Below are 57,671 nucleotides of genomic sequence, written 5' to 3'. Positions count from 1 at the left end.
GCACGGTCTCCCGCATTGCCATCTCCTCGGTGGAGCAGGTCCAGGGCGGCGATTTGCTGCTGGTGATCGGCTAACGATCCACCAACGAAAAACCCCTTCCGGGATTTCCGGAAGGGGTTTTTCGTTTGCCGTGGCGTCGTGGCTACTGCGCCCGGGGCGCCGAATACATCTCTTCGATCACGGCGTCAAAGTCCTTCATGACCTGCGCGCGCTTGACCTTCAGCGACGGAGTGAGGTGGCCTGAGGCCTCCGTGAAGTCTGCGGGGACTATCCGGAAGGACTTGATCGCCTCCGCTTGGGAGACAGACTGGTTGGCTTTGCTGATGAGGTCCTGGACGGCAGCCCTTACTACCGGGTTCCCGGCAGCTTCAGCCAAGGAGGTACCGGATGGAAGTCCGTGGCGTTCCAGCCATCCCGGCAACGCCTCCTCATCCAAGGTCACCAAAGCGCCGATGAAGGGACGGTTATCGCCGACTACCAGGACCTGGGAAACCAGGGCGTCTGCACGGATCTGGTCTTCCAGCAGCGCAGGAACCACGTTCTTTCCACCGGCCGTAACGATGATTTCCTTCTTGCGGCCGGTGATCTTGAGGAAGCCATTGCTATCCAGTTCACCGATGTCCCCGGTGCGGAACCACCCGTCGGCAAAGGTTTCCTCGGTGAGGTCTTCGCGCTTATAGTAGCCACGCATGACGCAGACGCCTTTGGCGAGAATTTCGCCGTCGTCTGCAATCTTGACGGCGTTGCCCGGAAGCGGGGCGCCCACGGTGCCGATCCTGATCATCGAGGGTGTGTTGACGGAGATGGGCGCCGTGGTTTCCGTCAGGCCGTATCCCTCCAGGATCTGCAGACCTATGCCTTGGAAGAAGTGGCCCAGGCGTTCGCCCAAGGGTCCGCCACCGGAGACGGCGTGTGCCACATGTCCGCCCATGGCGTCGCGGAGCTTTCCGTAGACGAGTTTATCGAACACTGCATGCTTGAGCTTCAACCCCAAGCCCAGGGAGCCGGCCTGGCGCGCCTTGGAGTACTCGATTGCCGTGTCCACTGCGCGGTGGAAGATGGCGCCCTTGCCGCTGTCCTCGGCTTTGGTCAGTGCCGAGTTGTAGACCTTCTCGAAGACACGCGGCACAGCAAGGATGAACGTTGGCTGGAAGCTCTGCAGATCGGCCAGCAGATGCTTGATATCCGGAGTGTGGGCAACTTTGACGCCCCCTGCAACGGCCAGCACGGAGATGAAGCGCGCAAAGACGTGGGCCAGCGGAAGGAACATGATGGTCTTGGCCGACTCGTTGATGATTTCGCCCAGCGCCGCACGGGCATTCTCGGAGAGTTCCACGAAGTTTCCGTGGGTCAGCTCGCAACCCTTGGGCCGGCCTGTGGTTCCGGAGGTGTAGATGATGGTGGCCAGGTCCGTCAGGCCCGCAGCGGAGCGGCGCGTCTCGAGTTCCTCATCGGTGACACTGGTGCCGGCGGCGCGAAGGGCATCAAGGCCGGCACCCTCAAGCTGCCAAACGTTGGCCACTGACTGAATGTCTTCGGCCGCGACAGCTTGCCGGATGATGTCCTCGTGGTGGGCGGCTTCACCGAATGCAGCCACAGCACCGGAGTCGCCCAGGTTCCAAGCCACCTGCGATGGGGAAGAGGTCTCATAAATCGGAACAGAAACGGCTCCTGCGAACCAGATGGCAAAGTCCACCAGCGACCATTCATAACGGGTCCGGGACATAATGCCGACGCGGTCGCCGGCGCCCACTCCACTGGCGATCAGGCCCTTTGCCAAGGCCTTGACGTCGGCAAGGAAATCCGTGGCACGGATGTCCTGCCATTGTGCATTGCTGTCCAGCTTGGCGAACAGAGCAGGATTTGAAGGCTTGGCGGCTTCCCGGACCACGAGGTCCGTGATGTTGGTTTCAGGGGCAACATTGACAAGAGGCGGAACACTGAATTCACGCACGGTAGCTCCTTTGATATCCATGGGCCGCGAGAGGCTGCTTTCACTCTAGTATGTCCACTCGCGGAGGTGTGTCCTATTTAACCTACTGGCGAGTAACTTTACGGATTACCGTCCGTTTCGAGCAACTTGGCGTTGTCCAGCGCTTGGCGATGTCTGCCTGCCCGGGCCCGGCAGAATAGGATGTTGGGATGCCTTCCTTACGGTCCAGTTCCCGTGCCCGGCCCCGGCCACCAGTCGCTGCCTTGAAGGACGTTCCCTGGGCTGGGCGCAGGAGCCATTTGGGCCGGCGGGGGCTGGCCATCGGCATCGATATCGGCGGCACCAAGGTAGCTGCCGGTGTGGTTGACGCCGAGGGCAGGATCCTTGCCGAGGCACGCAGGTCCACGCCCGGCGCCGACCCCCGGGCCGTGGAGCAGACCATCGTGGAACTGGTTGACGAACTCAGCGCGGACCACCGGATTGCCTCCGTGGGTATTGGCGCGGCAGGTTGGATGGACCTCGACGGCGGTACGGTCCTGTTCAGCCCGCATCTCGCCTGGCGCAACGAGCCCCTGAGGGAAAGCCTGCAGAATCTGTTGAGGCGGCCGGTGCTGTTAACGAACGACGCCGATGCGGCCGCGTGGGCGGAGTGGCGCTTTGGCGCCGGCCAGGGTGAGAGCCGCCTGGTGTGCATCACGTTGGGCACAGGCATCGGCGGTGCAATGGTGATGGACGGGCGGGTTGAACGCGGCCGTTACGGTGTGGCTGGCGAATTTGGCCACCAGATCATTTTCCCAGGCGGGCACCGTTGCGAATGCGGCAACCGTGGCTGCTGGGAGCAGTACGCGTCAGGCAACGCCCTCGGCCGTGAGGCCCGCCAGTTGGTGCGAACCAACTCGCCTGAGGGCCGCGCGCTCCTTGAGCGGGCGGGCGGTGTGGAGGAGAGCATCACCGGCGCTGCAGTTACCGCGTTGGCGCTTGCCGGGGACTCCACGTCAAGGGAACTGTTGGCGGACCAAGGTGAATGGTTGGGCTTGGGGCTGGCCAACCTGGCGGCGGCACTGGATCCCGGTATGTTCGTGATCGGCGGCGGATTGTGCGACGCAGGGGACCTCCTTGCCGGACCGGCCCGTGAGGCATTCGCCCGAAATTTGACGGGGCGTGGATTCCGTCCGATGGCAAGGATTGAGCTCGCTGCTCTCGGACCCCGTGCAGGCATGATCGGCGCTGCTGACCTTTCCCGGGTCAGCGGCCGTGCCCATAGCTGATAAAGACCACAAACAGGAAAGCCAACAGCCAGGAAAGCCCACAATTCAGCAGGCGCGAGAGCAGCTAGATGCGTGCGCCGTCGTCGTCCTCGTTTTTCTCGTGCGGCAGCCGCATGATCAGGTAGACGACGGAAGCTGCAAAGGCCACCACTATGCCAAGGATGGCCAGCAACGGTGCCGAACGCCAAAACATCGCCGTAAAAAGCAGGGCGAGGGGGCCGCCCACAGCGCCGATCCATGCCAGCATGGTCAGCGGGTCGGTTCCCACCAGGCTGGGAGGCTCCTCGGGCACGAAGGCGCCGTCGTCGTCGTCCACCTCGAAATCGCGGGGACCCAGGGGCCCGCCGTCTGATTGTTCCTTTTCTCCTTGTGGCGTCCGGGCATCAGGCGCTGACGCCGTGGCCGGAGACGACAATCCCAGCGGATCAAAGTCCCTGAAGGCCTTTGGTGCGTCTTCCCTGGCTGGCGTGTCTTTCCTGACCGGCGAGGATCCTGCCTGGTCCCTTTCCGGCCGACCCGGTTCGGAGGCCTCTCCGAGGGGTGAGGATTCCGTCGCTTCCAGCCGGGCCACCAAATCCAACCAGACGGCGTCGTCATCTTTGTTGGCGCTCTGATCGGCAGAGTTGGGATCAGGCCTGTTCATCGGCTTTGTCCTTTTCGAGGGAAGACCCGTTGCCGGCCAGTGCCGCCATGGTCTTTTGGATGAAGTCGACAGTTCCCGTGAAGATTTCAGGGGCGTCGTTGTCCATGGTCGCAACATGATGGCTGTTGCTGAGGTAGGTGACGTCAACAGGCGCCTGGACCCGTGCACGGAGGAACTCGAGGCTGGCGTTGGAGATGACATTGTCCACTGTGGAGCGAAAGACCCGGACGGGCGAACTAATTCGGGGCAGCAGCGCGGCAGTATCCTTGTACATCTTCTTCAACTCGTGGGCCGCTGCAACCGGGGTGCGGGAATATGCCCCTTCGTCCTGATCCGGCTTCAAAATATCATTTGCGATCGCCGGAGTGCTCTTCACGACGTACTTCAGGGCCGCAACGATGACAGCCCGAGGGTCGTCAAGTACCAGGCCTGGGTTGACCACAATAGTGCCGGCCACGGGCCGTGTCGCCGCAATGCGCAGGGCCAATGTTCCGCCCATGGAGAGTCCGGCCGCGAACACGAAATCGCATTCGCCTGCCAGTTCCCTGTAGGTATCGTCGACGGCCCGGTGCCATTCACGCCATGAACGCGTGGCCATATCCTGCCAGGTAGTTCCGTGCCCGGGGAGCAATGGAACCCTGACGGCATATCCCGCTGCTGCGAGGTGCTCGGCCCAGGGCCGGACGCTGTGCGGGCTTCCCGTAAACCCGTGTGACATGACGACGCCAACCCGGGGGCCTGAGCCAGTCCAGTTGCTGAGGAACGGGGAGAAATCGGGAAGCATTTTCATGATGACTCTGAGGCTACTCTGTCCGCGGCATGCTGACGGAAAAACTCCGCCGATTCTTCAAAGATGGTGGGTGCATCCACATCCAACGTGGCCACGTGGCCGCTCGCCGGGAGGGTCACCACCTTGAGCCGTGATGGGTCCATATGCCTGCTGATCATAGCTACGGAACTGGGCGGGATGACACCGTCCACTGAAGATTTGAAGACAAGCGCCGGTGCTTGAATTTGTGGGAGGGCACGGGTTGCCTGGCGAAAAAGCTTCTTGAGTTCGTGCACGGACTTCAAAGGCGTCTTTGAGTAGTCACCGTCCTGCGTGGCAGCCGCCGTCGGCTTTTCTTCCTCAATGGGTGAGGTGGTCCGCATGACGTACTTGAGCGCTCCGACGTACCTGACGCGGCGATCGTAGAAACTCAACCCCGGGTTCACCAGGACCAGGCCCGGAACATCGTGCAGTGAAGCGACGCGGAGGGCAACGGCACCGCCCATGGACAGGCCTGCCACAAAACACGTTTCGGTCCGGGCGGCAAGGTCCAGATAGCTTCGCTCAAATGTCCTGTACCAATCCTGCCAGCGTGTGGTGGCGAGATCGTGCCAGCTGGTGCCGTGACCGGGAAGCAAAGGCACTGAAACGGAAAAGCCCTGCCCGGCCAGATACTCGGCCCAAGGCAGGACGCTCAGCGGGCTACCCGTAAATCCGTGGCAGATGGCCACTCCGGTGGAAGCATTGGCTCCGTGGCCGGGATGGTGGAAGGCGAGCGGCGCGGCTGGTTGGTTGCGTTCCGTCATGGCTCCATCGTGTCACTCTTCCCGACATTTCTCACTGGAGTAGGGTTGCTGTTGAGTGCCGCCGGCTTGGCCGGAAGGACGCCCGTAAACCGGCCGTGAGAGGACAAACGTGTTCTATTGGGTCATGAAGAGGATCTTTCTTGGTCCTGTTCTCAAACTCCTGTTCAGGCCATGGGTCAAAGGGCTGGACAACGTCCCCGAAAACGGCCCAGCGATCCTGGCGTCCAACCATTTGTCTTTTTCGGACTCCATCTTCCTTCCCCTGATGGTGGATCGGCCCGTGATCTTCCTCGCCAAGTCCGAGTACTTCACCGGCAAGGGCATGAAGGGCCGCTTGACGGCGCTGTTCTTCAGGTTGACCAACCAACTGCCCATGGACCGTTCCGGCGGAGCCGCATCGGAGCTATCGCTGCAAGCCGGGAAGGACGTCCTGAATTCCGGCGGGCTCCTGGGAATCTACCCCGAAGGCACCCGCAGTCCGGACGCCAAGCTCTACCGCGGCAAGGTGGGTGTTGCCCGGCTCGCACTCCAGACCCGTGTCCCTGTAGTGCCGGTGGCCATGATTGGCACGGAGAAGGTCCAGCCCATTGGCAAGAGGCTGCCCAGCATTCGCCGTATCGGTGTGATCTTTGGGCAGCCCATGGACTTTAGCCGCTATTACGGCATGGAAGATGACCGGCTCATTCAAAGGGCCGTAACTGACGAAATCATGTACGAGTTGATGCGGCTTTCCGGCCAGGAGTATGTGGACGAATATGCAGCTGTGGTCAAGGCCCGGATGGATGGCAAAGGGCCCGGGACTGTTGGGAAAGTCAAAGCAGCCGAGGAGGCTCCTTCAGACATCGCTGATGACAAGGACGGACCCACGGAAGACGGGGGACCAGCCAGCGGGGGACTGTGACGCATCCGGCAGGGACAGTTACGCCTGCAGTGCCCCAACATTGGCGGAGGCTACTACTCTTGAAGGGTGACTGAGCTAACCGCGAACACCGCACCCCCCGTAGTAGACCCACTCGCCAGCACCGCCCAGAGTGGGGCTGCAAATTACCCCGGTCTCGACGCCTGGCGGGACCTGCCGATTTCCCAGCAGCCCACATGGTCTGACTCTGAGGTCTTCAAAGCCTCCGTTAAGGAACTTTCCGTCGTTCCGCCTTTGGTATTTGCCGGCGAAGTTGACGTTCTTCGGGAGCGCTTGGCTGCGGCCGCCCAGGGCAAGGCTTTCCTCCTGCAGGGGGGAGACTGCGCAGAAACCTTTGAAGCCGCCACGGCGGACAAGATCAGCGCACGCGTCAAGACGATCCTCCAGATGGCCGTCGTGCTCACGTACGGTGCTGCGATGCCGGTCATCAAGATGGGCCGCATGGCGGGCCAATTCGCCAAGCCACGCTCGTCCAACGATGAAACCCGCGACGGCGTGACACTTCCCGCGTACCGCGGAGATATCGTCAACGGCTACGACTTCACACCCGAGTCCCGCGCACACGACGCCGGCAGGATGCTGCAGGCGTACCATACCTCGGCATCCACACTGAACCTGATCCGGGCATTCACCCAGGGTGGCTTCGCGGACCTTCGGCTGGTCCATCAGTGGAACAAGGGCTTCACTGAGAACCCGGCACATGCCCGGTACGAGTCCCTTGCGCGTGACATTGATCGCGCCATCATGTTCATGGACTCGTGTGGAGCTGACTTCGAGGCCCTCAAGCGGGTTGAGTTCTTCGCCAGCCACGAGGCACTGCTGCTGGACTACGAGCGTGCACTGACGCGCATCGACTCGCGCACCGGCCTGCCGTACGACACTTCAGCCCACTTCCTCTGGATCGGCGAGCGGACCCGCGAACTCGATCATGCCCACGTTGACTTCCTGTCCCGTGTACGGAACCCCATTGGCGTCAAGCTTGGCCCCACCACCAGCGGTGACGACGCCTTGCGCCTTATCGACAAGCTGGACCCGAATCGCGAACCCGGTCGCCTGACATTCATTACCCGCATGGGTGCCAAGAACATCCGCGAAAAGCTGCCTGCCGTCGTCGAACGCGTTACGGCCTCCGGTGCCCAGGTCCTGTGGGTGACAGATCCTATGCACGGCAACACGGTGACCTCGCCCAACGGGTACAAGACCCGCAACTTCGACGACGTCATTGATGAAGTACGTGGATTCTTCGAGGTACACCACTCCCTGGGTACGGTTCCGGGCGGTCTGCATGTCGAAATGACCGGCGACGACGTCGCCGAGTGCCTCGGTGGTGCAGATCCCATCGACCAGGACGCATTCCTGGACCGATACGAGTCTGTTTGCGATCCGCGCCTGAATCACATGCAGTCCCTTGAGATGGCATTCCTGGTGGCAGGAGCCCTGTCCAAGAGGTAGCAGATACGGGCAAAGGGGCGGTTCGGATGAATCCGGGCCGCCCCTTTATTGTTGACCTTGCGGATGGTCGTCCCGCCGATTCGCTAGACGACGGTCAATGTCACCACTGACTCCTCAGGTACTTCGGCGTTCACGGGGTTCTGATCGCGGACTGTGCCGAAGAAGCCACCCAAAATCTTGTTGATCTCTACTTTGAAACCGAGCTTTTTCAGTTCCTTCTCGGCATCATCCGCCTGCTTCCCAATGAAGCTCGGCACCCTCACCAGCTTGGGTCCCTTGGACAGCGTCAGGGTCACCGTTTCGCCGCGGACGAGCGTGCCGTTGCCGGGGGACTGTGCCACAACGGCGCCCTTGGGCACGGATTTGTCGTTGACTGTCTCCGGAGCGACAACGGCCTTCAACCCGGCATCTTGAATTGCTTTCACGGCAGCGTCCTGAGGCAAACCCCGAACATCGGGAACGGGGATGGGCTGGGGTCCCTTGGAAACAACGAAGGATACCGGCGTGCCGTGGCGGACTTCTTTGCCCGGAGCAGGGTCCTGGGAGATGACAATGCCCGCGGGGATCTTTTCGTCGAAAGCCTCCGTAACATTGCCGAGGGTCATTTGGGCGGCGTTCAGGGCAGTCTTTGCTTGATCCAGGGTTCCGCCTGTCAGCGAGGGCAGTGCAAAGAGCTGTGCGCCTTTCGAAACGAAAAGTGCGATGGGTTGAAATTTCCGTACCACTTCCCCCGAGCTGGGTTCAGTCCCGACGGCGAGACCGGCCTGGACGTCGTCGTCGAACACGTCCTTTGGCTCGGACTGGAATCCTGCTGTTCGCAGGAGTTGTTGGGCCTCGGCCACTGTCTTGTTCTTGACATCGGGAACGGTGCCTGGAGATCCAGGCCCCATTCCGAAGAACCATCCGGCAGAACCTGCCAGCAGCGCCAGGATCACGATCACGACTGTCCAAATAACAGCGCGTCGCCGCGGATTTCCTTCACGCAAGGGGCGCACCGGGGTGGCAGCAGCCCGGGCTTGGTCTTTAGCCTGTTGCCGCTCCAGTTTTTTCTGCTCCCGTTTGCCGGGCCGGCGCAGGTCGTCGTCCACACCGGGGAGGGCCAGGCCGGCGTTGCGTGGTTGCCGCGCAGACGCTGCCATCACGGTTGTCGGGTTGCTCTGGTGTGGGATGAATTCGGTGGGTGACGCTGTAGTGGCAAGGGCCTCGGTGGGATTCTCCTGCGGGGTGGCCCTCTGTCGGGCGGCGCCGGAAGCGGGACCCCCGGAAGCGGCTGCCCCGATGGAACCCGCTGACCCAGCAGCAGCGCCAGGGGAGAGGGGCCGGGAGGACGGCTGCCTGTGGTCCAGTTGTTCGTCGCTCAGTGTGGTCCGGATGTGGCGCAGTTCGGATAGCAAAGCGGAGCCGTCCACAGGCCGGTTTTCGGCGTCCACAGCAGTACACCACTGCACCAGTTCGTCCAGGTCTTCGGCAAGACCGGGAGCAGCCTCGGAGGGGCGGCCAACCACGGCGTTGACGTGTTGGTAAGCAACTTGAATCGGGGATTCACCAGCGTATGGCTGCTTGCCTGTGAGCATTTCGTAGAGCATGATGCCCGCTGAGTAGACGTCGCTGCGGGCATCGGCGGGTTTCCCGAGCACCAATTCGGGAGCGAGGTACGCCACCGTGCCGATCAAGGCGCCAGTACTTGTGGTGGCCGTGACAGCCCTGGCTAATCCGAAGTCGCCTACCTTGATCCGGCCGTCTTCGGCTATCAGCACGTTCTCGGGCTTGATGTCCCGATGGATGAGTCCTGATCCGTGGGCTGCCGCCAGACCTTCGATGACCGGATCGATCAGGGCGAGGGCAAGGCGCGGTGGAAGTGCACCCTGCTGGTTGATGACGTCGCGGAGCGTATGGCCTTTGACATACTCCATCACCAGATAAGCGATATGCCCGTCTTCGCCCTGGTCCAGCACGCTGACAACGTGGGGATGGGACAGGCTCGCGGCGGCCTTGGCCTCGCGGCTGAGCCGCTCCAGGAACGTCTCGTCATTGGCCAGGTGCGGGTGCAGGACTTTGAGGGCCACGTCGCGCTCCAGGCGCTGGTCCGTGGCCAGGTAAACGGTGGACATTCCACCCCTGGCAAGGCGTGACCGGACGTGGTAGCGCCCGTCCACCGTGGTCCCGATGAGGTGGTCCTGCGTTGGTTCCTGCACCATATGATCCTAAACGAGGCAGGGAAGAGGCCCGAATCCGCAATGGATCCAGGCCTCGTCCGAAGGTGCTTGGGAACGGCCTAGCCGAAAGTACGTTGCCGGGCCTTGATCGATTCGACGTAGCGCTTGGTGTCGTCATACATGCCGTACTTGCTGACCGAGTACTGCCCTTGGTAGTAACCGGCGATGGCGTTGTCGAGGTCTTTGCTGGTAGCGATGAGTGCCCTGATGATGGCGACGCCGGCCGTCGCATTGTCATATGGATCCAGGAGGTTGAGCTTGCGGCCCACCAAGTCAGATGCCCATTGGCCGGAGGACGGAATGACCTGCATGGTTCCAATGGCGTTGGCGGGGGAGACCGCGCGCTGGTCGAAGCCGGATTCCTGTTCGGCGAAGGCCAGTGCCAATGAGGGGCTGACTCCCATGCGCCGGGCGGTATCAGCCACGATCGTTTTCATTTCATCCCGGCTCGGGACAGGCGAAGCGTTCAGCAGCGCCTTGTTCTCGTTGGCGGAGCTGACAACAGCGGGCGGGTACGTAAAGCCGAGGAACGAGCTCGGCACCAGGGGCTTGGTTTCCCCGGCGGGCTGCAGTGACGTAGTGCCGGGGATGGTGAGCTTCTGTCCGGGGTAAATGACGGTTGTTGCCGAGACTGTATTGACGCTCATCAGCGCTGACAACGACACGTTGTGACGCGATGCAATGGAGCTCAGGGTGTCGCCCGCTTTGATGGTGTAAGAGCCTGTGCTGGCCACAGGTGCCGGAGCGGGTGCCGGCGCAGGGGGAGCCGAGGGCGAGGAGCCGCCACTGACCTTGATCTTCTGGCCAGGGTAGATGATGGAGCTGCCACTGAGATTGTTCCAGCTGAAGATGCTGGACAGCGGGACACCGTGCCGGGCGGCGATCGCGCCCAGCGTATCGCCCGAAACCACCGTGTAGGTGGTGGCATTTGAAGGTGCGCCCGGCGCCGGCGCGGGCGCCTGGTCAGGGGCGGCCGGGGCAGTGCCAGTGAGTTTGATGGTCTGGCCAGGGTAAATCAGCGTTGTTGCCGTGAGCTTGTTCAACTGCAGGACGGCGGACGTGTCCAGGTTGAAGCGGCGTGCAATGGCACTGATGGTGTCTCCGCGGACGATCTTGTACGTGTCCGGTACGGAGGGAGCCATGGGCCGCAGGGCGGCAGGAAGCGTTGCCGCAACCGCTTGGGCGGGAATCACATTGCCCACTTTGGTGGCCTGGGCCTTCATGGCTGCAGCGAGCGTAGCGGGAATCTTGCGCGGCTGGGGTGCCGGTGCAGCCGTGGCTGGCTGGGCCAAGGCAAGCGAGGACAAAACCACGGCGGGAAGCGCAGCCGTGGTTGCCGCAATTACCGGCATGCTCATGGTTCGTTTCGGCGAGCGGGGCGTCGTCATGGAGTGTGTCCTCATCTCAGCAGCGGGAATAGTTTTGTGTTGCCGCTGTTACCAGTGTTGCCAATGTTACTGATGTTATCAATGTTGCAAGTGTGATCAGTGTGAATCTCTCACACTTATTCATTCGGCACAACAATTCCTGCACCCTGGAAATCTCTTCGCCGAATTCATCCCCCTGAAAAGGCGGCTTTCTCCCGCACGGAGGGACCGCCGTCGTGCTCCGGCTAGGCGACTGGCAGCCCGGCGTGGCAACCTTGTTCCGTGAGTAATGTAGAAAGCCTTGTTTCCGACTGGTTGCCGCTGCCGGATGTCGCCGAGCTGTTGGGAGTTTCCATCACCAAAGTCCACGGACTGTTGGATGAGCGTGCACTGGTGGCCATCAGACGGGGAGAGCGGAATATCCGCTCGATTCCGGCGCTGTTTATTCAGGATGGACACGTCGTGGACAGCTTGAAGGGAACCATTGCGGTTCTTAGCGATGCTGGTTATAACGACGAAGAACTCATCGTGTGGTTGTTTACCCCTGACGATTCATTGCGGGGACGGCCGGTGGATGCGTTGCGCGAAGGACGCAAGACGGAGATTCGGCGTCGCGCCCAATCTCTCGCCTGGTAACGCAGTCTCTCGCCTGGTAGCCGGTTTGCCGGCAGTTCAGATTCCGTCATAAGCAGTTAAACAGCGGACGACGGCGGTTCTTGACCGCCGTCGTCGTCTCAACGCCTGGAAAAACCCGTCAAGCGGCCCGGCTGACAGCTGCCTCAGCCAGTTGGCGCAATGCTGTGAGCGGTAATTCTTCCAGCGGCAGCTGTTCCAGGGCAGCGAAGGCTTTGTCACTTAGCTCAGCAATCAGCGACTCCGTGGCGTCAAGCGCTCCGCAGTGGACCATTATGTTGCGGATTGTGGAAACTTCGTCCTCACCCAGATTCGGTTTCCCCAGCATTTCGTCCAAGTACGTGGCTTGATCCGTGGGAGCCAGGTTAATGGCAAATCCAACGAGCACTGTCCGTTTGCCCTCGCGGAGGTCATCGCCTGCAGGTTTTCCTGTCGTCTCCGGATCGCCGAAAACGCCCAGGACATCATCGCGCAATTGGAACGCCTCGCCCAAGGGCAAGGAAAATGCGGAATATGCCTTCAGCAGCTCCTTCGATGCGCCTGCCAACGCTCCACCCAGGGCCAAAGGGTGCTCGGTGGAGTATTTTGCGGATTTATAGCGAATAATCGAGGTGGCGCGCTCCACGGAACCCGCGCGATCGCGTACAGGACCGGCTACTTCCTCGAGAATGTCCAGGTATTGCCCGGCCATTACCTCGGCCCGCATGAGGTTGAAAATACGGCGTGCTTCGCTTCCTGCTGCTGCCCTGGGGCCTATTTCCGTGAAGGATTCCTCGCTGAAGGAAAGGCACAAATCGCCGGTCAGGATCGCCGCCGCATGGCCGAACCGTTCATTGTCCAGCGCCCATCCATTGGCCTCATGGAGTTGGCTGAAGCGACGGTGCACACTGGGACCTCCGCGACGCGTATCCGAACGGTCGATGATGTCGTCATGGATAAGGGCCGCGGCTTGGAAAAGTTCCAAAGCGCAGCCGGCCGTCAGGATGTCCGCGTCACCGGCGGGACCGCCCGCACCCCGCCAGCCCCAGTAGCACATCAGCGCACGAAGCCGTTTTCCGCCTGTGACGAGGTTCGATATTGACCCCATGAGGGGCGCGACGTCCGGGGAAATCGTAGCCATCATGTCCTGCTGGACCGCCAGGAACTCATTCAGCTTCCCGGCTACGCCGGCAATAAACTCGAGTTGCTCCGTGTGGAGTTGGGAAACCGGCGTCACTTGACGGACCCGGCCGCCACGTTGGCGCCGATGGTGAACGTGGAAACGCCTTCTTTTTGCCTCACCGACACGTTGACCGTTTCACCGTCACCACGGATGAAGTCGATCGACGTGACGTTGCCTACGGCTTCGGGGCCCGGAACAACCTTGAATCCTTGCGCTTCAAGCGAGGTCTTGTAGTAATCCACCACGCTTTCCGGCGGAGCTTTGACCGTTCCTACAAGGGCAACGGTGGCAGGAGATACGTTCTTGTCAAAGCTACTGGAGCGCACGGACGTCTTGGGCATCACCGGGATGAGCTGTTCCGGAAAGCCCGGGACCAAGGCGCCCACTGTGGCCGTCGCTCCGGGCGCAGGTCCGGCTGATCCGGACGTGTCAGGGGCCTGTGACGAGGATGAGGCGGAAGCTGGGGAAGAGGGCGCAGCCGTGGAGGAATCAGAGGAGTTCCCCGATGCGGATGGGGCGGCCGGGCTGCTGGTGGACGGAGTACAGGCGGAAACCGCCAGGGCGACACTCGCTGCGAGCAGGGCAAACCCTCGCGATTGAGGAGTTCCAAAGAGCTTCACAGGGGTATCCTTCCTTGGGCTGACGGGGACAGTGCCTCCAGTTTAGTCAGTGGCCGGGCATAGTATTGCCGTTGTGAGGCAGGAAGCATTCGGTAGCGCTCAAAGCGCGGGCAGCGAACCAGCCCGCAGCGCTCAAGATGCACTGCGGGAACAGCGGCGAACCAGCATCCTTCACGTGGACATGGATGCCTTTTTCGTTTCCGTGGAACTGCGCAGCCGGCCGGACTTGCGTGGAAAGCCAGTGATCGTCGGCTTCCCTGCTGAACGTTCCGTCGTCTTGTCGGCGTCTTACGAAGCCCGGGCCACAGGCGTGAAGTCAGCGATGCCCATGGCTATTGCCATGCGGATGTGCCCGGGAGCTGTCATCATCCAGCCGCGCCACAAGCTCTACTACGAGGTTTCGGCGCAGCTCATGGAGATCTTCGCCTCCATCACGGACCTCGTGGAGCCGCTGAGCGTTGACGAGGCTTTCCTGGACGTCGGCGGTGCAATCCGCCGTCTCGGATCTCCTTTGGACATCGGACACCTCATCCGCCGTCGTGTTCGGTCTGAGCTTGGTATCACCGCTTCAGTGGGGATTGCCGGAACCAAGTTTGTGGCCAAGATCGCATCCACCCGTTGCAAGCCGGACGGCATCCTCCAGATCGACGCCGAGGACACCATCCCGTACCTTCACACCTTGCCGGTCAGTGCCCTCTGGGGAGTCGGCGGCAAGACCGGCGAGGTGCTGGCACGCCTCGGCATCCGGACAGTGGCCGACGTAGCGGCTACGCCGGTGGCATCGCTTAAAAAGGTCCTTGGCTCCAGCGGAGAGCATGTGCACAGGCTGTCCATGGGAATAGATCCCAGGCCGGTCACTCCTACGAGGCTGGAAAAGAGCATCGGGGCGGAGGAGACTTTCGCCACAGATTCGGCAGACGACGCCCTGCTGCACAGGGAGCTCCTCAGGTTGTCCCATCGCACGGCAGCTCGGCTGCGCAGTTCCGGGATGCTGGCCCGAACCGTCGCTTTGAAACTCCGATACGCCGATTTTTCCACTGTGACCCGCAGCCGGACGGTACATACTCCCGTTGACAGTGCCCAGCTTATTTACCAGGTTGCCGTGCAACTGCTGGAATCCTTGGGGGCACGATCCATGAGCGTTCGTCTTGTGGGTGTCCGTGCGGAGCAGCTGGAACCGGCCGGCCAAGCGTCCATGCAGCTCAGCCTTGATCGACGGGATGACAACTGGCGGGCCGCGGAGCAGGCCCTTGACCGAGTTGCGGAACGCTTCGGCTCCAAAACGTTGCTCCCGGCCAAGCTCCTGGATCCGCGCAAGACTCCTGACGCCGAATGACTGCTGCGATGCCGCGCAGGTGCCGTCCGCGCGTCTTTCAGAACAGCGCCTGACAAACTATCCTAATTAGTACAGATATTTAGATCGTCTGGACAGCTGTTTCCTGAGCAGTCGGTCCCAGGATGTCCGCTAACAAAGCGGAAATGTTTGGGAACGCTTTTCGTTGCCCGATCGTTTTGGAAACAGACGCACAGGCCGCGATTCGTCCAGACGCTGGCTGACTAAAGGAGGTCGCGATGCCCCTCTCGGAGCATGAACAGAAGCTGCTTGAGCAACTTGAGAAGCAGCTTCATGAGGACGATCCGAAGTTTGCCAACACCATGGGTTCGGATCCCATCCGCAGCTGGTCAACCCGGCACGTGATAATTGGTGTCCTTGGTGCCATCGCAGGCATCCTTTTGCTGCTGGTCGGCGTGTCACTCCAACAGATTTTCGTTGGTGTCCTCGGCTTCGTGGTGATGGGCGCAGGTGTCTATTTTGCGACTCTTAGGGGCGCGGCGTTCGGCAAGGCCCGGAAAGGGAAAGCCGGAAAGTCAAAGTCCAAGAGTTCGTTCATGAGCAACCTTGAGGAGCGCTGGGACGAGCGCCGCCGCGACGACAACTGAGGGTGAGCGCCAGCATTAGCCTGGAGCTGGATCTTTTCCAAGCGACGATTCCTTAATACCTGCGCCGATAAATGGTGCATGCCCCTGAGTTGCAGGGGACACAAAGGACCCTTGATGGGTCTTTTTGCGTTTAACGCCCCCCAGTCCTCCTTCCTGCACCGTCCTCCACTTTCCACCCCTTCGGCGTTGATAGCCCACTGTGGATCCGCAGTGCGACCACGCCTGTGCCTGATTCGACCCTGGCCCATGGAGGCATGCCCCAGGCCTTCCTTTGTCCTCCACTTCCCACCATGCCCTTGGATCCGCGCATTTACGCGCCTTCGGAAACTCAAGTGGTGGAGAAACGCGCCGGGGTGCGTTGACTGTGGGGCTTTGTGGAGTAAAGTGGAGCGCATAAGAGGGTATTGGCAGAGTTGGGTATGAACGGGCACCTTGACTGAGGGGCGGTGGGCCGGTGTTTCTTGGCACCCATTCCCCACGCCTTGACGAAAAGGGCCGGATCATACTTCCCGCGAAGTTCCGTGAGGAACTTGCCGAGGGCCTGGTTCTCACAAGGGGTCAGGAACGTTGCATTTACGTCTTCAGCCAGAAGGAATTCGAGCGCATTCACGAATCGATGCGGGAGGCACCACTGTCCTCCAAGCAGGCTCGTGACTACATTCGGGTTTTCCTGTCTGGGGCCTCTGACGAGGTACCTGACAAGCAGGGGCGCGTGACGATTCCGCCAGCGCTCCGGGCCTATGCAGGGCTTGGCCGGGAATTGGCAGTTATCGGTGCCGGTACCCGCGCGGAGATCTGGGATGCCGAGGCTTGGAATGAATACCTCGCCGAGAAGGAAGCAGCCTTCTCGGAAACCGACGATGACAATCTGCCCGGGTTCATCTAACCGGCGGATGGGGCCTTGGCCCCTGTCCTTGGATGGGATCTCCAGCCGCCCATCGAACTGTCTTCCTGGCTCAACTTCCCCTGAGCCAGGCCGGCGGAACGATAGGCGCGGATGGGGATCCGATCCAAGGAACTGAATGCAAGCGATTGAGGAAAGAGGAGGCAACGTGGAAGAGCAGGACGCGGCAAAGCCCACATCTGAGCGCCACGTGCCCGTCCTGAAGGACCGCTGCATCAACTTGCTCGCCCCCGGCTTCGAAGCAGCCCGGGACCGTGGTGAGACTCCGATCGTTATCGATGCGACGCTGGGGATGGGCGGCCACTCCGAGGCCATGCTGCAACGTTTCCCTGATCTGCACCTCGTGGGGATCGACCGCGATGAGGAAGCGCTGGCCTTGGCCGGCGCGCGACTGGAGCCCTTCTCGGACCGCACGGATCTGGTTCACGCGGTCTATGACGAAATCGAGGACGTCCTGGCCGATCTCGGCATCCCTGAAGTCCACGGCATCCTCATGGACCTGGGCGTATCGTCCTTGCAGTTGGACGAAAGGGAGCGTGGCTTCGCCTACTCCTACGATGCTCCGCTGGACATGCGCATGGATACCAGTCGGGGGCAAACCGCGGCAGACGTCGTCAACAACTACAGCGAAGAAGAGCTCGTTCGTATCATCCGCAAGTGGGGCGAAGAGAAGTTTGCCGGACGGATTGCGAACAGGATCGTCACTGCCCGGGCTGAGAAGCCCTTTGCCACCACCGGAGAACTCGTTGAGCAAATCCGCAGTGTAGTACCTGCTGCTGCAGCCAAGAGCGGTGGCCACCCAGCCAAACGGACCTTCCAGGCGCTGCGTATCGAGGTCAACGAAGAACTCGACGTCCTGGAACGCGCTATTCCAGCCGCCGTCGCAGCGACGGCCATGGGCGGGCGGATTGTCGTGATGTCCTACCACTCCCTGGAGGACAAGATCGTAAAGTCTGTTTTCCAGGCCGGCTCCAAGTCCTCGGCACCGCTTGGATTCCCCGTTGAACTCGAAGAACACAAACCCGAACTGAAAACGCTGACCAAAGGCACGGAAGTGCCTACGGCCGCAGAAATTGCCGAGAACCCCCGCGCGGCGTCTGCCCGACTCAGGGCCGTGGAGCGCATCAAGCCAAGGAGAGTCGCATGAGCACCGCCGCAGCGAAGACACTGCCCTCCGTGGTAGGCAACACGGCCAGGGCACTCCCGGCTCCAGCCGGCAAGCCCGACGTCGTCCGAAAGGCGCGTACGCCGCTTTCGATTGTGCGCAGCGCCCCCGGGAAGCGGCGCACGCCTTTTGTTGTCCTCTGCTTCGTGGTGATGGCGGCCGCCCTGCTGACGGTGCTCGTCCTTAACATTTCTGTATCCACAGCCCAGTACCGGTTGGTGCAGCTCAAATCAGAAGCAGCCACGCTGAACAAGGAAAACCAGGACCTGACACAGAAGAAGCAGAACTTCGAGGCTCCCCAGAATCTGGCTGCAAAGGCTGCAGAATTGGGAATGGTACAGTCCACCGTCAAGGGTCAGATCGATCTGAACACCATGACGGTCACCGGAAAGGCAACCCCGGCCGTGAAGGGAGACAACCCCTCGGCCGTGATCGCCCCTCCGGCCGTTGCCGGCCAGCTTGATGTGGTGCCTTCGGTGACTACCAAGGATCCGTTGGAGAACCTCAAGCCGGCAACGCCTGCAGCGCCTGCGTCCACACCGGCTGCGCCTGCTGCCAAGCCGGCAACCCCGGCGGCCGCGCCTGCGGAGCTTCACGGGGGATCCGTTCCCGCTCCCCAGCAGAAGGCACCAGGGCACTAGCCCACAAGTTCACCGACGCAAGGCCAGCAGCAAGGAATCCACGTGGCGCAAAACCCCGGCAAATCAAAAAAGACGAAGGTGCCGGCGGCGAGGAAGCGGCTCCGGGTTGGTCTTGGCATCATGCTGACACTGCTGTTGGTGGTGGGCGGGAAACTCTTCATGGTGCAAGGCCTTGATGTCGGTGGCATGGCCGAGGCCGCCCTTGCGAACCGTCTCACGCCGCAGGTACTGCCGGCCGAACGGGGCAGGATCCTGGACGCCAACGGTACCGTCCTGGCCAGCAGTGTCATCCGCTACAACATTGTTGTGGACCAGGTCTTGAACACCGCCACCGCTGAGTTCAAGCGTTACAACGAAAAAACTGAAGAAGTAGAGACTATCCCGCGCGACCAGGGTATCTCCGAACTGGCTTCGCTCCTGGGGGCCGATCCCGCCAAGGTCAGGGAGTCGCTCACCGGTGACAAGAAGTACTTCACGGTGGCCAAGGATGTGAAACCCGAGCTTGAAGACCGCATCTCCAAGCTGCATATACCCGGTGTGGCCGCCGAAGGCGTCAGTAAGCGTGTCTATCCGAACGGCAGCGTGGCCGGCGGAGTGGTGGGTTTCCTCCAGGACGGCACAACAGGCCAGGCAGGTATCGAACAAACCCAGGACCAGGTCCTCCGCGGTACCGAGGGCAAGCGTGTTTTCGAGATTGGCGCCGATGGCCTCAGGATTCCCGTAGCCACTGATGAGCTCACGCCGGCTGTGGATGGAAGCGACGTCAAGCTGACCCTCAACACGGACATCCAGTACTTCGCACAGCAAGCCATCCAAAGCCAGGTCAACAAGATGAACGCCGAGTGGGGTTCCATCATTGTGATCGACACCAAGACGGGCAACCTCATTGCCCTGGCCGACACGAATGCCCCGGACCCCAACGACCCCGGGAAAGTTGATGCCAAGGACCGGGGTGTGCGTTCCGTGACGGCCGCCTACGAGCCCGGATCCGTCGAGAAAATGATCACTGCCTCTGCCGTGATCGAGGAGGGCAAGTCCTTTCCGCTGGACCATTTCACCATCCCGCCGTCCTACACCATTGACGGCCAGACGTTCACCGATGCGTTCGAGCACGGCACCGAGGAACGCACGCTGGCCGGAATCCTGGGCTGGTCCATGAACACCGGCACCGTGATGGCGGGAAGCAGGCTGAGCAAAGAGCAGCGCTATGAATGGCTGAAGAAGTTTGGCGTTGGCGAACAAACGGATATCGGCCTTCCCGCGGAAGCGACAGGTATCCTCGCCAAGCCCGATCAGTGGGACGAACGCCAGCAATACACGGTCCTGTTCGGTCAGGGAGTTTCGCAGTCCACGCTGCAAACCGTGCGGGCCTTCCAGTCGATTGCCAACGGCGGCGTGATGTTGCAGCCCAGGCTCATCGACAGCTACATCACCCCCGAGGGTGAAGAGCAGAAGGTTCCGGCCAAGGAGTCCCGGCAGGTGGTGTCCAAGGAAACTGCACAACAAATGCGGGACATCCTGGAAAGCGCAGTGACCGAGGGCCAGATCAAGGACGCAGCCATTGACGGCTACCGCGTGGGCGCCAAGACGGGTACCTCACAGGCGCCCCGCGAAGATGGACTCGCCGGCTTTGACGGGTACACGGCCTCGATGGTGGGCATGGCGCCCATGGATGACCCCCGGTTTATCGTCGAGGTCGTCCTGCAGCGTCCCAGGGGAAATATCTACGGCATCACCAATGGTCCCGTGTTCCGTTCCGTGATGTCCCAGGTCCTCAGGACCTACAACGTGGCACCATCCACCGGCACCCCCGCGCGCCTGCCGCAGTTCGTCAAGTAAGCTTCTTGGGCGTCTGTTTCGGCCAAAGAATTTGATCCATCACTACCGGCTGGGCGCCGCTGGCCCCAAGCCGGTCGTTCCACCGAGCATCAACGGAGAACCACGTGTCAGAGCACAATGAGGCCGCTTTCCACGCCGAGACGCCGGAGACCGGCACATCCGGCTTCCGTCCGGCGTCTGTGGCTGCAGTGCCTTTGTCGTCCCTTGCAGAAGCCCTGGGTGTCGCCGTCCCGGCGGACGGCGGGACCAGGGGAGTGACGGGGATCTCGCTGAATTCCCGGGCCATTGAACCTGGTGACCTTTACATGGCCCTGCCCGGGGCTTCGCGCCATGGTGCCGACTTCGTCCCGCAGGCGGTTGAGGCCGGCGCCGTCGCCGTAGTCACGGACGACGCCGGGGCACGGCAGCTTGCATTGGCAGGCGAGCAGCCCGTGCCTGTCCTTATCGTCGACGAGCCCCGCACCGTCGTCGGGCGTTTGGCTGCCCTGATCTACCGCAGCCAGCCGGACGACAGCGGGTTCCCGACGCTGTTTGGAGTGACCGGGACCAACGGTAAAACGACCACAACGTACTTCATCAACTCCTTGCTCCGTGCCCTGGGTAAAACCCCGGGTCTTATCGGAACAATCGAGATCCTGGCCGGGGGAGATCCTATTCCCAGCCTGTTGACGACGCCGGAATCCACCGACGTCCATGCACTGCTCGCCTTGATGCGGGAACGCGGGCTGGAAGCGGCCTCCATGGAGGTGTCCTCCCACGCCGTTGCTTATCACCGCGTGGATGGCGTGATGTTCGATGTCGCAGGGTTCACGAACCTCACCCAGGACCACTTGGACCTGCACGGCAGCATGGAAGAGTACTTCCGCACCAAAGCTGAGCTGTTCACCGCAGGACGGGCACGCCAGGCAGTGGTGATGGTCGACGACGAGTGGGGCCGCAACCTGGCGCGAACAGCGGACATTCCGGTCACCACACTTACTGCAACGACAGGAGGCAGCCGTGCCGATTGGTCCGTTGCCTCAACCACCGCCCGTGGACTCGGCACCGATTTTGAACTGCGGCACACTGACGGCCGTGTCCTGCGCGTACACACGGGCTTGCCGGGTGACTTCAACGTGGCGAACGCGGCCCTGGCCACGATCATGGTCCTGTCATCAGGCATGGATGTAGAGACCCTCCAGGGCGCACTCGACGCCCACGATCCCTTTACCGTGGCCGTTCCTGGACGAATGCAGCTTATCTCCACCGCGCCGGCCTCCGTGGTGGACTTTGCCCACAATCCGGATGCCCTGGCCCGCGCGCTGCAGGCTGTCCGGTCCCGTGAAGAGGGCTCCCGCGTGATCGTGGTGTTCGGAGCTACCGGGCAGCGGGATCAAAGTAAACGTCCCACGATGGGCGCCATTGCGGCACGCTTGGCAGACATTGTCATCGTCAGCGACGACGACCCCCACGATGAGGATGCAGCAGCCATCCGATCAGAGGTCCTGGCAGGTGCCTACGCTGCCCGTGAAGCAGGGAACTTGACTTGTGAAATCATCGAATCCTCGCCGCGGGATGCCGCCATCCGACTCGCAGTGGAGTTGGCCACCCCGAAGGACACGATCCTCATCGCAGGTCGCGGCCACGAGGTGTGGCAAGAGGTCAAGGGCGTCAACCTGGCCCTTGACGACAGAGTGGAATTGCGGACCGCCTTGACATCCAGGGGATTCAGCGTTTCAACGGACCAGCGGATAGAGTCCTAAACCGAGATGATTGCACTTACTGCGGCGGAGATCGCCCACATCACCCATGGCCGTTTAACCGGAGACGGGGACATCGCGCCCACTTCCGTCGTCACTGATTCCCGGGAAGCTACACCTGGTTCGCTCTACGTGGCGAAGCCCGGCGCGCACGCAGACGGTCATGACTTCGTTGACGCTGCCTTCGAGCGGGGTGCCGTCCTGGTGCTGGCCGAACGCGAGGTCACCGACGTCGACGGCAAGCCGTATCCCGCCGTCGTTGTTGATGACGCCGTGCTCGCCATGGGAGCCCTTGCTGCCGAAGCAGTCCGCCGCATCCGCTCTGCCCGGGAACAGCGCGGCGAGGAATTTACGGTGATCGGCATTACTGGCTCCGCCGGCAAGACCACCACCAAGGACTTACTCGCCGGCGTGTTGTCCCAAGCCGGGCCCACGGTGGCTCCGCGGGGCTCGTACAACGGTGAGGTGGGCGTCCCCCTGACGGTCTTTGCTGCCGATACGGACACTCGTTTCCTCGTCATTGAGATGGGAGCCACCGGCATCGGGCACATCAAGTACCTCGTTGGGATGGTGCAGCCGGACATCGGTGTGGTGCTGGTGGTCGGCACCGCCCACGCCGGGGAATTCGGCGGTGTCGAAAACATCGCCACGGCCAAGGGCGAACTCGTTGAAGGGCTCAGTGAGCACGGCACGGCCGTCCTGAATCTGGACGATGGCCGCGTTGCCGCCATGAAGAACCGCACCAGGGCCAAAGTCCTGGGCTTTAGTGCCTCTCCAGCGACGAACGAAGACGTGGAAGCGCGCAACGTTGTGGTCAACGCCGAAGGCCACCCCGAGTTTGATCTTGTACTGCCCGACGGCGGCCCTTCCGTTCCGGTCCGAAGCCGCCTCATCGGCGGCCATCACGTGACGAACCTGCTGGCTGCTGCTGCTGCGGCATTTGCCGCGGGCATTCCGGCGGCAGACATTGCTTCCTCGCTTAGTTCGCAGTCCGCTGCCAGCCGCTGGCGCATGGAACGAACCGAACGCCCTGACGGTGTCACCATCATCAACGACGCGTACAACGCCAATCCGGAGTCGATGCGGGCTGCACTGCGCACACTCGCTGATCTTGGCCAGGGCAGGCGGACATGGGCCGTCCTTGGCGCCATGCTGGAGCTCGGCGATGATTCAATCCGCGAGCACACCGCAGTGGGAACGCAGGTGGTGCGCTTGAACATCTCCAGGCTGGTGGTGGTGGGACGCGAAGCGCGGGCCCTTTATATATCGGCCATCCAGGAAGGTTCGTGGGGGGACGAATGTTCGTTCACGGAGACTGCCGAAGAAGCTTACGAACTCCTGCAAAGGGAGCTGCGACCAGGAGACCTGGTCTTGTTCAAGTCCTCCAATGGAGTGGGGCTGAGGCATTTGGGTGATCGGATAGCATTACCCCCACGGGCCGAGTCCACCGGGGAAAGCGCGGCTGAAGATGCCGCAAGCGAAGGGAACGAGCTGCTGTGATTGCACTTTTGATCGGCGCCGGCGTCGCCCTTCTGGTGGCCCTGATAGGGACGCCCCTGTTCATCAGGTTCCTGGTGGCCAAGAGCTACGGGCAGTTCATCCGCGACGACGGCCCCACCTCGCACCACACCAAGCGCGGCACGCCCACCATGGGCGGAACCGTGGTTGTTGCTGCGGTTCTGATCAGCTACTTCGTGACCCACTTGATCATGTGGATGATGAATCCGCGGTCCGCGGGACCCTCCGCGTCCGGGCTGCTTCTGCTGTTCCTCATGGTAGGAATGGGGTTCGTTGGCTTCCTGGATGACTACATCAAGATTTCCAACAAGCGCAGTTTGGGCCTGAACGCCCGCGCCAAGCTGATTTTGCAAGCCGCCGTCGGCATCATTTTTGCCGTTCTGGTGCTGCAGTTTCCCAACGAGGACGGACTCCGTCCGGCCTCCACGCAAATTTCCCTCGTCCGCGACATCCCCTGGCTGGATCTCGCCTTTGGTGGGACCATCCTGGGCGCAATTCTTTTTGTCGTTTGGTCCAACCTCATCATCACCGCAGCTACCAACGGCGTGAACCTGACAGACGGCCTGGATGGCCTCGCGTCGGGAGCATCCATCATGGTGTTCGGCGCCTACACCATCATGGGGATCTGGCAGAACAACCAGGCATGCGGTTCGCCCCGTGAAGCCGGCAGCGGCTGTTATCAAGTGCGCGACCCCATGGACCTGGCGCTCCTGGCGGCAATCCTGAGCGCTGCTTTGGTGGGCTTCCTCTGGTGGAATACCTCACCGGCCAAGATCTTCATGGGTGACACTGGTTCCCTGGCAATCGGAGGCGCCGTTGCCGCTTTCGCGATCCTGTCCCGCACAGAACTTTTGCTGGCCTTCATCGGTGGTTTGTTCGTGCTGATCACCCTTTCCGTCATCATCCAGGTGGGTTTCTTCAAGCTGTCGGGTGGCAAACGGGTGTTCAAGATGGCCCCACTGCAACATCACTTCGAACTGAAGGGTTGGGCAGAGGTCACGGTTGTTGTCCGCTTCTGGATCCTTGCCGGGCTCTTCGTGGCAGCGGGCCTTGGAATCTTCTACGCTGAATGGGTGGTGCTGCTGTGAACGCAAACCAGGAGAGCGCGGCCTCGGCCAACGACCGCCTCGAGGATCTCACCAGCTGGGATGCTGATTGGCGTGGCTTGAGGGTGGTGGTGACCGGAATCGGCGTGTCCGGTTTTGCTGCCGCAGATACCCTCATCGAACTTGGTGCAAAAGTTGTGGTGGTGGACGCCTCGACCACGGCGAAAGCAAAGGCGCAGGCCGACACCCTGAAAATCGTTGGTGCGGTGGATGTGCTGCTGGGCGAAGAGGCCGTGAAGGTCCTTCCCCTCATCGACGGCAACAAGCCGGAGCTCATTGTGACTTCGCCGGGATGGCGCCCGGACCAAGCCCTGCTGGCCGCCGCCAAACGCAAGCACATTCCTGTGTGGGGCGACGTCGAATTGGCGTGGCGCGTCCGCGAACGGGCTGGCCGGAAGACCGCTGATTGGCTCACCATCACCGGCACCAACGGTAAGACCACCACGGTAGGGATGACAGAGTCCATGCTGCAGGCGGCCGGACTCAAAGCCATTGCCGTGGGCAACGTCGGCACGCCCATCCTTGACGCGCTCAGGGATCCCGTGGAGTACGACGCTTTTGCGGTGGAACTCTCAAGCTTCCAGTTGCATTGGAGCCATTCGTTGTCACCGGTGGCCAGCGTATGCCTGAACGTCGCCGAAGACCACGTGGACTGGCATGGCTCTTACGCGTCGTACCTTGCCGATAAAGCCAAGGTCTACGAGAACACGCAGAAGGCTGCCATTTACAACGCCGATCAAATTGAAACCGAACGCATGGTGGAGAACGCGGACGTCGTGGAAGGCTGCCGCGCGGTCGGATTTACCACGAACACCCCCGGCATCAGCATGCTGGGCGTCGTGAATGGGTTGTTGGTTGACCGCGCGTTTATCGAAGAGCGGAAAGACTCAGCCGCCGAACTCGCATCCATTTCCGATCTTGGGCCAGTGGCACCACGGCATATGGTGGCCAATGCCCTGGCCGCCGCGGCCCTCGTCCGTGCTTACGGGATTGAGCCCGCCGCCGTGAAGCAGGGCCTGGTCAACTATCTGCCCGGCGCGCATCGTATCCAGCTCGTGGCCAAAAACGACGACGTCCTGTGGATCAACGATTCAAAGGCCACCAACCCCCACGCTGCCTCGGCCGCTCTTTCTGCTTTCCACAACGTGGTGTGGATCGCAGGGGGCCTCTCAAAAGGCGTCAATTACGATGACCTCGTCAAGGAGCACGCTCCCCGCTTGAAGTCCGTGGTTCTCATCGGCACGGACACCGAGGCCCTGGAAGCATCCCTCCAGCGACACGCACCGGATGTCCCCGTGATAGCCCAGCCCAAGGGCGACACTGAAAGTGTGCAGACCGCAGACGGTAACGCCTCCTCGCCGATTTTTGGTGAGACCATCATGGCTCAGGCCGTGAGGGCAGCGGCCAGCGTGGCGGAGCCAGGTGACACCGTGCTCATGGCTCCAGCGGCTGCATCCATGGATCAGTTCTCTTCCTACGCTCACCGTGGCGACGCTTTCGTCCAGGCAGTACGCGAGCTCGTGGAAGGGCAGGCAAAGACCACCGAGGAGTAACAATGGTCAGCACGCCCACCCGCAGCCGCGGCAGGGTTTCCGGGGACCTCGGAGCCCAGGCTCCGCCGGCTGCCCGCAAGAAACCCGCCGGGCTTCGGGGCCACGTCCGCTCCTTCTGGGAAGGCCTGGAAGGCAAGAGCAAAGCGCCGAACAGCTCCACGTACTACCTCATTCTTGGATGCGCCCTTGCCCTGACCGCCATCGGTGTGATGATGGTGCTCTCTGCTTCCAGTGTGGAAGCGATCTCTGAAGGCAAGTCGCCGTACGCCGATGCCTTGAAGCAGGCGATGTTTGGCGTCGTCGGACTTGTGGCGATGTACCTGATCTCCCGGACCAACGTCAGCTGGATGAAGAGGCTGTCCTGGTGGGGACTCGGTGCCGTTGTGGTCCTGCTGATACTTGTCCAGGTTTTCGGCCGCAGCACACTGGGCAACCAGAACTGGATCGACATCGGCGGGATCAGCATCCAGCCCTCGGAAATTTCGAAGCTGGTTCTTTGTGTTTGGATAGCAGCGGTTCTGGCACGCAAGGAGAAGTACCTGCATCGCTGGATGCACGTGATCATACCGGTGGTCCCAGGGGCTGGCCTGGTCCTTGGGCTGATCCTGGTGGGCAATGACCTGGGCACCGCGATCGTCGTCATGGCCATTGTGGCTGCAGGGTTGTACTTTGCCGGGGTTCCCACCAAGATGCTGGCAATTGCGGGCGTCGCGGGAGCCATTGGCGCTACAGCCATGACAATCATCAGTCCCAACCGGATCTGCCGGGTGACGGCTTGGCTGGGCATGGCAGGGGATTCCTGTACGGCAGATTCCGACTTCACCTACCAGTCCACCAATGGCATGTATGGATTGGCGCAGGGCAGTTGGACAGGACTTGGGCTGGGGCAGAGCCGGCAAAAGTACAACTGGCTTCCTGAGGCCCACAATGACTTCATCTTTGCCATCATCGGCGAGGAACTCGGACTGGTGGGCACCCTTGTGGTCCTGGTGTTGTTCGCCATCCTTGGCATCGCCATTTTCCGTGTCGTTGTCCGGCAGACAGATCCGTTCCAGCGCACGCTCGCCGGTGGCATCATGGTGTGGCTCCTGGGACAGGCAAGCATGAACATGGCAGTAGTGACCCAGCTGCTTCCAGTGATCGGTGTCCCGCTGCCTTTCATTTCGGCAGGTGGCTCGGCCTTGGTGATGTCGCTGTGCGGCGTGGGCGTAGTGTTGTCCTTGGCCCGCGGACAGTTGCCACCACAACAGCGTCCCCGGCTCTTGCCGCGTCGTTTGTCCAAGACCGCACGAAAGCGTAAATAGCACTTCATGACTTCAGATTCCCCCCACGCGCCCAAGCCGTTGTCCGTCGTGCTTGCAGGCGGTGGTACGGCCGGCCATGTCAGTCCGTTGCTGGCCATCGCGGACGCAATCAAGGAAAAGCGTCCGGAAGCTGCCATCCTGGCTGTCGGCACGCCGTCGGGCCTGGAAACCAGGCTTGTCCCGGCGGCCGGGTACCAGCTCGCCACTATTGACCGGGTCCCGTTGCCACGAAAACCGTCTCTTGATCTCTTGAAGCTTCCGGGGCGCTTGCGGGGAGCCGTCAAGCAGGCGGAACGAATCCTGGATGACGCCCAGGCCGATGTCCTGGTGGGTGTGGGCGGCTACGTTTGCACTCCCATGTACCTGGCAGCCCGCAGGCGCGGAACACCTATCGTGATCCACGAGGCCAACATGAAAGCGGGGCTGGCGAACCGCGTGGGTGCACGGTTCAGCCGCCATGTTGCCGTGGCGTTTGCCGGTACGCGCCTTCGCGGCGCCCGGCACGTGGGAATGCCCATGCGCCGCGCCATCTCAGGACTGGACCGCTCCGAGGCAGCGCCTGCTGCCAAGGCTTCGCTGGGCCTCAATCCGGACCGTCCGGCCTTGATCGTGACTGGCGGGTCCTCCGGAGCACTGAGCATCAACCGTGCTGTGGCTGCTGCCTTGCCCGCGCTGGCAGCTGCGGGGATCCAGACACTGCACATCACCGGTACCGGCAAGGCTGTTCTGGATAACGACGGCGGACTCCTCACCGCTGATGGCTACCGGCAGGTGGAGTACGTGGATGGAATGGAGAATGTCTACGCTGCTGCAGACATCCTGCTCGCCCGTGCCGGGGCCGCAACTGTCAGCGAAGTGGCAGCAGTAGGCGTTCCTGCAGTGTTCGTGCCCTTGCCTATCGGTAACGGTGAGCAAGCGCTTAACGCAGCTGCCCTGGTGCAGGCCGGCGGAGCGCTGATGGTCCAGGACAAAGAATTCACCCCGGAATGGCTCAAAGAAGAACTCATTCCACTTGTGTCGGACCGTGGCAGGCTGGATGAAATGGCCCGCAGGTCCGAGGCCCTTGGCATCAGAAACGCCGATCAGCGCATGGCTGATCTTGTCTTGGAAGCGGTATCCGCATGACGCACGCGATTGCACCACTTGAGTCCCTTGGACGAGTACATTTCATCGGCATCGGCGGCGTGGGAATGTCAGCCATCGCCCGGATCATGGTGGCGCGCGGTGTTCCCGTGAGTGGTACGGACGCCAAGGACCTTCCAGTCATGCATGACCTGGCCGCAGCAGGTGCCCGTATTGCCGTGGGATACGACTCCGGCAATCTGGGCGACGCCCAAACTGTTGTTGCCGGCTCCGCAATCCGTGCTGACAATCCTGAGTTGTCTGCGGCACGTCAGGCCGGTTTGCCCGTCCTGCATCGTTCCGAGGCATTGGCTGCGACCATGGACGGCCACAGGGTGGTCACCATCGCCGGTACGCACGGCAAATCCACCACCACCTCCATGGTTGCGGTCCTGCTCAAGGAAGCAGGACTGGATCCGTCGTTCGCCATTGGCGCGAACGTCCCGGCACTGGGAGTCAACGCGGCTCATGGATCCTCGGACATCTTCGTGGCTGAAGCGGACGAGTCCGATGGCTCGTTCCTCAACTACCGTCCCCTGATCGCCGTCGTCACCAATGTGGAGGCGGACCATCTGGACCACTACGGAACCGCTGAAGCTGTTTACGCCTCCTTTGACAACTTCGCGGCGCTCCTGCCGCCCCACGGAGTCCTTCTGGCATGTGCGGACGACACGGGCGCCCGCGCGTTGGCGGAGCGGACAGCCGCCAAGGGAACCACGCGTGTGCTTACGTATGGGACAAGTCACGACGCCGATATCCGCCTTCACGATGGCGGCCCGGGTGATGTCTCGGTAGCGGTGGATGGAGCCAGGTACACCTTGGACCTGCAGGTCCCGGGAAGGCACAACGCGCTCAATGCCGCTGCGGCGTTCGCCGTCGCCTTGGAGCTTGGTGTAGCGCCCGGGATGGCGGCTACTGCACTGGGACACTTCACCGGTGCGTCCCGGCGCTTTGAACTCAAAGGGCAGGGAAGGGGCGTGCGCGTATACGACGACTACGCCCACCACCCAACCGAAGTGCGGGCAGCCCTGTCCGCCGCCCGCTCTGTGGCTGGCGGCAACAAAGTCCACGTTCTCTTCCAACCGCATTTGTTTTCACGGACCCGGGAATTCGCTGCGGAGTTTGCATCGGCGCTGGACGCCGCGGACACGGCGCTGGTCCTTGACATCTACCCTGCCCGTGAAGACCCCATCCCCGGTGTCACTAGTTCGTTGATTGCTGACCGACTGTCCCAGGGGCGGCTGGTCTCTGGTGACGAAGCTGTGGAAGCTGTTGTGGCGGCCGCTGGTGAGGGGGACATTGTGCTGACCGTGGGAGCCGGCGATGTCACCGCTTATGGCCCGGTGATTGTGGAGGCGTTGGGTGGCTAGCACCCGCAAGCCAACCTTCAAGCCCGGGGCAGATTCCAGCCGGGAGAATAAGAGCCGTCCGGCCGGCGGTTCCAGGGAAATCGTCATCAGCGCCCAACGGTCAGTAGAGGCTTCGCCAAAAAACAGCGCCGACAATGTCATTGCTTTTCCCGAGCCGAAGGGCAAACGCAAACGCAGGCTCCTGCTGTGGACGCTCTCCATCGTTACGGCTTTCGTCACGGTGCTAATAGCGGGTGCCATCTATTCGCCCGTGCTCGCGGTCCGGGCCATCACTGTGGATGGCACCAAGCTGCTGACGCCCGAGGCTGTGCAGAAGGCTTTGTCGGGTGTGGAGGGCAAGCCGCTGCCGCAGGTGAGCGAGCAGGAAGTCAATGAGCTCCTGAAGCCCCTGATCCAGGTGCGTTCGGCAACTGTGGAGGCAAGGCCGCCGTCGGAATTGCTGGTGCACGTCAATGAGCGCGTACCGGTGGCCCTGTTGAAGCAAGGCGACTCGTTTGTGATGGTGGATGTGGATGGGGTTCAGCTGGGAGCCACGCAGGATCAGTCTGCGGTGGCGCTGCCCCTGATCGACGCTGGAGCAGGTGCCACCAACACTGGGTTGTTTAAAGCGATTGCTGCTGTCCTGAACACTTTGCCGGCCGATGTGCTCGCCAGGATGTCCACCGCGTCTGCTGCGTCGGCTGATGCCGTTGAGCTAAAACTGGTGGACGGAAAGACGGTAGTGTGGGGCAATGCCGAGGACAAGGAACTGAAGGCGAAGGCACTTGAGGCACTGCTGAAGATGCCGCCGGATCCCAAAGTTCCCGTGAACGTCTACGACGTCAGTGTGCCCCGGCATCCATTCACCAAATAAAGAGCATTGAGCACGTAACCTGCGGGCCTCGGTGACCTTATTTCGCGACAATCAAGCGACACGCGCAAGCGGTCATTGCATGTGCGAAGCGGAGGAAATACCGTCGCAGTAGAGTTACTTGACATAACTATAACCTTCAACTAGAGGGTTAAGGTCCAAGTATTCAAGTTGGACTCGATCAGTTTCGCTATAGGACACAAGCAAGGGGCACGAAACGTGGCAGCACCGCAGAATTACTTGGCCGTCATCAAGGTCGTCGGCATCGGCGGCGGTGGCGTGAACGCAGTCAACCGCATGATCGAGGTCGGCCTCCGGGGCGTCGAGTTCATTGCCATCAACACTGACGCGCAAGCGCTCCTCATGAGCGATGCCGACGTCAAGCTCGACGTCGGTCGTGAGCTCACGCGCGGCCTTGGCGCCGGAGCCAATCCCGAGGTCGGCAAGCAGGCCGCTGAAGACCACGCTGACGAGATCGAAGAAGTTCTCCGCGGCGCTGACATGGTCTTCGTGACGGCCGGCGAAGGTGGTGGCACCGGCACTGGTGGAGCCCCTGTAGTCGCGCGCATCGCCCGCTCCCTGGGTGCGCTGACCATTGGCGTGGTGACCCGCCCCTTCACTTTCGAGGGCCGCCGTCGTGCAGGCTCCGCCGAAGCCGGTATCGATGCCCTGCGTGACGAAGTCGACACCCTGATCGTCATCCCCAACGACCGCCTCCTGTCCATCAGCGATCGCAACGTCTCCGTCCTGGACGCTTTCCGCTCAGCTGACCAGGTCCTGCTTTCCGGTGTCCAGGGCATTACGGACCTCATCACCACCCCGGGCCTCATCAACCTCGACTTCGCCGACGTCAAATCCGTCATGCAGGGTGCCGGCTCTGCGCTCATGGGTATCGGATCCGCCCGTGGCGAAGACCGCGCAGTGAAGGCTGCCGAGCTGGCCATCGCTTCGCCACTCCTGGAAGCCTCCATCGACGGCGCGCATGGCGTGCTGTTGTCCATCCAGGGTGGTTCAGACCTCGGCCTGTTCGAAATCAATGAGGCAGCCCGCCTCGTGCAGGAAGTGGCGCACCCGGAAGCGAACATCATCTTCGGTGCGGTCATCGACGACGCCCTCGGCGACGAAGCCCGTGTCACCGTCATCGCCGCCGGATTCGACGACGTCAAGGCAACCTCTCCGTCCATGGACCAGTCGCGTCCCGCGCAGAACCCCGTGCCTGCCGAGCGTCCTGCTGCGCCAAGCACGGCTCCTTCCAGCGCAAACGCGCCGCAGCATGCAACTGCGGGCATCGGCGCCGCAGGCCTGAGCAACTGGGGCCAGCAGCGTCCGTCGGCTCTCCCCGCGGACTCCGGCTTCGACGTCGACCTTCCGGCCGTTGTGGAGCCGGACCTGTCCGGCAGCCGCTCGGATGACCTCGACGTTCCCGATTTCCTGAAGTAAGCGGGCTTCGAGAGTCAATATCCCGTGTTTTGGTGGCGCAATGAAGTTCAGCCCGGCGTTTCTGTTGCTTTCACGGACACAGGCGCCGGGAACCTGGCCCTCCACGTGGGGGACAACCCCGGGGATGTGACTGCGCGTCGTGCCCGATTGGACGATGCTGCAGACCTGGGTAACCGTAGCTTTCAGTACATGGACCAGGTCCATGGCAATGAGGTCGCGCTTATTTCGAGCTACGGTCCCGGTCCCACTGCGGATGCAATGGTCTCAATGTCTTCGGGTAGCCAGGCTCCCCAGCCATTGTCCGTCATGGTGGCTGATTGTGTTCCTGTGGTCCTCGTTGGAGATGCAGGCGATAGGGGTCCCCTCATCGCTGTCGCGCATGCAGGACGGCCAGGCGTAGCCTCCGCCGTTGTCCCGGCAACCGTCCACGAGATGCGCAGGCTCGGTGCCCTGAACATCAGTGCCTGGCTGGGGCCCTCTATTTGCGGCTCCTGCTATGAGGTTCCCGAGCAGCTTCGCGAAGAAGTTGCCGCCGTGGCACCTGCCGCCTGGTCGAGTACATCGTGGGGAACGCCGGCCTTGGATCTTCCCGCCGGTGTTCGCGCCCAGTTGGCCGAAGGCGGTGTCACCGTTGAATATTCAGGGGAGTGCACCCTGGAGAATGACTCCCTTTTTTCCTACCGGCGGGATTCCCGTACGGGTCGATTCGCAGGTTTGGTGTGGACGCATGACTAGCCACGTACACGACGACGCCCAGTCCGGCGTTGCAGCTTCGGATGCCCGCACCGCTGAACTTGCCCGGCGGCTCGAGGTCGTTCGGACACGGATTTCGGCGGCGACGGCTGCGGCGGGACGTGTAGATCGGCCCGGGCTGATCGTCGTGACCAAGTTCCACCCGGCAGCTGATGTCCGGCGACTGTCCACGCTGGGCGTCCGGGATTTCGGCGAGAACCGGGACCAGGAGGCTGCAGGCAAAAGCGCGGAACTCACCGACCTGGACGTCCGATGGCACTTCATTGGCCAGTTGCAGAGCAAAAAAGCGAAATCAGTGGCCAAATACGCCTACTCGGTGCAGTCAGTAGATCGTCCCCAGGTGATCGAGGCACTTGAAAAGGCAGTCGCCCGTGAACAGGACGTCACGGGGCGGAATGACCTTGAGTGCTACATCCAGGTCAGTTTGGATGACGACGCCGGGGCGCACCGTGGTGGGGCCCGGCCCTCAGAGGTGGAATCCCTGGCGGCAATGATCGCTTCCGCTCAAGGACTGAGGCTCGCCGGGGTGATGGCTGTGGCCCCGCTGGGTGCCGATCCCGAAGCGGCCTTTGAACGACTTTCGGTTGTTTCCGCGGAACTCCGGGCCAATCATCCGGCTGCTTCAGGGATATCAGCGGGGATGAGCCAGGACCTTGAGGCCGCTATCAGGTTTGGGGCGACACACCTGAGAATTGGCTCCGATATTCTCGGTTCGCGTCCGGCCGTGGGGTAGCGTCAAAGTATTGGAATGACGGGCCGGGGTTCCAATATGTCAAGTCATGGCGGCCCGCCTACTGCAGAAACGATAGGAGTGCACCATGGCTGGCGCTCTGCGCAAGACAATGATCTATCTTGGGCTCGCCGACGGCGATGAACACTACGAATCTGAGCAGGCCGTCGCGCACCACGACGAAGAACGCCCCCAGGCACAGGACCGGGAAGAGCGCCGAGCGCCTGCACCGGTCCGGGAAGTTGTCCGTGAAATGCCCACTGTTGACGCCGAAGAGGAATACCGCGCACCCGTGACACCCATTAAGCGTGCGGCGTCGAGCCGCGAAGATGCCTCGGGTTTGAGGCAGATCACCACAGTTCATCCGCGTTCCTATAACGACGCCAAGATTATCGGCGAGAGCTTCCGGGATGGCATTCCCGTGATCATGAACGTCACCGATATGGGCGAGGCAGATGCCAAGCGTCTGGTGGATTTCTCGGCCGGTTTGGTCTTTGGCCTCCATGGCAGCATCGAGAGGGTGACCAATAAGGTCTTCCTGTTGTCGCCGTCGTATGTTGAAGTCATCGGGGACGACAAGAAGGCCAGCGAAACGCAGGCCAGCTTCTTTAACCAGAGCTAAGAACGATCGCTACGAGGATGCCAGGCGGGTCAACCTGCCTGGCATCTGTGTTGCAATAGTAAGGACCGATCGGCGTTTCAACAGCAGGGACTGATCGGCATTCCGGAACAAGTGGGAGATCTGAGCTAACTCGTGGGCATTGTTTTCGGCCTTATCTATATTGTGTTGTTGCTGTTTTTCATTGCCCTCATCATCAGGCTGATCTTCGAATGGGTTCAGATGTTCGCCCGTCAATGGCGGCCCCGCGGTGTGGCATTGGTAACAGCCCATGTTGTCTACTCTGTGACAGACCCGCCACTGAGGAGGCTTCGCAGGTTGATACCGCCACTGCAACTGGGTGGAATCTCCTTGGACCTGGGCTTCCTGATCCTGATTATCGCCGTGAGCATTGCCATGGCGGTGAGCAGCAGCCTGGCGTAGCTGCGCAGTGATGCTGTACCGCGGAACCGGGGGCTCGCAAGGGTCCGAGGGCCGCAAATTCTCCAATTCAACACGATGGTGTTGAATTGGAGGAACCAGATGATATTTAGGTACCGTAGTTTTGAACGGCCGGAAGGCCTACTGACTAACTAGACCAACGAGGTGACCAGATGGCTTTGACGCCAGAAGACGTTGTCAACAAGCGCTTTCAGCCGACCAAGTTCCGCGAAGGCTACGACCAGGACGAGGTAGATGACTTCCTCGACGAGATCGTGGTTGAACTGCGCCGCCTGAACCAGGAGAACGACGAACTTCGCAAGAAGCTCGGCGAAGCTGGCTCGGCTGTGCCCGCGGCAACTGCTGCGGCTCCGGTCGTCGAGAAGGTTCCGGCCCCGGTCAAGGTGGACAAGGAAGCCGAGGCCAAGGCGGAAGCCGAAGCGAAGGCTGCTGAGGCTGCCAAGAAGAAGGAAGCCGAGCAGGCCGCTGCGGCTGCTGCCGCCAAGGCACCGGCTCCCAGCAACGGTGTTACGCCTACCGCTGAGTCCGCTGCAGGCCTGTTGGCCATGGCGCAGCAGATGCACGACAAACACGTTGCCGACGGTGCACAGCAGAAGGAAAAGATTATCGCTGAGGCGCAGATCGAGGCTTCCAGCCTCGTCAACGACGCCCAGGAGAAGTCCCGTAAGATCCTTGGCGCCCTTGAGCAGCAGCGTTCGGTCCTGGAGCGCAAGGTTGAGCAGCTCCGTGGTTTCGAACGTGACTACCGCTCGCGCCTGAAGGCCTACATCGAGGGCCAGCTGCGCGACCTCGACGCCCGTGGTTCCGTCGCTGCCCCTGAGGTCGGCGAAGCAACCGCTGACGTTTAGCAAGTATTCTGAAAGCCGGTGGCTGGGGTCTCCTCTGCCACCGGCTTTTGCTGTTAACACCCTGCCAGCAGCCCCAACGCTCCACGAACGAAAGCACTATGACCGACGACCTCACCGACGACGCATCGCGGCCGGAACTTCCCGTCCGAAAATGGCGTCCTGCAATGCTGTGGCTTTTTGCCGGTTTTGCAGTTTTTGCCTATGCCTTTGATCAGCTCACCAAGCTCTGGGTGACCAGCACCATGACAGAAGGTGAGCGCATTCCAGTGCTGCCACCACTGCTGCACTGGTACTACATCCGGAATTCAGGGGCAGCTTTTTCCATCGGTGAGAACGTCACGTGGATCTTCACGATCGTCATGGCCGGGGTTTCTGTTGCCATCCTTTTGCAGTTGCGACGGCTCGGCTCTGCCTGGTGGGCATTGTCACTTGGGCTGCTGCTCGGCGGTGCATTGGGCAACCTGACCGATCGGTTGTTCCGTGAACCGTCCTTTGCCATGGGCCATGTAGTTGATTTCATCCAGGTACCGAACTTTGCGATCTTCAACATCGCCGACTCAGCTGTGGTGTCCGGCGTTGTCATCATTTGCCTGCTGACCCTGCGCGGGGTGGGCATGGATGGCACCCGGCAAGTGGCAGCACCGAAGTCCGCGAAGCCAGCCAAGCCGGCTCCAGGCTCCAGCGAGGAGACCGTCGGTGAGTGAGTCGGTTGTGGTACCTGAGGACCTTGCAGGAGCGCGGGCTGACGCCGGGCTTGCACGGTTGCTGGACATTTCCCGTTCTGCTGCGGCGCTGCTGATTGCCGAAGGCAACGTCACCAGCGGCGGTGCGGCCCTCGGCAAATCAGCAAAGCTCATTGCGGGCGCGGTGCTGGACGTCACGGTTCCCGAGCGGCCGGATCCCTTGGAAGTCGTGGAGGAAGTTGTGGAAGGCCTGAAGATCCTGTTGGATGACGAGGAATTCGTTGTCATCGATAAACCAGTGGGAGTGGCGGCGCATCCATCGCCTGGCTGGGTGGGACCCACGGTGGTCGGCGGCCTGGCTGGAGCCGGCTACCGGATTTCGACGTCGGGAGCACCCGAGCGTGCGGGCATTGTCCACAGGCTCGACGTCGGCACTTCCGGCGTGATGGTGGTGGCCAAGACGGAGCATGCCTACACGGTCCTGAAAAGGGCTTTCAAGGAGCGCACGGTGGACAAGGTCTACCATGCGGTTGTCCAAGGACTTCCGGACCCACTCGAGGGCACTATTGATGCCCCGATCGGCCGCCACCCCGGCCACGACTGGCGCTTTGCGGTGATCGAAGACGGCCGGCCTTCAGTGACCCACTACGAGGTCTTGGAAGCCTTTGGTAAAGCTACGTTGGTGGAGGTGCACCTGGAAACGGGTCGGACGCACCAGATCAGGGTCCACTTCTCTGCATTGCGGCACCCTTGCGCCGGCGATCTCACCTACGGTGCTGATCCCCGTCTCGCAGCAAACCTGGGACTGACCCGGCAGTGGCTTCATGCACGGCAACTGGGCTTCACACACCCGCGGACCGGCGAGTGGGTGGAAGTCACCAGCGACTACCCAGCGGACCTTCAGTACGCCTTGGACCTGCTGGCCACGGGCTCAGCGTAGGCAACCCTTACGGGCCGGCCCGGTCCAAGGGTTCCGCATTTTGTCGGGGGCAGGACGGTAGACTGTCGTGGTGACTTCCAGCAATGATTCGTTCGTCCACCTGCACACCCACACCGAATACTCCATGCTGGATGGAGCGGCCCGGCTCGGTGAGCTGTTCGATGAAACCGAACGCCTGGGGATGCCCGCGCTGGCCACCACTGATCACGGCTACCTCTTTGGTGCCTTCGATTTTTGGCGCAAGGCCACCGACAAGGGCATCAAGCCGATCATCGGCGTAGAAGCCTACGTAACCCCTGGTACGGCCCGGGGTGACAAGGAACGTGTCCGCTGGGGAGATGAGAGTCAGCGCAAGGACGACGTCTCAGGTGGTGGTTCCTACACCCACATGACGCTCCTGAGCTACAACAACGTGGGCATGCGGAACCTGTTCCGGGCTTCGTCCATTGCTTCATTGGATTCCGTCTTTGGCAAGTGGCCCCGCCTGGACCGGGAATTGCTCAATACGTACTCCGAGGGGCTCATTGCCACCACCGGCTGCCCGTCCGGTGAAGTCCAGACCCGCCTTCGGCTTGGCCAGTACCGTGAAGCGCTGGAGGCCGCGGCAGAGTTCAGGGACATCTTTGGCGCGGAGAACTATTTCTGCGAGCTGATGGACCATGGCCTGGACATTGAACGCCGCGTCACTGGGGACCTCCTGCGCCTGGCCAAGGACCTGAATCTTCCCCTGGTAGCCACGAACGACCTCCACTACACGCACGAGCACGATGCCAAGGCGCACGAGGCACTGCTGGCCATTCAGTCCGGTTCCACGCTCCTTGAGCCCACGTACGATAATGGCGGATCCAGGTTTGCCTTCTCCGGCAGCGGCTACTACCTGAAATCCCCGCAGGAAATGCGTGAGCTTTTCCGTGATCACCCGGATGCCTGCGATAACACGCTGCTCATTGCAGAGCGCTGTGAGGTGTCCTTCAACACCGACGCCAACTACATGCCGCGCTTCCCTTGTCCTCCCGGTGAGGACGAAACCTCCTGGCTGGTCAAGGAAGTGGACAAGGGGCTGGCCTACCGCTATCCGCAGGGCGTGCCGGACAAGGTGCGCAAGCAGGCTGACTACGAACTCGGCGTCATCACTTCCATGGGCTTCCCAGGGTACTTCCTGGTGGTCGCCGACTTCATTAACTGGGCCAAGAACAACGGGATCCGCGTTGGTCCGGGGCGTGGTTCCGGTGCAGGCTCCATGGTGGCCTACGCCATGCGTATTACTGACCTTGATCCGCTCCAGCACGGCCTGATCTTCGAACGCTTCCTCAACCCGGACCGTGTCTCGATGCCCGACTTCGATGTCGACTTCGATGATCGCCGCCGCTCCGAGGTGATTGACTATGTCACCAGGAAGTACGGCGACGAGCGCGTGGCGATGATCGTCACGTATGGAACCATCAAAACCAAGCAGGCGCTCAAGGACTCCTCCCGTGTGCTTGGCTACCCGTTCAGCATGGGCGAGCAGCTGACCAAGGCCCTTCCGCCCGCCGTGATGGCCAAGGACATTCCCTTGGCCGATATTCAGAACCCGGAATCCAAGCGCTACAGCGAAGCTGGAGATTTCCGCCAGCTGATCGCCACCGATCCCGAGGCCGCCAAAGTCTTTGAGACTGCGCTGGGTATTGAGGGACTGAAGCGCCAGTGGGGTGTTCACGCGGCCGGCGTCATCATGTCCTCCGATCCCATCATTGATGTCATTCCTGTCATGCGCCGTTTCCAGGACGGCCAGGTCATCACCCAGTTCGATTACCCGACGTCCGAAGGCCTCGGCCTGATCAAGATGGACTTCCTGGGCCTCCGAAACCTGACGATCATTTCGGATGCCCTGGAAAACATCAAGATGAACCGCGGCGTTGACCTGGACCTGGAAAACCTGGAACTCGACGACGCTGCGTCCTACGAGCTCCTGGCGCGCGGTGACACCCTGGGTGTGTTCCAGCTCGATGGTGGACCCATGCGGTCACTCCTCAAGCTCATGAAGCCTGACAACTTTGAAGACATCTCGGCCGTCCTGGCGCTATATCGCCCTGGACCCATGGGCGCCAACGCCCACACCGACTACGCCCTGCGCAAAAACGGGATACAGGAAGTAATTCCGATCCACCCGGAGTTGGAAGAACCGCTCAAGGAAATCCTGGGCGGGACATTCGGCCTGATCGTGTACCAGGAACAGGTTATGGCGGTGGCGCAGAAGCTTGCCGGCTACTCGTTGGGCCAAGCGGACATCCTGCGCCGTGCCATGGGCAAGAAGAAGAAGTCGGAGCTGGACAAGCAGTTCGCCGGCTTCTCCCAAGGCATGCAGGACAACGGCTACTCCATGGCCGCCGTCAAGACGCTCTGGGACATTCTGCTTCCGTTCTCCGACTACGCTTTCAACAAAGCGCACTCGGCCGCTTACGGGGTCATTTCTTACTGGACTGCCTACTTGAAGGCGCACTATGCGCCCGAGTACATGGCTGCCCTGCTCACGTCCGTCGGTGATGACAAGGACAAGTCCGCTATCTACCTCAACGAGTGCCGCCGGATGGGCATCACCGTTCTTCCGCCGGATGTCAATGAATCCTCGTTGAACTTCACTCCTGTGGGAACGGACATCCGCTTCGGCATGGGGGCCATCCGAAACGTCGGCGTGAACGTGGTGGAAGCCATGGTCTCTGCGCGGACCACGGAAGGCAGCTACACATCCTTCAAGGACTTCCTGATGAAGGTCCCTGCAGTTGTCTGCAACAAGCGCACCATCGAATCCTTGATCAAGGCTGGTGCCTTCGACTCACTGGGACACCATCGCCGTGCTTTGGCCATGATCCACGAAGAGGCCATCGACTCCGTCATCACCCTCAAGCGCAACGAGGCAATCGGCCAGTTCGATCTCTTCGCCGGCTTCGAGGATCAGGAACCTGAGGCTTCGCTGACCACAGAAATTCCGGACCTCCCGGAATGGGAGAAGAAGGACAAGCTGTCCTTCGAGCGCGACATGCTGGGTCTCTATGTTTCGGACCACCCCTTGCAGGGCTTGGAAGGCGTCCTCAGCCAGCATGCGGAGCAGTCCATTACGTCGATCATCGCCGAGGACGGACCGCACGACGGCGCGATAGTCACCATCGCGGGCATGATCACCTCGTTGAGCCGCAGGATTGCCAAGGCCAGTGGCAACGCCTACGCCCGCGCGGAAATTGAAGACCTGGGCGGCTCCATGGAGGTCATGTTCTTCGGCCAGGTGTACGGGCCCATCGCCTCCGTTCTGGCTGAAGACCTGATCGTGGTGGTCAAGGGTCGCCTGCAGCGCAGGGACGATGGAGCCGTGACGCTGAACTGCATGGAACTATCGGTACCGGATCTCAGTGAGAGCGTGAACGGGCCGGTGGTGATCACCATTCCAACGTTCAAGGCCACCGAGGCAGTGGTTACTGACCTCCGGGATGTGCTGCGGACACATCGGGGCAACTCCGAGGTCCGGCTCAAGCTCATGGGGGACACCAAAGTTGAGGTCATGGGGCTTCCGGTGCACATGCGGGTCAACCCCAGCCCATCGCTCTTTGGCGACCTGAAAGTCCTGTTGGGTCCGGCCTGCCTGGATAATTAGCGCACTGGAAGGCCGGAATCCTGGAGAAGGCTAGATTTCGTAGTCCAGCGGCCTCGGCTGGCTGTAGCCGCCACCGTGATAGAGCAGGGGAGCGCCGTCGTCGCCCACCTGGCCATCCACGACCTCCACGACCACCACAGCGTTGTTTTCAAACGACAACCGCATTTGGATCTTTCCCACCAGCCAACCTGCGACGTCCTTGAGGATGGGGACATCGTACGGACCTGGCTCCCAGTGGTCTCCTTCGAAACGGTCCCGCGTCTTGGCGAAGCGATCTGCCAGCGCCTGGTTCTCCAGTCCGAGCATGTGCACGCCAATGTAGTTGGCATTGGCGATGGCGGGCCAGGAACTTGAGCTTCGGGCCATGTTGAAGGTGAAACGTGGCGGTTCGGCGGACAAGGATGCAACGGAAGTGGCAGTGAAGCCGAAGGGCTTGCCATTCAGGTTGGCTGTGATGATGGCCACCCCGGCGGCATGGCGGCGAAACATTTCCCTGAACGTCTTTTCGAAGCCGGATAGTTCGCTTGCCACGTTGATGAATCTCCTGGAACTGGGGTCGGGGGCGTCTTCCTCTCAGGGTATTCCTCCCTGTGCCCCACTTCTCCATTTTAATGAGCACACGTGAACCTTTGTTAATGTGAGTTCCATGACTGAGCCCACTGTGCACGTTCCCGCGGAAGTCCAGCCCGACGCCGCAACTCGCTGGCGTTCGCGGGACGCCCTGTGGCTTGTCCTGCCTGCGGCGGCGGGGGTAGTCATAGGCATTCTTTGGTGGATCCTGGCGCCGGGCGGGGGAAACCTGGTATCGGGCAACCCCGAACTGGCAAATCCTGCAAACCCTGATTCGTGGTTGCCGCGCGACTTGGTCCTTGCCGGGCTGATGTTGGTGGCAGGGTGTGTCACCGGTCTCATGCTCGACGGAAAGCTCCAGGGGACTGGGATCGGCAGGCGGTTGGCGTTGGCGCTGGCAGGGGGCGCGGCCGGCGCAGCGGTTGCCTGGGTGGTGGGCTTGCTTGCAGCGCAGCTATGGGGTCCCGCTCCGGACCCTTCCCTGGGTGCGGACTACGGTTTCACCCTTCGCTCCTACGCTGTCCTCGTCTTGTGGCCCGGCGCTATCGCCTTCGTGACGTTCGTACTTGCGCTGTTCGGGGTTCTTTCCAGGAAGCCCGTAAAATAGCCGGGTGACCACTTCTTCGGATACCTCCGCCCCTGCCGCTGCGTCCTTGAATTTCCGCAGTATCGATTTCCGCGGCCGCCACCTCTCGCTGGCTGAGCTGCGCGCTGCGGTACCCAGGGCGAAGCATCAGACGGTGGCAGATGCGGAGCAGAGGGTGCTGGACATTATGGGAGCCGTCCGCAGCCGCGGTTTTGCCGCTCTGACTGAACTTGCAAGGAACTTCGACGGCGTTGAACAGTCCCACCCGCGCGTACCGGCGGAGGCACTGGCCAAGGCCCTGGCTGACATTGATCCCACTGTCCGCGCCGCGCTGGAAGAGTCGATCAGCCGGGCCAGGCAGTTCGCCGATCAGCAGCGTCCAGCCAATGTTGACGTCGCTTTGGCTGATGGCGCGGTTGTCAGCCAGAACTGGATTCCCGTGGGGCGTGTTGGGCTGTATGTCCCGGGTGGCCTCGCGCCCCTGGCCTCCTCCGTGATCATGAACGTTGTTCCGGCCGTTGCTGCAGGTGTCGAATCCATCGCCCTGGCTTCGCCGCCTCAAAAGGACTTCGGCGGCCTCCCGCACCCAACCATCCTGGCGGCGGCAGCGCTGCTGGGAATCGATGAGGTCTACGCAATTGGCGGTGCCCAGGCAATCATTTCGTTTGCCTACGGCATCCCCGGTTCGGAGGGAGTACCTCCTATTGAGCCTGTGGATCTCGTCACGGGGCCTGGCAATATCTTCGTCGCCACTGCCAAGAGGCTGGTGAAGGGAGTCGTTGGCATCGATTCCGAGGCAGGAACTACCGAGATCGCTATCCTGGCCGATGCCACTGCCCAGCCCGCGCTGGTGGCTGCGGATCTCATCAGCCAGGCCGAGCACGATCCCAAGGCCGCCTCTGTCCTGGTGACGGACTCCGCTGACTTGGCGGACGCCGTCGTGGGTGAATTGGCACGCCAAGCAGCCGCCACGAAGCACAGCGCACGCGTCCTTGAGGCACTCTCGGGTCCGCAATCGGGTGTAGTGCTGGTGGATGACCTGGAACAGGGGATTGCGGTGTGCAATGCCTACGCCGCTGAGCACCTTGAGATCATGACGGCGGACGCACCGGCGGTGGCGGCGCGGATCCGCAACGCAGGCGCCATTTTCGTGGGGGACTACAGTCCCGTGAGCCTTGGCGATTATTGTGCAGGGTCCAATCACGTGCTTCCCACCAGCGGTACCGCTGCCTTCTCCTCGGGGCTGAACGTCACCACCTTCCTGCGCGCAGTGCAGGTCATCAATTACAACCGTGCGGCTCTGGAGCAGGTGAGTGGCCACATCGTGAGTTTGGCTGGGGCCGAGGATCTTCCAGGCCATGGGGATGCGGTCAGGATCCGCTTCAGCGGGCGAAGCTGACATCGAAACCACCACACGCTGAACGGGACCTGACCACAACATATACGGGTCAACACCACTACATGTAGTAATTACAAGCTTGTCATTACAGTGTCATGGAACGTAAACTGGTGCCGGAAGAGAATCTTCCGGCACCTTTGCGTTTTCGGCACCCTGCCGGAAGAACGCGGGCCGGAGCTGATCAGGGGAGGCCCAGCGTGTACTGTCCGTTCTGCCGGAATCCTGACTCGCGCGTCGTTGACAGCCGCATGGCCGACGACGGAACTTCCATCCGGCGCCGCCGGCAATGCCCTGAGTGCGGGCGACGCTTCACCACGGTGGAAACCACCAGTCTGTCCGTCATCAAGCGTTCAGGAGTCGGGGAGCCGTTCAGCCGCATCAAAGTCATCAGCGGTGTGCGGAAAGCGTGCCAAGGCCGCCCTGTCACCGAAGACGATCTCGCCATGCTGGCGCAGGAAGTCGAGGAGAACATCCGCTCTTCGGGTGCCGCTGAAATCGACGCCCACGAAGTAGGCCTGGCCATTCTCGGTCCGTTGCGGAAACTGGATGAGGTGGCGTACCTGCGGTTCGCGAGCGTCTATCAAGCATTTGAGTCGCTCGAAGACTTCGAATCCGCAATATCCTTGCTACGGCATGAGGCACAGGCCCACGCCAAAGCCGGGACGCAAGCCAAAGCCGGGGCCAAGGAAGCTAAAGGCTCCGAGAGAAGCCAGCTCTAGCGGCCGCCGGATACGGGGAGGACTGCTCCAGTAATGTAGCCGGCCTCGCCGGACATTAGCCACATCACAGCCGCTGCCACCTCTTCAGGTTCAGCGCCCCGGCCCATGGGAATGGTCGGATTGAGCCTCTCGACGCGGTCGGGCATTCCTGCAGCTGCGTGAAGCCCGGTGTTGGTGCTGCCGGGAGCTACGGCGTTGACACGAATGCCCTGCTTTGCCACTTCCGCTGCCAGGCCCACGGTCAAAACGTCCACGGCACCTTTCGACGCCGCATAGTGAACCCATGTCCCGGGGGAACCGGCCTTTGTTGCTGTCGAGGAAATGTTGATGATGGAACCACCCGAACCGCCGTGGTCGATAGATAGTCTTCGGACTGCTTCCTGGCACATGAAGATCAAGCCGGCGACGTTCACATCCATGACGCGCTGCACTGTCTCTGCAGGCACGTCGGCCAGCGTTCCAATCAGATTGCCCGTAATGGCCGCATTGTTGATGACCGCTGTTACCGGACCCCAGGCTGCGGCTGCGTCGAACAGACGCCCGACGTCGGCGGGCTGGCTGACGTCGCCCTGCACGGCCACCGCCTTGCCCCCTTGTGCCTGGATGTCCTTGACCACCGCATCAGCACCCTCGGCATCCAGGGAGTAGTTGACCACGACGCCATAGCCGGAACGTGCCGCCGCGTTTGCAACTGCCGCTCCAATTCCGCGGCTGGCGCCCGTTACGATCGCGATTCCAGCTATGGCGTCGTTGTCCACAGTCACTTCGCGGCTACTTGGCGAGTTTGTGGTGCAAGGCGACCTCAAGGGCGGCGCCCACGATGCCGGCGTCGTTCTTCAACTTGGCGGTGACTATGTTGGTGCGCAATTGCAGGTGCGGGAAGTATTCATCCGAGCGCTTGGAGATGCCGCCGCCGATAATGAAAAGTTCGGGGGAGAACAGGAACTCGACGTGCTGCAGGTAGCGGTTGAGCAGGACGCCGTATTCGTCCCAGCTCAAGCCATCGCGTTCGCGGGCCACGGCTGAAGCCTTGGTTTCGGCGTCGAATCCGTCCACCTCAAGGTGGCCGAGCTCGGCGTTGGGAACCAATTGACCGTTGAAGATGAAGGCGGAGCCGATTCCGGTGCCAAGCGTGATGACCAGGACGGTGCCGTCCACGCCCTCGCCTGCGCCATAGCGGGCCTCTGCGAGACCTGCGGCGTCGGCATCGTTGATGACTTCGACGGGACGGCCCAGTCGTTCAGTAAACTTCTTGTCGATGTCGGTGCCCAGCCAGGACTTGTCCACATTTGCGGCAGAGTTGACCACGCCGTGCTGGATGATGCCCGGGAACGTGACACCCACGGGGGAATCCGCGGCAGGGGCGTCGGGGCGGCTGGAAAGTTCTTCGACGATCTCTGCCACAACTTCGGCAACTGCTTCGGGGGTGGCCGGCTGCGGCGTGGGAACCCGGAAGCGTTCGCCGATCAACTTGCCCTTCTTGAGGTCGACGATGCCGCCTTTGATGCCCGTGCCGCCGATGTCGATTCCGATCAGCGGAGCGTTCTTGTGGGTCTTCTCATCCTTCTTGGACAATGCAATTCCGATCATGGCAGGAGGGGTGGGCATGGCGCAGCCGCCCGGGGCTGCGATGGACCTTCCGGAAAGCTAGGGAAGGGTCAGGATTTCCGCGCCGGTCTCGGTGACCAGCAGGGTGTGCTCGAATTGGGCCGTGCGCTTGTGGTCCCTGGTAACAACGGTCCAGTCGTCGGACCACATATCCCATTCGATCGTGCCAAGGGTCAGCATGGGTTCGATGGTGAAGACCATGCCTGCCTCGATCACGGTGTTGTACGCCGGGGCTGCGTCGTAATGCGGAATGATGAGGCCTGTGTGGAACGCCTCACCAACACCGTGGCCAGTGAAATCCCGCACCACGCCATAGCCGAAGCGCTTGGCGTAGGACTGGATCGCGCGGCCGATTACGTTGATTTCGCGGCCCGGGGCCACGGCCTTGATGGCCCGGTTGAGCGACTCCTGCGTACGCTCAACCAGCAAACGGGATTCCTCGTCCACGTCGCCAACCAGGAAAGTGTAATTCGTATCTCCATGCACTCCGCCGATGAATGCGGTGATGTCAATGTTCAGGATGTCCCCATCCTGAACCACCGTGGAATCGGGGATGCCGTGGCAGATAACTTCATTGAGGGAAGAGCAGAGGGACTTCGGGAAGCCCCGGTAGCCCAGCGTGGATGGGTAGGCATTGTGGTCCACAAGGAACTCATGGCCAATCTTGTCCAACTGGTCCGTCGTCACGCCAGGCTGGATGTGCTTGCCAACTTCAACGATGGCCTGGGCAGCAATCCTGCTGGCGATACGGATCTTCTCGATGGTCTCCGCTGACTTCACTTCGGAGCCGGTGAACTTGCTGGGTGCCTTCTTGCCGACGTACTCGGGGCGGGGGATCGACGCCGGGACGGGCCGTTCAGGGCTGATGATTCCCGGAGTGAGCGTGCCGATGGGTGCGGTCGAAGCAAGAGAAGGCATAGATTGATCATATAAGGCACACAAGAGACGCAAGTAACAAAGCGCGGCTGGGCCCACGTGACTGACGCCAACGTTACGCGTTTGAGGGCAAACGGGACGAGGAGGAGACGTGACGGAGTACTGGTACAACGTCAAGACGCATGAGATCGAAGAGGACGCCATGTCCGATTGGACACAGCTGATTGGCCCTTACAAGACCAGGGAAGAAGCCGAGCACGCGCTGGAAAAGGTCAAGCAACGCAACGATGCCTGGGACGCCCAGGACGACGACTAGCTGTACTGGCACGCCCAGGACATAGCTAGAAGGAATGCTCAGGTCCGGGGAATTCCCCGGACCTGACGTCCTCTCCAAAGGCCGCGGCGGCGTCAGTGAGCGTGGTGCGAAGGTCTGCATACTGCTTGACGAACTTCGCCATCTTGCCCCCTCTCAGTCCAGCCATGTCTTGCCAGACCAGCACTTGGCCGGTGGTGCTCTTGCCCGCTCCGATGCCTACGGTCGGTACGCGCAACGCGGCATCGACGGCAGCAGCAGTATCCGCGGGCACCATTTCCATGAGGACGCTGAAGGCGCCTGCGTCCTGCAAGGCCACTGCGTCCTCGATCAGCCGCTGGGCGTCATCGCCCCTGCCCTGGACCCGGTAGCCACCCAGGGAATGTTCACTTTGGGGAGTGAACCCAATGTGGGCCATGACAGGAATGCCTGCCTGGACCATGGCCTTCACAGTCTCTGCATAGTAGGCAGAGCCTTCGATCTTGACGGCGTGGGCCAATCCTTCCTTGAGGAAACGGACACCTGTGGCGACTGCCTGCTCGGTTGAAACCTCGTAGCTGCCAAATGGCAGGTCCGCCAGGACGAGGGCGCGCTTGGCTGAACGGCTTACCGCCCGGCACAGGGGCAGCAGCTCGTCCACGGTGACCGGAAGGCTGGTCTCATTGCCGAAGACGTTGTTCGAGGCGGAGTCGCCCACCAGGAGTACTTCGATGCCTGCTTGGTCGAAGATCTCGGCGGTGTATTGCTCGTAGGCGGTGAGCATGGCGAAGTGCTCGCCGTTGTCCTTGGCCTGCTGAAGGTGATGAATGCGCACCCTGCTGACCTGCTTCTTGGCGCCCCCTGGCGGTGCCTGGACTGACGCCGCGGGGCCGGTGCCATACGGCGCGGGGACTTCGGCGGGCGTGGTGGACTCAGGAAGGTTGCTTGGGGCCATGGATAGAGCCTAAGCCGTGCCGACGACGCCTGCCAGCAGTGTGCCAAGGGTCACTGTTTGTAAACGCTGTGTTACGCGCAGCTACTGCGGCGGCATTCCCACCGAATGCTTAGTAGAGTGAAGTCTGAGCTGCCGTGGCTTCAATGATGGGAACTGCGGCATGGACACCGAACCGGAAAAGAGGCCCTATGGACCGCCAGCAAGAGTTCGTTCTGCGGACGATCGAGGAGCGTGACGTGCGCTTCGTACGCTTGTGGTTCACCGACGTCGTGGGTTCGCTGAAGTCCGTGGCACTTGCGCCGGCTGAAGTCGAAGGTGCCTTCGAAGAGGGCCTGGGATTCGATGGCTCGGCGATCGAGGGCCTCGCGCGGGTTTTTGAGTCGGACATGCTGGCACAGCCGGACCCCTCAACCTTCCAGATCCTGCCTTGGCGCGGTGAGACCGAGCAAACGTCCAGGATGTTCTGCGACATTCTGACACCGGACGGCGAGCCGTCAGCAGCGGATCCCCGCAACGTCCTTAAGCGGACCCTTGCCAAGGCCGCCGATATGGGTTTCACCTGCTACACGCACCCCGAAATCGAGTTTTACCTGCTGAAGTCAAAGGAGCTTGGCCCCAACGGTGCGCCGGTCCCGGTTGATGAAGGCGGCTACTTCGACCATGTCCCCGGTGGTGTTGCGCAGGACTTCCGGCGTACCGCGGTGACCATGCTGGAATCGGTGGGTATCTCGGTGGAGTTCAGCCACCACGAGGGCGGCCCGGGCCAGAACGAGATTGACCTGCGTTACGCGGATGCCCTGCAGACTGCGGACAACATCATGACCTTCCGCACGGTCATCAAGGAAGTTGCCCTGCAGCAGGGCACGTATGCCACGTTCATGCCGAAGCCGTTTACGGACCACCCCGGCTCCGGAATGCACACGCACTTCTCGCTCTTCGAGGGCGATACCAACGCATTCTTTGAAGCCGGCGCGGAGTTCCAGCTGTCCAAGACGGCCCGCCAATTCATCGCCGGCATCCTCAAGCACGCTCCCGAATTCACGGCGGTCACCAACCAGTTCGTCAACTCCTATAAGCGGCTCTGGGGCGGCGGTGAAGCACCGAGCTATCTGAGCTGGGGCCACAACAACCGCTCCGCTCTGGTGCGCGTGCCGTTGTACAAGCCCGGCAAGGGCCAGTCGGCGCGCATCGAGTACCGCGGCATCGACTCCGCAACCAACCCGTACCTGGCCTATGCCGTCCTTTTGGGTGCCGGTTTGAAGGGTATCGAGGAAGGCTACGAACTTCCGGCAGCTGCCGAAGATGACGTTTGGTCGCTGACCACGGCAGAACGCAAAGCCATGGGCCACGCTCCGCTGCCGGCCAGCCTCCACGATGCCATCCGTGCCATGGAGGAATCGGAACTGGTGGCCCAGATCCTGGGTGAGCAGGTCTTCGAACACTTCCTGCGCAACAAGCGCGCGGAATGGCAGGACTACCGCCTCCAGGTCACGCCGTACGAGCTGCAGCGCAACCTCGGCATTCTGTAGGCAGGGCCAATGAGCCTTGCACGTCGGCTCATCTCAGCCGGATTCAGTGACCTGGAAAAGGGCGAGCGTTTTCTTGCTGCCCCGGAACTGGAAGGCATCGAACAGGATGCCCTGTTCGCTGGGCTCTCCTTGGCGGCGAGCCCGGATACCGCGTTGCAATCACTCGTCCGGCTGATTGAGAAGAACCCCGGCCTCAAGAAGTTGGCGGGCGCTGACCCGGACACGAGCGAATCCCTGTACCGGCTGTTGGGGGCATCGGAGGCGCTGGGTGAATTCCTCATGCGCAGGCCGGAGCATCTGGATGTTTTTGACGCCCGGGTCAGCCCGGAGCCACTCCCGGCATCAAGCGAAGAGCTCAGGTCCCTGCTTCTTCGTTCGGTTAAGGCAGAGCCAGGCGCGCAGCGTCCAGTGGCTGGGTTGACGGGGCTTCCGGCGTACGCGGCCTTGCGGACGGCGTACCGCCGTGGGCTAACAGAGCTTGCCATCAAGGACCTCTGTGCTGCGTCGCCGCAGGACTTCATGCCCGCCGTGGGTGCAGAGCTCGCCGATCTCGCTGGTGCCGCCATCGAAGCTGCCCTTGCCGTTTCCCGGGCCGAGGCGGCCGCCCAGTTCGACGCCTCGGAGGTGGCCGACGTCGGACTCGCAGTCATTGGCATGGGCAAGTGTGGTGCCCGCGAACTTAACTACATTTCCGACGTCGACGTCATTTACGTCATCGAGGCAGAGGACTTGGACGACGCCCGCGCCGCGACCATCGGGACCGCCCTGGCGTCCGGCATCTCGCGGGCGATTTCCTCATCCGCGCCTGAGCCGGGTTTGTGGGAAGTGGACCCCAACCTTCGCCCGGAAGGAAAATCCGGGCCGTTGGTGCGGACCCTCCCCTCACACCTGAGCTATTACGCCCGATGGGCCGAGAGCTGGGAATTCCAGGCGTTGTTGAAGGCCCGAACCATTGCCGGTGACCGGGAACTGGGGCAGCGCTATGAAAAGGCCGTGGAGCCACTAGTGTGGGCGTCCGCCGGCCGTGATGGCTTCGTCGAATCCGTCCAGGCCATGAGGCGCCGGGTCACGGACTACATTCCGGCCGCCGAGGAACAGCGGCAGATCAAACTTGGGCGTGGCGGGCTGCGCGACGTCGAATTCACTGTGCAGTTGTTGCAGCTGGTTCACGGCAAATCGGACGAGTCGCTTCGCTGCCGCGACACCACCTCGGCCATCGCGGCATTGTCCGTCGGCGGCTACATCGGACGTGCCGATGCAGCTGGTTTCGACAACGCGTATCGCTATCTTCGGCTTCTGGAGCACCGGATTCAGTTGTTCCAGTTGCGCCGAACCCACCTCATGCCAGTGGCGGAGGATGCCCAGCGGGTGCTGGCGAAGGCTGTCCTGGGGCCTTTCTCGCTTGAACGCCCCCATCCTGACCAGCTGATGGCCACCTGGCAGAAGACCAAGCGGTCCGTTCGGGAACTGCACGAGCGTATTTTCTACCGGCCGCTGCTCAACACCGCGGCGAAACTCAGCAGCGAAGATGCCAAACTGAGCCCGGAAGCAGCCCAGGGCCGTCTTGCCGCCCTCGGCTACCTCGACCCCAAGGGCGCAATGCGTCACATTGAGGCGCTGACTGCCGGTGTAAGCCGACGTGCGGCACTGCAGCGGCAGCTGTTGCCCATTCTTCTTGGCTGGCTTGCCGAAGGGGTGGATCCTGACGCCGGGCTCCTTGCCTTCCGAAGGGTCAGCGAAGCATTGGGCACCACGCACTGGTATTTGGGGATGCTTCGTGATTCCCAGGCGGCAGCCGAACGCCTTTGCCAGGTACTTGCCAATTCCCGGCTCATTTCGGACCTCCTGGAAGTCTCACCGGAGTCCGTGGCGTGGCTTGGCAGCGACAAGGACCTGGCTCCCATCCCCTTTGAGGCGCAATGGCAGGAAATCCGGTCCAAATTGTCCCGGCACCCGGATCCCGAGAGTGCCATGCGCCTCATCCGGTTGATCCGGCGCCGGGAGATTCTGCGGACCGCGATTGCCGATAGTGCCGGTTTGCTTGACCAGGACGCCGTGGGACTGGCGTTGGCCGAAACAGACCGGGCGGCCGTGCTCGGAGCCCTGCATGTGGCCGAAGCCATCGCTACCCAGTCTGATCCCCTGAAAACCGAGGTTCTGGTGGTGGCGATGGGCCGCCAGGGTGGCCGTGAGATCGGCTACGGCTCAGACGCCGACGTCGTGTACGTTCATCGTGCCCGGCCTGGATTCACCGATGAGGAAGCGCAGGAGCAGGCGACGGCGATAGTCGCCAAGGTCTCCAGCCTCCTTACCCAACCGCTCAAGCCCGCCATCATGGCAGAGCGGGTCTTGATGGTGGACGCAGACCTGCGGCCCGAAGGCAAGAACGGCGCCATGGTCCGGTCTTTGGAGTCCTACGCCGAGTACTACCGCCGGTGGTCACTGATATGGGAAGCGCAGGCGCTGCTGCGGGCGCGTCCCATGGCCGGTTCAGACGTCCTGGCAGTGGACTTCCTTCAGCTTATTGATCCCATCCGCTACCCCGCTGAGCTCTCCGAACAGGATGTCAGGGAAATCAGGCGCATCAAGGCGCGCGTGGAATCGGAGCGGCTGCCTCGTGGCGCTGATCCGGCCCGGCACGTGAAGCTTGGCCGCGGTGGATTGAGCGATGTTGAATGGCTTGTCCAGCTCATCCAGCTGCAGCATGCGGGCAAGCAGCCTGCATTGCGCACTACGTCCACGTTGGAGGCACTTGCCGCGGCCGAGACCCTTGGGCTTGTTGACAAGGACGACGCCGGACTCTTACGGGAGGCATGGAAGCTCGCCAGCCGTATCCGCTCGGCAAACGTCATCGTGACAGGCCGGGCCTCGGATGTACTTCCATCGTCGCGGAGGGACCTTGAAGCTGTGGCGCGTTGGTGCGGCTACGCGCCCGGGGCCGCAGGACAGTTCGAGGAGGACTACCTGCGCCTTAGCCGCCGTGCCCGGGCTGTCTTCGAAAAAGAGTTCTACGGTAACTGAGGCCGGCTGGTGATGAGTATCTGGCTTATTCCGCTCAAGCTGCTGGACGATGACGCGCGCGCCATTCAGTTGGGGGCGGTGGCGGAAATGGCGGTGGAGCAAGCGCAGCGTGATTTTGTGGGAGACCCCCTGCGCATGATGCTCATCAGCCTGGAAGAGGAGTCCCGGTTGCCCTATGTGATTGAGTCCGAAGGGGTGGGGGTGGGAGTGCTGACCCTCCAAACCGGGGCCGCGAGCCTTGCGGGGTGGCCGAACGACGATTCGGCGTGGCTTCTCAGGGGATTCCTTATCGACTCGAAATGCCAGGGGCGGGGCCTCGGGACGCTGGCCGCGGGGGCTGCGATAGACGAGGCCCGCAAACTGACGGTCAGGCGGGGTGGCGGCCAGGCCGGCGTCGTGCTTTCTGTCAATGAGCGCAACCCTGCGGCCATTGGAGCCTATGCAAAAGCTGGCTTTGTGGACGCTGGCCGCTACCTTGGTGGCAACTCCGGCCCTCAACGCATCATGTACAAGGCCTTTGACGATGCCCGCGTTTCGCCCTCGGGGGGAAGTGCGGTCAACCATAGTTGACGACCTCCATGGCGTCAACTATGGTTGACGCCATGGAGGTGGACAGAATGAAAACACTTGTTGGGTCGATGGATGGCATGGGGCCCGCGGAGGCGCTGTATGCCGTAGCTGAACTTCACAAGGAAGTTGGCAGGGCTGAGGCTTCCCTTGTACGCGCAGCCAGGCAGTCCGGTTTGTCGTGGGAGGCAATCGCACTTTGCCTCGGCGTGACCAAGCAGGCGGTACATAAAAAGTACGGGAAGCAGTAGGACCAGTCCGGCCGACCAGCGCCGGGGATCCCTTGGGGTCTGTTCGTCCGGGCATGGTGTCCCTTAGGATTCTCGCGTGACAGTCAGGCGGGATTCGGAGGGGGCACCCTTCTCAGATGCGTCGTGCTTCCGGTGTGAGCAGGCGGGGCCGCACTGGTCTTCCCGGCATGGCCGCGGCGACGTCTATGCGTGCCGGCGCTGCTTCGCCACTTTTACAGACGCCGAGTGGCGGCAAGATGATGGGGGAGCGCAGGGGCTTTTCGAAACCAAGTAGTTGGCTGTGCCGCAAGGGTAAAAAACGAGTACACACTACTCGTGCCCTGACCTGCCTCTGGTAGGCACCATATTTGCTATGACAACCTATGTGATTGAACAAGCGGCACTGGTTCACCGCTGTCAGTGCTGCGGTGAAGAAACCGATCGGGTGTTTTGCGCGGACTGCGCCGCCCCACAGCAACCCGGTGAAGTCCCAAAAACCAGGCACTAAAGACCAAAGGCAAGGTGCTGGTTCGTCCGTTGGAAAGCCTTATAGACTCGGTTCCGTAACTACTCTCGATGCTTAGGAGAAGTACATGGAATACAACGGAAGTTCGTTTGAGAAGGCTATGCCTGCTGGAGAGTTGGATCGGCGTCACGTGGGTCAATCCATTAGCTTTCAGCCCAACGATTTCACGGTTGTCTTCGGGACGATCGCGGGCATCGCAAGAACTGAGGCGCTTGTATATTTGTCGCTCGATGGCGTCTCCGGCGGCACGCATTTGAAGGACGAGTACGATCTCCCGATCGATCAGCACGTCTACCTTCAATTGGATCCCCTGAGCACTGCGGAAAAGGGTCTTGCGGATGCCGCGAAGGCCGTCAGGGAGAAGCTGGACGAGTTCGGAAAAAACATCCGGGACCGTGATCAGGGCAAGGAATCCGAATAGATCGAAGTTCGCCACAGCCTAACGGCTCTTGCAGACTAGGGCGGCAGCGACAGCAAAAAGAAAGGCCGGCAACAGGTACAAACCTGTTGCCGGCCTTTCTTAACCGGGAACCTCGGTGGGTTCTGTGCAGACTAAACGTGGTTTAGCCGCCGGTGTTGCTAGACGCCGTAGTAGAGCTCGAACTCATACGGGTTCGGGCGCAGTGACAGCGGGCGAATCTCATTCTCGTACTTGTATTCAATCCAAGTATCGATCAGGTCCTGGGTGAAGACACCGCCAGCTTGCAGGAACTCGTTGTCCTCGCGCAGGGCCTCGAGGGCTTCTTCCAGGGAACCCGGAGCCTTGGGGATGTCCTTGGCTTCCTCGGCCGGGAGCTCGTAGAGGTCCTTGTCGATGGGAGCCGGGGGCTCGATGCGGTTGCGGATGCCGTCAATGCCAGCCATCAGCTGGGCAGCGAAGGCCAGGTACGGGTTGGACGAGGGGTCCGGAGCGCGGAATTCGATGCGCTTGGCCTTCGGGTTGGAGCCCGTGATCGGGATACGGATACCAGCGGAGCGGTTGCCCTGCGAGTACACCATGTTGACCGGAGCTTCGAATCCCTTGACCAGGCGGCGGTACGAGTTGACCGTCGGGTTGGTGAATGCGAGGACTGCCGAGGAGTGCTTCAGCAGGCCGCCGATGTACCAGCGGGCGGTGTCGGAGAGGCCAGCGTAGCCCTTTTCGTCGTAGAACAGCGGGTCGCCGTTGCTCCAGAGCGACTGGTGGCAGTGCATGCCCGAGCCGTTGTCACCGAAGACCGGCTTCGGCATGAAGGTTACGGACTTGCCCCATGCGTCTGCAGTGTTCTTGATGACGTACTTGAACTTCTGGAGGTCGTCAGCAGCTGCAGTCAGCGTGGTGAACTTGTAGTTGATCTCTGCCTGGCCGGCGGAGCCAACTTCGTGGTGGGAGCGCTCGACCTCGAGGCCGGCCTTGTCCAGTTCAACGCACATGGCGTCGCGGAGGTCAGCCTGCTTGTCGGTAGGGGAAACCGGGAAGTAACCGCCCTTGACGGGGGTCTTGTAGCCGAGGTTTCCGCCCTCTTCCTTGCGGCCGGTGTTCCAGTGGGCTTCTTCAGAGTCGATCTTGTAGAAGCTGCCCTGCGGGGAGGACTGGTACTGGATGTTGTCGAAGACGAAGAACTCGGCCTCGGGGGCAAAGAAAGCCGTGTCCGCGATACCGGTGGAAGCCAGGTACGCTTCAGCCTTCTCCGCTACGCCACGGGGGTCGCGGTGGTAGGGGTCGCCCGTACGGGGGTTCACGATGGAGAAGTTCAGCGCAAGCGTCTTCTCAATGCGGAATGTGTCGATGAAAGCCGAGGTCACATCCGGGATGAGCTGCATGTCGGACTCAGCGATGCCCTGGAAGCCGCGGATGGAAGATCCGTCGAAGAGCTGACCGTTCACGAAGAAGTCGAGGTCTACGCTCTTCGCCGGCACGTTGAAGTGCTGCTGGACGCCCGGAAGGTCGGTGAAGCGGATATCGACGAATTTGACGTCTTCGTCTTTGATGAACTTGAGGACTTCGTCCGCAGTCTTGAACATCTATGCTCCTTATGCATATCAAGTAACAGGCCCGGAAGGCCGCGTGGGCCAGCCCATGCCGGAGGCCCGGAGACACAAAAAATTCCCCTTGCCGCGGTGGCTAGCAACTCATACCACCTTAGGGAGATGGGATTTCCCGGGAGTGTCAGTATTGTTTCGGGCAGGTTACAGAATGATCTGTTGTGTAAACGGTAGTCTGCTTTCCGGTGTCAGGTCCACGCGGGTCCAGTGGGCGAACACTTTGGCGCCATATATGCGCTGGTGCAGGCACGAAAGGCGGCCTTCGCCGTCGGACTGTCCGTCCGCCAGCCGTTAGGCTTGGAGGGTGGTTGATCGAAAAGACATAGGCTCCTGGCTGAGCGGGCCGGACACGTCCGGCATCTCCAAATACCCGGGTGAGCGACTCGGCCTTCCTGAGGCCGGACCAGGCTCGATGGCACGTGCTGGGCGACGAATCCTGGGCATCGTGATCGACTGGACCATTGCACTGGTCATTAGCAACTTCGCATTTGGCGGCAACCAGTGGGCAACGCTCGCAATTTTTGCCGCGGAGCAGATTCTCCTGATCGGCACTCTTGGCTACAGCATCGGCCACAGGATTGCCGGCATTCATGTGGTCCGCTTGGGGGGAGGTCCCGCCGGCCCCCTGGCCGCTGTGGTGCGTACCTTGCTCCTCTGCCTGGTTATCCCTGCCGTCATCTTTGATCCGGATCAGCGTGGACTTCACGATAAAGCCATGAACACCATCCTCATTCGGATGTAGCGTCTTCAGTCCTCACCGGTTGGAACCAACCCCATAGCAAGCAAGCACAAATAAAAAAGCATGGACCAATAAAAACCGCCCCTGCCTCGAAGGAGACAGGGGCGGTTTTTCGTATGGGCAATCAAGCACCTACGGACAATCAGCGTCCGCGTGCAGCTTTGCGGTCCGGGCGGGCCTTGTAGGGATCGATGCCCTTGGGGATCGGCAGGCGGGTACCAAGGGAGTTGATGCGCTTGGACACAGCGTTGACCTCCACCTTGGTGAGTTCGTTCTTCATCTTGCCCATGGTCTTGGCGAGTTTGTTCAAAGGCACCTGGCCCTCGCCGCGACCGGATTCCAGGACGTGGATGGTGACGTTGGGCAGGATGCGCGTGAGGCGCTTGCGCTCGGCTTCCACCAACGGCTTGACGCGATGCGTGGGACCTTCACTGACCAAAACGACGCCGGGACGACCAATTGCCATGAATACGGCGTCCTGAGTGCGGGGGTTAACCGCGACAGGCTGGTCCTGCGTGACCCAGCCGCGACGTAGAGTACCCAAGGCCGCGCCGGAAGCACCAGGCTGGTTTTCGATCTGCGCGAAGGCAGCCTTCTCTGCGCGACGGGAGAGGATGAAAACGGCGGCCAGGAGACCCAGCGGAATACCGATAATGAGGCCGGTAACCCAGTTTTCCAGGAGGTAGCCGACGAGGAAGGCCACGGCAACTACCGCCAGGAATGCCAGCAGCATGATCCACACAACCTGGGGATCATTGCGCCGCGTCATCTTGAAGACTTCAGCGATCTGCTTCAGCTGGCTCGGCTTCTTGGCCTTGGCTTCCTTGGGCTTGCGCTGGAACAGCCCACGCTTGGGGGCGTCGGCCGAGGGGGTCGATTTGCTGGAATCAGAGGAATTCGCCATAGTGCCTTAATTCTACGTGATGGACGCCGAAGGACCGGACGCCATTACGCTTGGCATCCGGCCCTTCGGTATTGCTTCATGGTATTGCTGTGAAGTGTTTGCCGACCAGGGTTTAGGCGTGGGCGGCGAGGATGGTGGAGGCTTCCTGGCGGGTGGTGCCGGAGGACTCGATGTGGGCCAGGGCGGCGGGGATTTCCCAGCCC

At 61.6% G+C, this 57,671-nt stretch carries 53 protein-coding genes (1 of these 53 running past the window's edge); 38 read left to right on the top strand and 15 right to left on the bottom strand.

Going from position 1 to position 57,671, the window contains the following annotated elements; all coding sequences use genetic code 11:
* Window positions 1-74 carry the end of a pyruvate carboxylase gene (locus ABIE18_RS20085; RefSeq protein WP_499724301.1) on the top strand. Its footprint begins 3,322 nt before the window's first position, so only the last 74 of its 3,396 coding nucleotides appear in the window; its start codon lies off the left edge, out of view; it ends in the stop codon at window positions 72-74.
* 68 nt (window positions 75-142) lie between these two features.
* Here ABIE18_RS20085 and ABIE18_RS20080 read toward each other — a convergent pair whose 3' ends face one another.
* Window positions 143-1,954: an AMP-dependent synthetase/ligase gene (locus ABIE18_RS20080; protein ID WP_499724300.1), complete on the bottom strand. Its 1,812-nt coding sequence runs from the start codon at window positions 1,952-1,954 to the stop codon at window positions 143-145.
* Window positions 1,955-2,142: 188 nt separating this feature from the next.
* Between ABIE18_RS20080 and ABIE18_RS20075 the strand changes: the two genes are divergently transcribed.
* A complete protein-coding gene (locus ABIE18_RS20075) occupies window positions 2,143-3,201 on the top strand; it encodes an ROK family protein (protein WP_499724299.1) in 1,059 nt (352 codons plus the stop codon).
* Between the two features lie 64 nt (window positions 3,202-3,265).
* Here the strand turns inward: ABIE18_RS20075 and ABIE18_RS20070 are convergent, their stop codons facing one another.
* From ABIE18_RS20070 to ABIE18_RS20060, 3 genes are read right to left on the bottom strand one after another with little or no spacing between them, the layout of a single operon-like run.
* The gene (locus ABIE18_RS20070; protein WP_499724298.1) at window positions 3,266-3,844 is read right to left on the bottom strand and encodes a hypothetical protein; all 579 of its coding nucleotides are present in this window, start codon (window positions 3,842-3,844) and stop codon (window positions 3,266-3,268) included.
* Complete coding sequence (locus tag ABIE18_RS20065; RefSeq protein WP_499724297.1) at window positions 3,831-4,634, bottom strand: alpha/beta hydrolase; 804 nt, start codon at window positions 4,632-4,634, stop codon at window positions 3,831-3,833. The genes ABIE18_RS20070 and ABIE18_RS20065 overlap by 14 nt, the downstream gene beginning before the upstream one ends.
* Window positions 4,631-5,419: an alpha/beta hydrolase gene (locus tag ABIE18_RS20060; protein WP_499724296.1), complete on the bottom strand. Its 789-nt coding sequence runs from the start codon at window positions 5,417-5,419 to the stop codon at window positions 4,631-4,633. Before ABIE18_RS20060 ends, ABIE18_RS20065 begins: the two co-directional genes overlap by 4 nt.
* A gap of 109 nt (window positions 5,420-5,528) precedes the next feature.
* Here ABIE18_RS20060 and ABIE18_RS20055 point away from each other — a divergent pair, with 109 nt between their 5' ends.
* Both ABIE18_RS20055 and ABIE18_RS20050 read left to right on the top strand, forming a co-directional pair.
* The gene (locus ABIE18_RS20055) at window positions 5,529-6,320 is read left to right on the top strand and encodes a lysophospholipid acyltransferase family protein (RefSeq protein WP_499724295.1); all 792 of its coding nucleotides are present in this window, start codon (window positions 5,529-5,531) and stop codon (window positions 6,318-6,320) included.
* A 66-nt stretch (window positions 6,321-6,386) separates the two neighbouring features.
* Window positions 6,387-7,790, top strand: a complete 1,404-nt coding sequence (locus tag ABIE18_RS20050) for a class II 3-deoxy-7-phosphoheptulonate synthase (RefSeq protein ID WP_224089531.1) — start codon at window positions 6,387-6,389, stop codon at window positions 7,788-7,790.
* An 83-nt stretch (window positions 7,791-7,873) separates the two neighbouring features.
* Here ABIE18_RS20050 and pknB read toward each other — a convergent pair whose 3' ends face one another.
* Together pknB and ABIE18_RS20040 are read right to left on the bottom strand one after the other, a co-directional pair.
* Window positions 7,874-9,988 (bottom strand): Stk1 family PASTA domain-containing Ser/Thr kinase, encoded by a 2,115-nt coding sequence (gene pknB / locus ABIE18_RS20045; protein ID WP_499724294.1) that lies wholly within the window; start codon window positions 9,986-9,988, stop codon window positions 7,874-7,876.
* 77 nt (window positions 9,989-10,065) lie between these two features.
* The gene (locus tag ABIE18_RS20040; protein WP_499724293.1) at window positions 10,066-11,394 is read right to left on the bottom strand and encodes a lytic transglycosylase; all 1,329 of its coding nucleotides are present in this window, start codon (window positions 11,392-11,394) and stop codon (window positions 10,066-10,068) included.
* 261 nt (window positions 11,395-11,655) lie between these two features.
* On the opposite strand from ABIE18_RS20040, the gene ABIE18_RS20035 reads away from it, so the two are divergent.
* The gene (locus ABIE18_RS20035; protein WP_216922937.1) at window positions 11,656-12,009 is read left to right on the top strand and encodes an Rv2175c family DNA-binding protein; all 354 of its coding nucleotides are present in this window, start codon (window positions 11,656-11,658) and stop codon (window positions 12,007-12,009) included.
* 118 nt (window positions 12,010-12,127) lie between these two features.
* Here ABIE18_RS20035 and ABIE18_RS20030 read toward each other — a convergent pair whose 3' ends face one another.
* Window positions 12,128-13,222 carry a polyprenyl synthetase family protein gene (locus ABIE18_RS20030; protein ID WP_477516514.1) on the bottom strand — a complete coding sequence of 365 codons (1,095 nt, stop codon included), beginning with the start codon at window positions 13,220-13,222 and terminating at the stop codon, window positions 12,128-12,130.
* Window positions 13,219-13,788: a hypothetical protein gene (locus ABIE18_RS20025; protein ID WP_499724292.1), complete on the bottom strand. Its 570-nt coding sequence runs from the start codon at window positions 13,786-13,788 to the stop codon at window positions 13,219-13,221. Before ABIE18_RS20025 ends, ABIE18_RS20030 begins: the two co-directional genes overlap by 4 nt.
* 73 nt (window positions 13,789-13,861) lie before the next feature.
* Here ABIE18_RS20025 and dinB point away from each other — a divergent pair, with 73 nt between their 5' ends.
* The 23 genes from dinB (at window position 13,862) to dnaE (ending at window position 40,922) form a co-directional block, all read left to right on the top strand.
* On the top strand, window positions 13,862-15,124 hold the full coding sequence (dinB, locus tag ABIE18_RS20020; RefSeq protein ID WP_499724291.1) for a DNA polymerase IV: 1,263 nt from the start codon (window positions 13,862-13,864) through the stop codon (window positions 15,122-15,124).
* A 236-nt stretch (window positions 15,125-15,360) separates the two neighbouring features.
* Window positions 15,361-15,729 carry an SCO2097 family morphological protein gene (locus tag ABIE18_RS20015; RefSeq protein ID WP_224167050.1) on the top strand — a complete coding sequence of 123 codons (369 nt, stop codon included), beginning with the start codon at window positions 15,361-15,363 and terminating at the stop codon, window positions 15,727-15,729.
* Between the two features lie 454 nt (window positions 15,730-16,183).
* Window positions 16,184-16,615, top strand: coding sequence for a division/cell wall cluster transcriptional repressor MraZ (gene mraZ, locus ABIE18_RS20010; protein ID WP_223936683.1), 432 nt, complete (start codon window positions 16,184-16,186; stop codon window positions 16,613-16,615).
* Between the two features lie 136 nt (window positions 16,616-16,751).
* On the top strand, window positions 16,752-17,780 hold the full coding sequence (gene rsmH / locus ABIE18_RS20005) for a 16S rRNA (cytosine(1402)-N(4))-methyltransferase RsmH (RefSeq protein ID WP_499724290.1): 1,029 nt from the start codon (window positions 16,752-16,754) through the stop codon (window positions 17,778-17,780).
* Window positions 17,777-18,439 carry a cell division protein FtsL gene (gene ftsL, locus ABIE18_RS20000; protein WP_499724289.1) on the top strand — a complete coding sequence of 221 codons (663 nt, stop codon included), beginning with the start codon at window positions 17,777-17,779 and terminating at the stop codon, window positions 18,437-18,439. The genes rsmH and ftsL overlap by 4 nt, the downstream gene beginning before the upstream one ends.
* 42 nt (window positions 18,440-18,481) lie before the next feature.
* Complete coding sequence (locus tag ABIE18_RS19995) at window positions 18,482-20,278, top strand: peptidoglycan D,D-transpeptidase FtsI family protein (protein WP_477516519.1); 1,797 nt, start codon at window positions 18,482-18,484, stop codon at window positions 20,276-20,278.
* Between the two features lie 104 nt (window positions 20,279-20,382).
* Window positions 20,383-22,020: a UDP-N-acetylmuramoyl-L-alanyl-D-glutamate--2,6-diaminopimelate ligase gene (locus tag ABIE18_RS19990; protein ID WP_499724288.1), complete on the top strand. Its 1,638-nt coding sequence runs from the start codon at window positions 20,383-20,385 to the stop codon at window positions 22,018-22,020.
* 6 nt (window positions 22,021-22,026) lie between these two features.
* Complete coding sequence (locus ABIE18_RS19985; RefSeq protein WP_499724287.1) at window positions 22,027-23,517, top strand: UDP-N-acetylmuramoyl-tripeptide--D-alanyl-D-alanine ligase; 1,491 nt, start codon at window positions 22,027-22,029, stop codon at window positions 23,515-23,517.
* On the top strand, window positions 23,514-24,623 hold the full coding sequence (gene mraY, locus ABIE18_RS19980; RefSeq protein ID WP_477516522.1) for a phospho-N-acetylmuramoyl-pentapeptide-transferase: 1,110 nt from the start codon (window positions 23,514-23,516) through the stop codon (window positions 24,621-24,623). Before ABIE18_RS19985 ends, mraY begins: the two co-directional genes overlap by 4 nt.
* Complete coding sequence (gene murD, locus ABIE18_RS19975; RefSeq protein ID WP_499724286.1) at window positions 24,605-26,194, top strand: UDP-N-acetylmuramoyl-L-alanine--D-glutamate ligase; 1,590 nt, start codon at window positions 24,605-24,607, stop codon at window positions 26,192-26,194. The genes mraY and murD overlap by 19 nt, the downstream gene beginning before the upstream one ends.
* A gap of 2 nt (window positions 26,195-26,196) precedes the next feature.
* Window positions 26,197-27,498, top strand: coding sequence for a putative lipid II flippase FtsW (gene ftsW, locus ABIE18_RS19970; RefSeq protein ID WP_499724285.1), 1,302 nt, complete (start codon window positions 26,197-26,199; stop codon window positions 27,496-27,498).
* A gap of 6 nt (window positions 27,499-27,504) precedes the next feature.
* Window positions 27,505-28,623: an undecaprenyldiphospho-muramoylpentapeptide beta-N-acetylglucosaminyltransferase gene (murG, locus tag ABIE18_RS19965; RefSeq protein WP_499724284.1), complete on the top strand. Its 1,119-nt coding sequence runs from the start codon at window positions 27,505-27,507 to the stop codon at window positions 28,621-28,623.
* A complete protein-coding gene (gene murC / locus ABIE18_RS19960) occupies window positions 28,620-29,990 on the top strand; it encodes a UDP-N-acetylmuramate--L-alanine ligase (RefSeq protein ID WP_499724283.1) in 1,371 nt (456 codons plus the stop codon). Before murG ends, murC begins: the two co-directional genes overlap by 4 nt.
* Window positions 29,983-30,843, top strand: a complete 861-nt coding sequence (locus tag ABIE18_RS19955) for a cell division protein FtsQ/DivIB (RefSeq protein WP_499724282.1) — start codon at window positions 29,983-29,985, stop codon at window positions 30,841-30,843. Before murC ends, ABIE18_RS19955 begins: the two co-directional genes overlap by 8 nt.
* A 216-nt stretch (window positions 30,844-31,059) precedes the next feature.
* A complete protein-coding gene (ftsZ, locus tag ABIE18_RS19950; RefSeq protein ID WP_431119664.1) occupies window positions 31,060-32,280 on the top strand; it encodes a cell division protein FtsZ in 1,221 nt (406 codons plus the stop codon).
* Between the two features lie 24 nt (window positions 32,281-32,304).
* Window positions 32,305-33,015: a purine nucleoside phosphorylase YfiH/LACC1 family protein gene (locus ABIE18_RS19945; protein ID WP_499724281.1), complete on the top strand. Its 711-nt coding sequence runs from the start codon at window positions 32,305-32,307 to the stop codon at window positions 33,013-33,015.
* Window positions 33,008-33,766 (top strand): YggS family pyridoxal phosphate-dependent enzyme, encoded by a 759-nt coding sequence (locus ABIE18_RS19940; protein WP_499724280.1) that lies wholly within the window; start codon window positions 33,008-33,010, stop codon window positions 33,764-33,766. The genes ABIE18_RS19945 and ABIE18_RS19940 overlap by 8 nt, the downstream gene beginning before the upstream one ends.
* A gap of 85 nt (window positions 33,767-33,851) precedes the next feature.
* Window positions 33,852-34,385 carry a cell division protein SepF gene (locus ABIE18_RS19935; protein WP_216922977.1) on the top strand — a complete coding sequence of 178 codons (534 nt, stop codon included), beginning with the start codon at window positions 33,852-33,854 and terminating at the stop codon, window positions 34,383-34,385.
* A gap of 132 nt (window positions 34,386-34,517) precedes the next feature.
* Entirely contained in the window at window positions 34,518-34,805 is a 288-nt protein-coding gene (locus tag ABIE18_RS19930; protein WP_223936713.1) for a YggT family protein, read from the top strand.
* 170 nt (window positions 34,806-34,975) lie between these two features.
* Complete coding sequence (locus tag ABIE18_RS19925; RefSeq protein WP_431119671.1) at window positions 34,976-35,671, top strand: DivIVA domain-containing protein; 696 nt, start codon at window positions 34,976-34,978, stop codon at window positions 35,669-35,671.
* A gap of 98 nt (window positions 35,672-35,769) precedes the next feature.
* On the top strand, window positions 35,770-36,375 hold the full coding sequence (lspA, locus tag ABIE18_RS19920; protein WP_499724279.1) for a signal peptidase II: 606 nt from the start codon (window positions 35,770-35,772) through the stop codon (window positions 36,373-36,375).
* Window positions 36,368-37,294 (top strand): RluA family pseudouridine synthase, encoded by a 927-nt coding sequence (locus ABIE18_RS19915; protein ID WP_224167061.1) that lies wholly within the window; start codon window positions 36,368-36,370, stop codon window positions 37,292-37,294. Before lspA ends, ABIE18_RS19915 begins: the two co-directional genes overlap by 8 nt.
* 70 nt (window positions 37,295-37,364) lie before the next feature.
* Window positions 37,365-40,922: a DNA polymerase III subunit alpha gene (gene dnaE, locus ABIE18_RS19910; RefSeq protein WP_499724278.1), complete on the top strand. Its 3,558-nt coding sequence runs from the start codon at window positions 37,365-37,367 to the stop codon at window positions 40,920-40,922.
* A gap of 30 nt (window positions 40,923-40,952) precedes the next feature.
* Here dnaE and ABIE18_RS19905 read toward each other — a convergent pair whose 3' ends face one another.
* A complete protein-coding gene (locus ABIE18_RS19905; RefSeq protein WP_416418636.1) occupies window positions 40,953-41,453 on the bottom strand; it encodes a flavin reductase family protein in 501 nt (166 codons plus the stop codon).
* A 115-nt stretch (window positions 41,454-41,568) separates the two neighbouring features.
* Between ABIE18_RS19905 and ABIE18_RS19900 the strand changes: the two genes are divergently transcribed.
* The 3 genes from ABIE18_RS19900 (at window position 41,569) to nrdR (ending at window position 44,196) form a co-directional block, all read left to right on the top strand.
* On the top strand, window positions 41,569-42,099 hold the full coding sequence (locus tag ABIE18_RS19900) for a hypothetical protein (RefSeq protein ID WP_499724277.1): 531 nt from the start codon (window positions 41,569-41,571) through the stop codon (window positions 42,097-42,099).
* Between the two features lie 4 nt (window positions 42,100-42,103).
* Window positions 42,104-43,477 carry a histidinol dehydrogenase gene (hisD, locus tag ABIE18_RS19895; protein ID WP_499724276.1) on the top strand — a complete coding sequence of 458 codons (1,374 nt, stop codon included), beginning with the start codon at window positions 42,104-42,106 and terminating at the stop codon, window positions 43,475-43,477.
* A gap of 197 nt (window positions 43,478-43,674) precedes the next feature.
* Window positions 43,675-44,196, top strand: a complete 522-nt coding sequence (gene nrdR, locus ABIE18_RS19890) for a transcriptional regulator NrdR (protein ID WP_499724275.1) — start codon at window positions 43,675-43,677, stop codon at window positions 44,194-44,196.
* Here the strand turns inward: nrdR and ABIE18_RS19885 are convergent.
* From ABIE18_RS19885 to map, 3 genes are all read right to left on the bottom strand, one after another.
* Window positions 44,193-44,960, bottom strand: a complete 768-nt coding sequence (locus ABIE18_RS19885; protein ID WP_499724274.1) for an SDR family oxidoreductase — start codon at window positions 44,958-44,960, stop codon at window positions 44,193-44,195. The genes nrdR and ABIE18_RS19885 overlap by 4 nt on opposite strands.
* A 7-nt stretch (window positions 44,961-44,967) precedes the next feature.
* Complete coding sequence (gene ppgK, locus ABIE18_RS19880) at window positions 44,968-45,771, bottom strand: polyphosphate--glucose phosphotransferase (protein ID WP_275959816.1); 804 nt, start codon at window positions 45,769-45,771, stop codon at window positions 44,968-44,970.
* Between the two features lie 72 nt (window positions 45,772-45,843).
* Window positions 45,844-46,722, bottom strand: coding sequence for a type I methionyl aminopeptidase (gene map / locus ABIE18_RS19875; RefSeq protein WP_216922995.1), 879 nt, complete (start codon window positions 46,720-46,722; stop codon window positions 45,844-45,846).
* A 109-nt stretch (window positions 46,723-46,831) separates the two neighbouring features.
* Here map and ABIE18_RS19870 point away from each other — a divergent pair, with 109 nt between their 5' ends.
* Window positions 46,832-46,996, top strand: coding sequence for an SPOR domain-containing protein (locus ABIE18_RS19870; protein ID WP_216922998.1), 165 nt, complete (start codon window positions 46,832-46,834; stop codon window positions 46,994-46,996).
* 25 nt (window positions 46,997-47,021) lie between these two features.
* Here ABIE18_RS19870 and panB read toward each other — a convergent pair whose 3' ends face one another.
* The gene (panB, locus tag ABIE18_RS19865; RefSeq protein WP_499724273.1) at window positions 47,022-47,927 is read right to left on the bottom strand and encodes a 3-methyl-2-oxobutanoate hydroxymethyltransferase; all 906 of its coding nucleotides are present in this window, start codon (window positions 47,925-47,927) and stop codon (window positions 47,022-47,024) included.
* A gap of 188 nt (window positions 47,928-48,115) precedes the next feature.
* Between panB and ABIE18_RS19860 the strand changes: the two genes are divergently transcribed.
* The 5 genes from ABIE18_RS19860 to ABIE18_RS19840 all read left to right on the top strand — a co-directional run bounded on the left by ABIE18_RS19860 (window position 48,116) and on the right by ABIE18_RS19840 (window position 54,221).
* Complete coding sequence (locus ABIE18_RS19860; protein ID WP_477516540.1) at window positions 48,116-49,456, top strand: glutamine synthetase family protein; 1,341 nt, start codon at window positions 48,116-48,118, stop codon at window positions 49,454-49,456.
* A 9-nt stretch (window positions 49,457-49,465) separates the two neighbouring features.
* Entirely contained in the window at window positions 49,466-52,477 is a 3,012-nt protein-coding gene (locus ABIE18_RS19855) for a bifunctional [glutamine synthetase] adenylyltransferase/[glutamine synthetase]-adenylyl-L-tyrosine phosphorylase (protein WP_499724272.1), read from the top strand.
* Between the two features lie 12 nt (window positions 52,478-52,489).
* Window positions 52,490-53,047: a GNAT family N-acetyltransferase gene (locus ABIE18_RS19850; RefSeq protein ID WP_499724271.1), complete on the top strand. Its 558-nt coding sequence runs from the start codon at window positions 52,490-52,492 to the stop codon at window positions 53,045-53,047.
* Window positions 53,048-53,079: 32 nt separating this feature from the next.
* Window positions 53,080-53,295, top strand: a complete 216-nt coding sequence (locus tag ABIE18_RS19845) for an AsnC family protein (RefSeq protein ID WP_431120185.1) — start codon at window positions 53,080-53,082, stop codon at window positions 53,293-53,295.
* Between the two features lie 572 nt (window positions 53,296-53,867).
* Window positions 53,868-54,221: a hypothetical protein gene (locus tag ABIE18_RS19840; RefSeq protein ID WP_499724270.1), complete on the top strand. Its 354-nt coding sequence runs from the start codon at window positions 53,868-53,870 to the stop codon at window positions 54,219-54,221.
* Window positions 54,222-54,379: 158 nt separating this feature from the next.
* Here the strand turns inward: ABIE18_RS19840 and glnA are convergent, their stop codons facing one another.
* Window positions 54,380-55,804, bottom strand: coding sequence for a type I glutamate--ammonia ligase (gene glnA, locus ABIE18_RS19835; RefSeq protein ID WP_216923010.1), 1,425 nt, complete (start codon window positions 55,802-55,804; stop codon window positions 54,380-54,382).
* 325 nt (window positions 55,805-56,129) lie between these two features.
* Between glnA and ABIE18_RS19830 the strand changes: the two genes are divergently transcribed.
* Window positions 56,130-56,567 carry an RDD family protein gene (locus ABIE18_RS19830; protein WP_499724269.1) on the top strand — a complete coding sequence of 146 codons (438 nt, stop codon included), beginning with the start codon at window positions 56,130-56,132 and terminating at the stop codon, window positions 56,565-56,567.
* Window positions 56,568-56,706: 139 nt separating this feature from the next.
* Here the strand turns inward: ABIE18_RS19830 and ABIE18_RS19825 are convergent, their stop codons facing one another.
* The gene (locus tag ABIE18_RS19825; RefSeq protein WP_431119694.1) at window positions 56,707-57,468 is read right to left on the bottom strand and encodes a DUF4191 domain-containing protein; all 762 of its coding nucleotides are present in this window, start codon (window positions 57,466-57,468) and stop codon (window positions 56,707-56,709) included.
* Between the last annotated feature and the right edge of the window lie 203 nt (window positions 57,469-57,671).

It is taken from the genome of Arthrobacter sp. 2762 (assembly GCF_040548745.1).
Lineage (GTDB): Bacteria > Actinomycetota > Actinomycetes > Actinomycetales > Micrococcaceae > Arthrobacter.
Note: the sequence above shows the minus strand (reverse complement) of the source record. Positions and strands in the feature narration are given on the sequence as shown.

Coding starts and splice junctions, on each gene's coding strand:
- ABIE18_RS19900 (WP_499724277.1), top strand. CDS start 41,569: ATGACTGAGCCCACTGTGCACGTTCCCGCGGAAGTCCAGCCCGACGCC.
- ABIE18_RS19825 (WP_431119694.1), bottom strand. CDS start 57,468: ATGGCGAATTCCTCTGATTCCAGCAAATCGACCCCCTCGGCCGACGCC.
- rsmH (WP_499724290.1), top strand. CDS start 16,752: ATGCAAGCGATTGAGGAAAGAGGAGGCAACGTGGAAGAGCAGGACGCG.
- ABIE18_RS19855 (WP_499724272.1), top strand. CDS start 49,466: ATGAGCCTTGCACGTCGGCTCATCTCAGCCGGATTCAGTGACCTGGAA.
- ABIE18_RS20040 (WP_499724293.1), bottom strand. CDS start 11,394: ATGACGACGCCCCGCTCGCCGAAACGAACCATGAGCATGCCGGTAATT.
- ABIE18_RS20015 (WP_224167050.1), top strand. CDS start 15,361: ATGCCCCTCTCGGAGCATGAACAGAAGCTGCTTGAGCAACTTGAGAAG.
- ftsW (WP_499724285.1), top strand. CDS start 26,197: ATGGTCAGCACGCCCACCCGCAGCCGCGGCAGGGTTTCCGGGGACCTC.
- glnA (WP_216923010.1), bottom strand. CDS start 55,804: ATGTTCAAGACTGCGGACGAAGTCCTCAAGTTCATCAAAGACGAAGAC.
- pknB (WP_499724294.1), bottom strand. CDS start 9,988: ATGGTGCAGGAACCAACGCAGGACCACCTCATCGGGACCACGGTGGAC.
- murC (WP_499724283.1), top strand. CDS start 28,620: ATGACGCACGCGATTGCACCACTTGAGTCCCTTGGACGAGTACATTTC.
- murG (WP_499724284.1), top strand. CDS start 27,505: ATGACTTCAGATTCCCCCCACGCGCCCAAGCCGTTGTCCGTCGTGCTT.
- ABIE18_RS19845 (WP_431120185.1), top strand. CDS start 53,080: ATGGAGGTGGACAGAATGAAAACACTTGTTGGGTCGATGGATGGCATG.
- ftsL (WP_499724289.1), top strand. CDS start 17,777: ATGAGCACCGCCGCAGCGAAGACACTGCCCTCCGTGGTAGGCAACACG.
- ABIE18_RS20065 (WP_499724297.1), bottom strand. CDS start 4,634: ATGAAAATGCTTCCCGATTTCTCCCCGTTCCTCAGCAACTGGACTGGC.
- ABIE18_RS19940 (WP_499724280.1), top strand. CDS start 33,008: ATGACTAGCCACGTACACGACGACGCCCAGTCCGGCGTTGCAGCTTCG.
- ABIE18_RS19860 (WP_477516540.1), top strand. CDS start 48,116: ATGGACCGCCAGCAAGAGTTCGTTCTGCGGACGATCGAGGAGCGTGAC.
- ABIE18_RS20060 (WP_499724296.1), bottom strand. CDS start 5,419: ATGACGGAACGCAACCAACCAGCCGCGCCGCTCGCCTTCCACCATCCC.
- panB (WP_499724273.1), bottom strand. CDS start 47,927: ATGGCCCCAAGCAACCTTCCTGAGTCCACCACGCCCGCCGAAGTCCCC.
- map (WP_216922995.1), bottom strand. CDS start 46,722: ATGCCTTCTCTTGCTTCGACCGCACCCATCGGCACGCTCACTCCGGGA.
- ABIE18_RS19840 (WP_499724270.1), top strand. CDS start 53,868: ATGGAATACAACGGAAGTTCGTTTGAGAAGGCTATGCCTGCTGGAGAG.
- ABIE18_RS19985 (WP_499724287.1), top strand. CDS start 22,027: ATGATTGCACTTACTGCGGCGGAGATCGCCCACATCACCCATGGCCGT.
- ABIE18_RS20075 (WP_499724299.1), top strand. CDS start 2,143: ATGCCTTCCTTACGGTCCAGTTCCCGTGCCCGGCCCCGGCCACCAGTC.
- ABIE18_RS19935 (WP_216922977.1), top strand. CDS start 33,852: ATGGCTGGCGCTCTGCGCAAGACAATGATCTATCTTGGGCTCGCCGAC.
- ABIE18_RS20070 (WP_499724298.1), bottom strand. CDS start 3,844: ATGAACAGGCCTGATCCCAACTCTGCCGATCAGAGCGCCAACAAAGAT.
- lspA (WP_499724279.1), top strand. CDS start 35,770: ATGACCGACGACCTCACCGACGACGCATCGCGGCCGGAACTTCCCGTC.
- ABIE18_RS19925 (WP_431119671.1), top strand. CDS start 34,976: ATGGCTTTGACGCCAGAAGACGTTGTCAACAAGCGCTTTCAGCCGACC.
- murD (WP_499724286.1), top strand. CDS start 24,605: ATGGGTGGTGCTGCTGTGAACGCAAACCAGGAGAGCGCGGCCTCGGCC.
- ABIE18_RS19850 (WP_499724271.1), top strand. CDS start 52,490: ATGAGTATCTGGCTTATTCCGCTCAAGCTGCTGGACGATGACGCGCGC.